Source organism: Pseudescherichia sp., assembly GCF_031979925.1.
Taxonomy (GTDB): domain Bacteria; phylum Pseudomonadota; class Gammaproteobacteria; order Enterobacterales; family Enterobacteriaceae; genus Pseudescherichia.
Genome location: NZ_DALZFB010000003.1, coordinates 1 through 56393 on the forward strand (window position 1 = coordinate 1; position 56393 = coordinate 56393).

General features: G+C 53.8%; 54 protein-coding genes, 3 tRNA genes and 3 pseudogenes (1 of these 60 running past the window's edge). 38 read left to right on the forward strand and 22 right to left on the reverse strand.

Going from position 1 to position 56393, the window contains the following annotated elements:
• The first annotated feature begins 96 nt into the window (after positions 1-96).
• Positions 97-173: transfer RNA gene (locus tag RTM13_RS06225), tRNA-Asp, on the forward strand.
• A gap of 73 nt (positions 174-246) precedes the next feature.
• Here the strand turns inward: RTM13_RS06225 and yafC are convergent.
• On the reverse strand, positions 247-1146 hold the full coding sequence (gene yafC / locus RTM13_RS06230) for a DNA-binding transcriptional regulator YafC (protein WP_312211031.1): 900 nt from the start codon (positions 1144-1146) through the stop codon (positions 247-249).
• A 196-nt stretch (positions 1147-1342) separates the two neighbouring features.
• Here yafC and RTM13_RS06235 point away from each other — a divergent pair, with 196 nt between their 5' ends.
• Both RTM13_RS06235 and RTM13_RS06240 read left to right on the forward strand, forming a co-directional pair.
• A complete protein-coding gene (locus RTM13_RS06235) occupies positions 1343-2143 on the forward strand; it encodes an endonuclease/exonuclease/phosphatase family protein (protein ID WP_312211033.1) in 801 nt (266 codons plus the stop codon).
• A 76-nt stretch (positions 2144-2219) separates the two neighbouring features.
• Positions 2220-2987, forward strand: a complete 768-nt coding sequence (locus tag RTM13_RS06240) for a class I SAM-dependent methyltransferase (protein WP_312211034.1) — start codon at positions 2220-2222, stop codon at positions 2985-2987.
• A gap of 68 nt (positions 2988-3055) precedes the next feature.
• On the opposite strand, the gene mltD is transcribed toward RTM13_RS06240, so the two are convergent.
• Positions 3056-4423 carry a murein transglycosylase D gene (gene mltD / locus RTM13_RS06245; protein ID WP_312211035.1) on the reverse strand — a complete coding sequence of 456 codons (1368 nt, stop codon included), beginning with the start codon at positions 4421-4423 and terminating at the stop codon, positions 3056-3058.
• A gap of 73 nt (positions 4424-4496) precedes the next feature.
• Positions 4497-5252 (reverse strand): hydroxyacylglutathione hydrolase, encoded by a 756-nt coding sequence (gene gloB, locus RTM13_RS06250; protein ID WP_312211036.1) that lies wholly within the window; start codon positions 5250-5252, stop codon positions 4497-4499.
• Positions 5253-5285: 33 nt separating this feature from the next.
• Here gloB and RTM13_RS06255 point away from each other — a divergent pair, with 33 nt between their 5' ends.
• Positions 5286-6002, forward strand: a complete 717-nt coding sequence (locus RTM13_RS06255) for a class I SAM-dependent methyltransferase (protein WP_312211037.1) — start codon at positions 5286-5288, stop codon at positions 6000-6002.
• Here the strand turns inward: RTM13_RS06255 and rnhA are convergent.
• Positions 6003-6580: pseudogene (gene rnhA, locus RTM13_RS06260) on the reverse strand (ribonuclease HI).
• Between rnhA and dnaQ the strand changes: the two are divergent.
• Together dnaQ and RTM13_RS06270 are read left to right on the forward strand one after the other, a co-directional pair.
• Positions 6534-7265, forward strand: coding sequence for a DNA polymerase III subunit epsilon (gene dnaQ / locus RTM13_RS06265; protein WP_312211039.1), 732 nt, complete (start codon positions 6534-6536; stop codon positions 7263-7265). The pseudogene rnhA and the gene dnaQ sit on opposite strands and share 47 nt — an antisense overlap.
• A 127-nt stretch (positions 7266-7392) precedes the next feature.
• A tRNA-Asp gene (locus RTM13_RS06270) sits at positions 7393-7469 on the forward strand.
• Positions 7470-7554: 85 nt separating this feature from the next.
• Here the strand turns inward: RTM13_RS06270 and RTM13_RS06275 are convergent.
• Both RTM13_RS06275 and fadE read right to left on the reverse strand, forming a co-directional pair.
• On the reverse strand, positions 7555-8328 hold the full coding sequence (locus RTM13_RS06275) for an amidohydrolase (RefSeq protein ID WP_312211041.1): 774 nt from the start codon (positions 8326-8328) through the stop codon (positions 7555-7557).
• 110 nt (positions 8329-8438) lie between these two features.
• Positions 8439-10898 carry an acyl-CoA dehydrogenase FadE gene (gene fadE / locus RTM13_RS06280; protein WP_312211043.1) on the reverse strand — a complete coding sequence of 820 codons (2460 nt, stop codon included), beginning with the start codon at positions 10896-10898 and terminating at the stop codon, positions 8439-8441.
• A gap of 237 nt (positions 10899-11135) precedes the next feature.
• Here fadE and lpcA point away from each other — a divergent pair, with 237 nt between their 5' ends.
• Positions 11136-11717 carry a D-sedoheptulose 7-phosphate isomerase gene (gene lpcA, locus RTM13_RS06285; RefSeq protein ID WP_312211045.1) on the forward strand — a complete coding sequence of 194 codons (582 nt, stop codon included), beginning with the start codon at positions 11136-11138 and terminating at the stop codon, positions 11715-11717.
• Between the two features lie 46 nt (positions 11718-11763).
• Positions 11764-12531 carry a class II glutamine amidotransferase gene (locus tag RTM13_RS06290; RefSeq protein WP_312211047.1) on the forward strand — a complete coding sequence of 256 codons (768 nt, stop codon included), beginning with the start codon at positions 11764-11766 and terminating at the stop codon, positions 12529-12531.
• On the opposite strand, the gene dpaA is transcribed toward RTM13_RS06290, so the two are convergent.
• Entirely contained in the window at positions 12502-13245 is a 744-nt protein-coding gene (gene dpaA, locus RTM13_RS06295; RefSeq protein ID WP_312211049.1) for a peptidoglycan meso-diaminopimelic acid protein amidase, read from the reverse strand. The genes RTM13_RS06290 and dpaA overlap by 30 nt on opposite strands.
• Positions 13246-13520: 275 nt before the next feature.
• Here dpaA and dinB point away from each other — a divergent pair, with 275 nt between their 5' ends.
• Entirely contained in the window at positions 13521-14576 is a 1056-nt protein-coding gene (gene dinB, locus RTM13_RS06300) for a DNA polymerase IV (RefSeq protein WP_312211051.1), read from the forward strand.
• Positions 14577-14662: 86 nt separating this feature from the next.
• Here the strand turns inward: dinB and pepD are convergent, their stop codons facing one another.
• On the reverse strand, positions 14663-16120 hold the full coding sequence (gene pepD, locus RTM13_RS06305; protein ID WP_312211053.1) for a cytosol nonspecific dipeptidase: 1458 nt from the start codon (positions 16118-16120) through the stop codon (positions 14663-14665).
• 255 nt (positions 16121-16375) lie between these two features.
• On the opposite strand from pepD, the gene gpt reads away from it, so the two are divergent.
• The 3 genes from gpt to crl all read left to right on the forward strand — a co-directional run bounded on the left by gpt (position 16376) and on the right by crl (position 18643).
• Positions 16376-16834 carry a xanthine phosphoribosyltransferase gene (gene gpt / locus RTM13_RS06310; protein WP_312211055.1) on the forward strand — a complete coding sequence of 153 codons (459 nt, stop codon included), beginning with the start codon at positions 16376-16378 and terminating at the stop codon, positions 16832-16834.
• Positions 16835-16939: 105 nt separating this feature from the next.
• Positions 16940-18184: an esterase FrsA gene (gene frsA, locus RTM13_RS06315; RefSeq protein ID WP_312211057.1), complete on the forward strand. Its 1245-nt coding sequence runs from the start codon at positions 16940-16942 to the stop codon at positions 18182-18184.
• Positions 18185-18241: 57 nt separating this feature from the next.
• A complete protein-coding gene (crl, locus tag RTM13_RS06320) occupies positions 18242-18643 on the forward strand; it encodes a sigma factor-binding protein Crl (protein WP_312211059.1) in 402 nt (133 codons plus the stop codon).
• A gap of 67 nt (positions 18644-18710) precedes the next feature.
• Here the strand turns inward: crl and phoE are convergent, their stop codons facing one another.
• Positions 18711-19775: a phosphoporin PhoE gene (gene phoE, locus RTM13_RS06325; RefSeq protein ID WP_312211061.1), complete on the reverse strand. Its 1065-nt coding sequence runs from the start codon at positions 19773-19775 to the stop codon at positions 18711-18713.
• A 292-nt stretch (positions 19776-20067) separates the two neighbouring features.
• On the opposite strand from phoE, the gene proB reads away from it, so the two are divergent.
• From proB to RTM13_RS06360, 7 genes and pseudogenes are all read left to right on the forward strand, one after another.
• Positions 20068-21171: a glutamate 5-kinase gene (gene proB / locus RTM13_RS06330; RefSeq protein WP_312211062.1), complete on the forward strand. Its 1104-nt coding sequence runs from the start codon at positions 20068-20070 to the stop codon at positions 21169-21171.
• Positions 21172-21182: 11 nt separating this feature from the next.
• Positions 21183-22436, forward strand: a complete 1254-nt coding sequence (gene proA / locus RTM13_RS06335; protein ID WP_312211064.1) for a glutamate-5-semialdehyde dehydrogenase — start codon at positions 21183-21185, stop codon at positions 22434-22436.
• Between the two features lie 111 nt (positions 22437-22547).
• Positions 22548-22623: transfer RNA gene (locus tag RTM13_RS06340), tRNA-Thr, on the forward strand.
• A 164-nt stretch (positions 22624-22787) separates the two neighbouring features.
• A pseudogene (locus tag RTM13_RS06345) lies at positions 22788-23360 on the forward strand (tyrosine-type recombinase/integrase); the annotation flags it as partial.
• A gap of 3 nt (positions 23361-23363) precedes the next feature.
• Entirely contained in the window at positions 23364-23588 is a 225-nt protein-coding gene (locus tag RTM13_RS06350; RefSeq protein WP_312211606.1) for an ogr/Delta-like zinc finger family protein, read from the forward strand.
• Between the two features lie 523 nt (positions 23589-24111).
• Entirely contained in the window at positions 24112-25626 is a 1515-nt protein-coding gene (locus RTM13_RS06355) for an RNA-directed DNA polymerase (RefSeq protein WP_312211066.1), read from the forward strand.
• Between the two features lie 3 nt (positions 25627-25629).
• Positions 25630-26223, forward strand: coding sequence for a hypothetical protein (locus RTM13_RS06360; protein WP_312211068.1), 594 nt, complete (start codon positions 25630-25632; stop codon positions 26221-26223).
• 137 nt (positions 26224-26360) lie between these two features.
• Here RTM13_RS06360 and RTM13_RS06365 read toward each other — a convergent pair.
• Positions 26361-26682: pseudogene (locus RTM13_RS06365) on the reverse strand (tyrosine-type recombinase/integrase); the annotation flags it as partial.
• Positions 26683-26880: 198 nt separating this feature from the next.
• Between RTM13_RS06365 and RTM13_RS06370 the strand changes: the two are divergent.
• From RTM13_RS06370 to RTM13_RS06390, 5 genes are all read left to right on the forward strand, one after another.
• The gene (locus RTM13_RS06370) at positions 26881-28188 is read left to right on the forward strand and encodes a hypothetical protein (RefSeq protein ID WP_312211070.1); all 1308 of its coding nucleotides are present in this window, start codon (positions 26881-26883) and stop codon (positions 28186-28188) included.
• 7 nt (positions 28189-28195) lie between these two features.
• Entirely contained in the window at positions 28196-28876 is a 681-nt protein-coding gene (locus RTM13_RS06375; RefSeq protein ID WP_312211071.1) for an OmpA family protein, read from the forward strand.
• Positions 28873-29718, forward strand: a complete 846-nt coding sequence (locus tag RTM13_RS06380) for an HNH endonuclease (RefSeq protein ID WP_312211073.1) — start codon at positions 28873-28875, stop codon at positions 29716-29718. Before RTM13_RS06375 ends, RTM13_RS06380 begins: the two co-directional genes overlap by 4 nt.
• A 595-nt stretch (positions 29719-30313) precedes the next feature.
• On the forward strand, positions 30314-30874 hold the full coding sequence (locus RTM13_RS06385; RefSeq protein ID WP_312211074.1) for a type IV secretion protein Rhs: 561 nt from the start codon (positions 30314-30316) through the stop codon (positions 30872-30874).
• A complete protein-coding gene (locus RTM13_RS06390) occupies positions 30871-31212 on the forward strand; it encodes a putative T6SS immunity periplasmic lipoprotein (protein ID WP_312211076.1) in 342 nt (113 codons plus the stop codon). The genes RTM13_RS06385 and RTM13_RS06390 overlap by 4 nt, the downstream gene beginning before the upstream one ends.
• A 141-nt stretch (positions 31213-31353) precedes the next feature.
• Here the strand turns inward: RTM13_RS06390 and RTM13_RS06395 are convergent, their stop codons facing one another.
• Positions 31354-32088, reverse strand: a complete 735-nt coding sequence (locus RTM13_RS06395) for a GntR family transcriptional regulator (RefSeq protein ID WP_312211078.1) — start codon at positions 32086-32088, stop codon at positions 31354-31356.
• Positions 32089-32368: 280 nt separating this feature from the next.
• On the opposite strand from RTM13_RS06395, the gene RTM13_RS06400 reads away from it, so the two are divergent.
• The 3 genes from RTM13_RS06400 to RTM13_RS06410 are packed head-to-tail and all read left to right on the forward strand — an operon-like array spanning position 32369 to position 34554.
• Positions 32369-32833, forward strand: coding sequence for a PTS sugar transporter subunit IIA (locus RTM13_RS06400; RefSeq protein ID WP_312211080.1), 465 nt, complete (start codon positions 32369-32371; stop codon positions 32831-32833).
• Between the two features lie 33 nt (positions 32834-32866).
• Positions 32867-33145 (forward strand): PTS sugar transporter subunit IIB, encoded by a 279-nt coding sequence (locus RTM13_RS06405; RefSeq protein WP_312211082.1) that lies wholly within the window; start codon positions 32867-32869, stop codon positions 33143-33145.
• Positions 33146-33177: 32 nt separating this feature from the next.
• Positions 33178-34554, forward strand: a complete 1377-nt coding sequence (locus tag RTM13_RS06410; RefSeq protein WP_312211084.1) for a PTS ascorbate transporter subunit IIC — start codon at positions 33178-33180, stop codon at positions 34552-34554.
• A 46-nt stretch (positions 34555-34600) separates the two neighbouring features.
• On the opposite strand, the gene RTM13_RS06415 is transcribed toward RTM13_RS06410, so the two are convergent.
• The 3 genes from RTM13_RS06415 to RTM13_RS06425 all read right to left on the reverse strand — a co-directional run bounded on the left by RTM13_RS06415 (position 34601) and on the right by RTM13_RS06425 (position 37810).
• Positions 34601-35368 (reverse strand): capsular polysaccharide synthesis protein, encoded by a 768-nt coding sequence (locus RTM13_RS06415; protein ID WP_312211085.1) that lies wholly within the window; start codon positions 35366-35368, stop codon positions 34601-34603.
• A gap of 139 nt (positions 35369-35507) precedes the next feature.
• Positions 35508-37118, reverse strand: a complete 1611-nt coding sequence (locus tag RTM13_RS06420) for an FAD-NAD(P)-binding protein (protein WP_312211087.1) — start codon at positions 37116-37118, stop codon at positions 35508-35510.
• A 131-nt stretch (positions 37119-37249) separates the two neighbouring features.
• A complete protein-coding gene (locus tag RTM13_RS06425) occupies positions 37250-37810 on the reverse strand; it encodes an Ail/Lom family outer membrane beta-barrel protein (RefSeq protein ID WP_312211089.1) in 561 nt (186 codons plus the stop codon).
• 276 nt (positions 37811-38086) lie between these two features.
• On the opposite strand from RTM13_RS06425, the gene RTM13_RS06430 reads away from it, so the two are divergent.
• Both RTM13_RS06430 and RTM13_RS06435 read left to right on the forward strand, forming a co-directional pair.
• Entirely contained in the window at positions 38087-38797 is a 711-nt protein-coding gene (locus RTM13_RS06430; protein WP_312211090.1) for a phage antirepressor KilAC domain-containing protein, read from the forward strand.
• 385 nt (positions 38798-39182) lie between these two features.
• Complete coding sequence (locus RTM13_RS06435; RefSeq protein WP_312211092.1) at positions 39183-40505, forward strand: diguanylate cyclase; 1323 nt, start codon at positions 39183-39185, stop codon at positions 40503-40505.
• 17 nt (positions 40506-40522) lie between these two features.
• Here RTM13_RS06435 and RTM13_RS06440 read toward each other — a convergent pair whose 3' ends face one another.
• Entirely contained in the window at positions 40523-41068 is a 546-nt protein-coding gene (locus RTM13_RS06440) for a 2-oxo-tetronate isomerase (protein WP_312211094.1), read from the reverse strand.
• 199 nt (positions 41069-41267) lie between these two features.
• Between RTM13_RS06440 and RTM13_RS06445 the strand changes: the two genes are divergently transcribed.
• Positions 41268-42488: a diguanylate phosphodiesterase gene (locus RTM13_RS06445; protein WP_312211095.1), complete on the forward strand. Its 1221-nt coding sequence runs from the start codon at positions 41268-41270 to the stop codon at positions 42486-42488.
• Here RTM13_RS06445 and eutC read toward each other — a convergent pair.
• Genes eutC through eat form a run of 3 tightly spaced genes read right to left on the reverse strand, consistent with a single transcriptional unit; the run spans position 42485 to position 46053 of the window.
• Complete coding sequence (eutC, locus tag RTM13_RS06450) at positions 42485-43276, reverse strand: ethanolamine ammonia-lyase subunit EutC (RefSeq protein ID WP_312211097.1); 792 nt, start codon at positions 43274-43276, stop codon at positions 42485-42487. The two genes, RTM13_RS06445 and eutC, sit on opposite strands and share 4 nt — an antisense overlap.
• On the reverse strand, positions 43273-44664 hold the full coding sequence (locus RTM13_RS06455) for an ethanolamine ammonia-lyase subunit EutB (protein ID WP_312211099.1): 1392 nt from the start codon (positions 44662-44664) through the stop codon (positions 43273-43275). Before RTM13_RS06455 ends, eutC begins: the two co-directional genes overlap by 4 nt.
• A gap of 9 nt (positions 44665-44673) precedes the next feature.
• Positions 44674-46053: an ethanolamine permease gene (eat, locus tag RTM13_RS06460; RefSeq protein ID WP_312211607.1), complete on the reverse strand. Its 1380-nt coding sequence runs from the start codon at positions 46051-46053 to the stop codon at positions 44674-44676.
• A 105-nt stretch (positions 46054-46158) separates the two neighbouring features.
• Between eat and RTM13_RS06465 the strand changes: the two genes are divergently transcribed.
• A complete protein-coding gene (locus tag RTM13_RS06465) occupies positions 46159-46377 on the forward strand; it encodes a hypothetical protein (protein WP_312211101.1) in 219 nt (72 codons plus the stop codon).
• Here RTM13_RS06465 and hemB read toward each other — a convergent pair.
• On the reverse strand, positions 46374-47348 hold the full coding sequence (gene hemB, locus RTM13_RS06470; protein WP_312211103.1) for a porphobilinogen synthase: 975 nt from the start codon (positions 47346-47348) through the stop codon (positions 46374-46376). The genes RTM13_RS06465 and hemB overlap by 4 nt on opposite strands.
• Before the next feature lie 100 nt (positions 47349-47448).
• Positions 47449-48606 carry a D-alanyl-D-alanine-carboxypeptidase/endopeptidase AmpH gene (ampH, locus tag RTM13_RS06475; protein WP_312211105.1) on the reverse strand — a complete coding sequence of 386 codons (1158 nt, stop codon included), beginning with the start codon at positions 48604-48606 and terminating at the stop codon, positions 47449-47451.
• A 248-nt stretch (positions 48607-48854) separates the two neighbouring features.
• On the opposite strand from ampH, the gene sbmA reads away from it, so the two are divergent.
• A complete protein-coding gene (sbmA, locus tag RTM13_RS06480) occupies positions 48855-50075 on the forward strand; it encodes a peptide antibiotic transporter SbmA (RefSeq protein WP_312211107.1) in 1221 nt (406 codons plus the stop codon).
• Between the two features lie 14 nt (positions 50076-50089).
• Positions 50090-51178: a DUF1615 domain-containing protein gene (locus tag RTM13_RS06485; protein WP_312211108.1), complete on the forward strand. Its 1089-nt coding sequence runs from the start codon at positions 50090-50092 to the stop codon at positions 51176-51178.
• A gap of 18 nt (positions 51179-51196) precedes the next feature.
• Here RTM13_RS06485 and RTM13_RS06490 read toward each other — a convergent pair whose 3' ends face one another.
• Positions 51197-51496, reverse strand: a complete 300-nt coding sequence (locus RTM13_RS06490) for a DUF2755 family protein (protein ID WP_312211110.1) — start codon at positions 51494-51496, stop codon at positions 51197-51199.
• A gap of 255 nt (positions 51497-51751) precedes the next feature.
• Here RTM13_RS06490 and RTM13_RS06495 point away from each other — a divergent pair, with 255 nt between their 5' ends.
• Positions 51752-51973 carry a DUF2754 domain-containing protein gene (locus RTM13_RS06495; protein WP_312211112.1) on the forward strand — a complete coding sequence of 74 codons (222 nt, stop codon included), beginning with the start codon at positions 51752-51754 and terminating at the stop codon, positions 51971-51973.
• Here the strand turns inward: RTM13_RS06495 and ddlA are convergent.
• A complete protein-coding gene (gene ddlA / locus RTM13_RS06500) occupies positions 51970-53067 on the reverse strand; it encodes a D-alanine--D-alanine ligase (RefSeq protein ID WP_312211114.1) in 1098 nt (365 codons plus the stop codon). The two genes, RTM13_RS06495 and ddlA, sit on opposite strands and share 4 nt — an antisense overlap.
• Before the next feature lie 105 nt (positions 53068-53172).
• Between ddlA and RTM13_RS06505 the strand changes: the two genes are divergently transcribed.
• From RTM13_RS06505 to adrA, 4 genes are all read left to right on the forward strand, one after another.
• Complete coding sequence (locus tag RTM13_RS06505; RefSeq protein WP_312211115.1) at positions 53173-53856, forward strand: extensin family protein; 684 nt, start codon at positions 53173-53175, stop codon at positions 53854-53856.
• A 73-nt stretch (positions 53857-53929) separates the two neighbouring features.
• Entirely contained in the window at positions 53930-55144 is a 1215-nt protein-coding gene (locus tag RTM13_RS06510; RefSeq protein WP_312211116.1) for a multidrug efflux MFS transporter, read from the forward strand.
• Positions 55145-55228: 84 nt separating this feature from the next.
• Positions 55229-55492 carry an anti-adapter protein IraP gene (gene iraP, locus RTM13_RS06515; RefSeq protein WP_312211117.1) on the forward strand — a complete coding sequence of 88 codons (264 nt, stop codon included), beginning with the start codon at positions 55229-55231 and terminating at the stop codon, positions 55490-55492.
• Between the two features lie 96 nt (positions 55493-55588).
• Positions 55589-56393: the 5' portion of a diguanylate cyclase AdrA gene (gene adrA / locus RTM13_RS06520; protein ID WP_312211608.1), read on the forward strand. 311 nt of this gene lie beyond the right edge of the window; the window shows 805 of its 1116 coding nt (coding positions 1-805); its start codon is at positions 55589-55591; the stop codon falls past the right edge of the window.

A 56393-nucleotide genomic window follows, 5' to 3' on the forward strand; every position in this document is an offset into this window, starting at 1 on the left:
AGTGTGGGGTCTCCCCATGCGAGAGTAGGGAACTGCCAGGCATCAAATAAAGCAGTAAACCGGGGCATCAAACCGGTGGCTGTAGAAAAATTCGGTGGAGCGGTAGTTCAGTCGGTTAGAATACCTGCCTGTCACGCAGGGGGTCGCGGGTTCGAGTCCCGTCCGTTCCGCCACTTATTTAAGAAGCCGTATCTCTCACGAGATACGGTTTTTTTTTGCCTGCTATTTACCACGCAAACGCCAGCTTCACGGCTGCTGACGCTGCTTCACATACTCGCTTAGAAAGTCGACAAAGGCTCGGATACGCGTACTGACCGCTCTGTCACTGTAGTAGACCGCGCTAAAGGGCATCTCAACCGGCAGACGTTTATCCGCCAGCACCTCGACCAGCTCGCCGCTGGCAATCTCATTGTCCGTCATATAGTCAGACAGGCAGGCTATACCGTTACCGGAAAGACAGAGGTACTTCAGCGTTTCGCCGCTGTTAGATGAGATGCCGCTGGTAATCTCATACAGCTGACCATCTTCACAGGCTATCGGCCAGGTATTAAGCGACACAGGCTCTGTGAAGCCCAGGCAGGTGTGATGTTTAAGATCGTCCACGCTCTGCGGCGTACCGTATTTGGCCAGATAGGCAGGGGAGGCGATCATCCTGCGGGAGCTTTTAAACAGCGGGCGGGCACGCAGGCTGGAGTCCGTTAGCGTACCAACGCGTATAGCGACGTCCACTTTCCGCTCGATGAGGTTAATAAAGGTCTCTGATGAGACCAGCGAGAGGGTCACCTCCGGGTAACGCTCACGAAACGGCTTAATCATTGGCATTAAAAAATGCAGCACAACCGGCGTGGCTGCATCGATACGCAGCAGGCCGCGTGGCGTGTGCTGATGCTCCATCACCTCGTTTTCTGCTGCCGCCATCTCCTGCAGAATAAGCTGCACACGGCGGAAATAGCGCTCACCCTCTTCAGTCAGGCTTAGATGGCGTGTAGTGCGGTTAAGCAAGCTGACACCCAGCTTGGTCTCCAGCTTCTTTACCGCCCGGCTAATAGCCGAATTAGCCTGTCCAAGCTGCTCAGCGGCACGGCTAAAGCTCCCGCTCTCCACCACGGCGACAAATATAGTCAGCTCTTCTGATGTTGCCTTCATTTTTGCACCTGTAGCAAAATTTTATCTCTATTTTATCGCCTATTGTTATTTAACCACGCGTCTGCGCTGGGTGTCACTCCCTTATCAAAGTAACTGTTTTTCCAGGCAGCGTTGAAAGTGTGCGCTAAAATCCCTATAACAGAAGGAGTGGCCCTGGTATCCAGGGTAAACAGGTTACAGAGGTAAGAAGCCGAAAGTGCGAAAACATACCCATGCCATGCGCTATATCGCAGGACAGCCCGCCGAGCGGATCCTGCCGCCCGGGTCATTCGCGAGCATTGGCCAGGCATCACCTCCAGGCGCGCCGCTGAGTGAAGAAGAGAATATCCGCGTCCTGGTGTGGAATATTTTCAAGCAGCAGCGTGCAGAGTGGCAGTCAGTGCTGCAAAGCTTTGGTAAAGATGCCCATCTCGTGCTGCTGCAGGAAGCACAAACCACGCCTGAGCTTATCCGGTTTGCAACCACTAACTATCTGGCGGCAGATCAGGTTCCGGCGTTTGTGCTGCCTCAGCACCCCTCTGGCGTTATGACGCTGGCTTCAGCCCATCCGGTCTACTGCTGCCCGCTGCGCGAGCGTGAGCCGATCCTGCGGCTGGCAAAGTCCGCCCTGGTGACGGTCTACCCCCTGCCTGACGGACGGCTGCTGATGGTCGTTAACGTGCACGCGGTTAACTTTAGCCTGGGAGTTGATGTCTACAGCAAGCAGCTGCTGCCTATTGGCGATCAGATCGCCCAGCATAATGGCCCGGTGATCATGGCTGGCGATTTCAATGCCTGGAGCCGTCCGCGTATGAATGCGCTTTACCGCTTCTCCCGGGAGATGGCTCTGCGCCAGGTACGCTTTACGGATGACAACCGCCGCCGGGCGTTTGGTCGCCCGCTCGATTTTATCTTCTATCGTGGTCTCAACGTGAACGAAGCTTCGGTGCTGGTTACGCGCGCCTCCGATCACAACCCGCTACTCGTTGAATTCAGTCCCGGCAAACCTGATAAGTAGTGGTGCGTCAGGTCTGCCGTAGGGCAGGCCTAAACGGGTGCTGCCCTCTTTTTCACTTAACTAAAAGGACAGCACAATGGCAGCAAAATCCCATCATGATAATGTCGAAGATCAGTTTGGCTCCCAGGCCAGCGCCTACTTAACCAGCGCTGTGCATGCCGCAGGCCGTGATTTAGAGCGGCTGCGCGAACGCCTCCAAAACGTCCCTCAGGCCCATGTTCTGGACGTCGGCTGCGGGGGAGGACATGCCAGCTTTACTGCCGCCACAGCCGTAAGAGAGGTGACGGCATACGATCTCTCCAGCGATATGCTGGGCGTTGTGGCCGCAGCGGCAAAAGAGAAAGGCTTAACCAATATCCGCACCCAGCAGGGTTATGCAGAGAGCTTACCCTTCGCTGATAGCACCTTTGATGTCGTGATTAGCCGCTATTCAGCGCACCACTGGCAGGATCTCGGCCAGGCATTGCGTGAAATAAAACGAGTGTTGAAGCCTGGCGGCACGGTATTCCTGATGGATGTGATGTCGCCTGGCGAGCCGGTTCGTGATATCTGGTTGCAGACGGTTGAAGCCCTGCGCGATACCTCGCACGTGCGCAACTACTCTAGCGGCCAGTGGCTGGCACAGATCAACGAGGCGGGGCTGACAACCTGTGACTTGATTACCGATCGTCTGGTACTGGAGTTCTCCTCCTGGATCGCACGAATGCGTACCCCGGATGCGCTGAGCAAGGCGATTCGGCTCTATCAGGAGAGTGCATCGCAGGCGGTAAAAGCCTACTTTGAGTTACAGGCTGACGGGTCATTCACCAGCGATACGGTATTTATTGCCGCGAAAAAACAGTAACAACGGCAAACAGCAATAAAAAAAGCACCGGGGGAATCGGTGCTTTTTTATATGAAACGGTTCGATGATCAGGAGTCCGGCGTGGCGTTGTTCTTCACAAACAGCGTCAGCTGATCGCCAGGTTGCAGATTATCCGTATCGTCATTCCAGCGCATAACATCCTTAATATTTACGCCGTAATCTTTCGCAATACTGGAGAGCGAATCGCCTTTACGCACGCGATACTTAACGCTATCGCTGTTGCTGGCAAGACGCTGCGCGCTGCTGCCCGCACCGACGGTCAGGCTCTGGCCCACCTTCAGGGTTGATCCGCGCAGGTTGTTCCACTGCTGGAGATCCTTAGCGGTCACGCCGAGGCGTGAAGCAATACCGGAAAGCGTATCGCCAGAACGTACCTTATAGCTCTTACTGGTCAGCGGGGTGTTATCCGCCATCAGCGTAGGCTGTACGGCAGCGATCTCACCTGAGGCCAGTGATTCACGCAGCTGGTCTGCATGCTTCTGCGGCACCATCACATACTGCGGTCCACCCGAGCCGAGCGTCGAGCCTTTAACGCCTGCGTTAAAGGTTTTCAGCTTGCTTACCGGCATGCCAGCCATATCCGCCAGCTGGCTCATGCCAACCGGGCTGTTTAGCCGGACACGTGCCAGCGCGCGGCTATCGTCAGGCGTAGGCAGACGCACACCGTAGCGCTTGCTGTTCTTGAGAATATCACTCAAAGCCAGCATCTTAGGCACGTAAATTTTCGTTTCCTGAGGCAGCGAGAGCGACCAAAAATCGGTAGGTTTCCCTCGCGATTTATTCGCTTTCATTGCCTTCATGACACGCCCTTCGCCGCTGTTATAGGCAGCGACCGTCAACAGCCAGTCGCCGTCAAACATGCGGTTAAGACGCTGCATCATGTCGAGTGCGGCAGTGGTAGATGCCACAACGTCACGACGCGCATCGTAAGTGCGAGTCTGTTTCAAACCGTAGTTGCGCCCCGTGCTCGGAATGATCTGCCAAATGCCTGCGGCATTGGCGCCAGACGTCGCGTGCGGGTTAAAAGCGCTCTCCACTATGGGTAGTAGTACCAGTTCCATGGGCATGTTACGTTTCTTAACTTGCCCTGCTATCCAGTACATATACGGCTCTGCCCGTAAAGTTACATCGTGGAGATAGCTCTTGTTTCTTAAATACTTCTGCTTTTGTTCGCGAATCCGGTCGTTTTCCGGAATTCCCATCTTCAGCTCGTCGCTAATGGCAGCCCACAAGTCCTGATCCTGCGCGAGGGATGTTCCATCGTCCATCCACCGCGCCTGACTTGTAAACTTACCTGCTTCCCCTTGACTAGCTGCAGAAAGGCTCTGTGCGTGCTGTTGTACGTTGCCATCGTGATTAGACGCCTGGCAACCCACAAGCAGGACAGAGGCGAGTAAGATCGCTTGTGCCTTCATGTGTGTGAGTCAATAGTTGCTTAAAAGACGAGCAATCATAACGGCGAAGGATCCAGATGACAAGTATGAAATTTCAGAAAGCGTCTTTCTTTGACCTCAACCATGCAAAACGCGTATTAGGCTGTTGCAATTTTGTTTCTTTATCAATAACACTAATCAAATCAGGATCTTCAGTGCGGAGAAAAACATTAATACGACGCTCATTTTCCAGCGTTACGGGCAGCGTTGTTTGACTTTTTGTGCGTAACTGCTTCACTTTATTAAGATAATCCTCAATAGCCGGATCGTTGGGCAGAATATGCTGGGCAAACTTCATATTCGCTAATGTGTATTCATGCGCGCAACAAATAAGCGTTTCCGGCGGAAGCGCGTTAATTTTCTGAAATGATTGATACATCTGATCCGCTGTTCCTTCGAAAAGTCTGCCGCAACCGCCTGAGAACAGCGTGTCGCCGCAAAAAAGGTAAGGAATTGTGTAGTAAGAAACATGACCCAAAGTATGACCCGGCGTTGCAAAAACAGAAAATTCGTAGCCCAAAAGAATGAGCTTATCGCCCTCGACTACGCATTTCGTTGCCCCTTTATCTTGTGTCTCTTCTGGGCCATATACCACTACGTCCGGGAACCGCTGGCGCAGTTCTTTCACGCCGCCAACGTGATCGTGGTGGTGATGCGTGAGCAGGATCGCCTGTGGCTGCCACTGGTTTTCTTCGATAGCATGAAGCACCGGAGCCGCTTCGCCCGGATCAACAATCACACAGTGACCTTCGTCATTGCTTAGCACCCAGATGTAGTTATCCTGAAATGCGGGAATACTGTTAAGATTCATATAATACCTCTCAAAGCGTAGCGGAAGGTTGTGATGAAACCGGCAAGGACACCTCGAACGTTCTCAGCACCCGCCCACTGGGCTGAGTTTTCCCGTGGCGAATACTACCGCGAGGCGCTGGAGCAGCAGCTTAAGCCCTGGTTCGCAAAGATTTACGGATTTCACCTGCTTAAGATTGGCAATCTCAGCGCGGAAATCAATGCCGAAAGCTGCGCTATCTCGCATCAGGTTAACGTTTCATTACTTGGGGAGCCTGCGCAGGTCAGGGCCGATCCGCTGCATCTGCCCTTTGAGAATAAATCCGTCGACGCCTGCCTGCTGGCGCATACGCTTAGCTGGTGCCAGGATCCGCATCGCCTGTTAAATGAAGCCGATCGCGTGCTGATTGATGATGGCTGGCTGATATTGAGCGGGTTTAATCCCGTCAGCCTGCTTGGATTACGCAAGGCACTGCCTGTTAAACGTCGGTCAGTGGTCTACCGCAGCCGGATGTTTACTATGATGCGCCAGCTCGACTGGCTGGCGCTGCTCAACTTTGAGGTAGTGCACCATAGTGGCTTTCAGGTACTGCCCTGGACCCGGCAGGGGGGGAAGGTGCTGAGCACCCATCTGCCCGCGCTGGGCTGTATGCAGCTTATCGTCGCCCGCAAACGCACCATTCCTCTGACGCTCAATCCAGCTAAGCAGAGCAAGGCGAAGGCGCGTGTGCCCCAGGCGGTGGGCGCAACGCGGCAGTACCGTAAACCCTGACTAGCTCTCTGGCTGGTAACCGACATCTTCCTGGGTGGGATTCATCGCTGCGCTGCGGGCCAGCTCGTCGCAGCGTTCGTTTTCCGGATGGCCCGCATGGCCTTTAACCCACTCCCAGCGGATCTGATGCTGGCTGAGTGCCGCATCCAGTCGCTTCCAGAGATCAACATTCTTTACCGGTTTCTTATCAGCCGTTTTCCAGCCGCGCTTTTTCCAGTTGTGGATCCACTGGGTTATCCCCTGGCGGACGTACTGGCTGTCGGTGCTCAGGACCACTTCGCAGTGCTCTTTCAGCGCCTCAAGCGCGACGATGGCTGCCATCAGCTCCATCCGGTTGTTGGTCGTGAGACGATACCCTTCGCTGAAGGTTCTTTCATGCTGCCGATAGCGTAAAATAGCGCCGTAGCCGCCTGGCCCTGGGTTACCTAAGCAAGATCCATCGGTGAAAATTTCTACCTGTTTGAGCATCTCTGGTAGACTTCCTGTAGTTGAAATCGACGTAAAACGACAAGTCTGACATAAATGACCGCTATGAGCACTGCAATTACACGACAGATCGTCCTTGATACGGAAACCACCGGTATGAACCAGATCGGTGCCCACTATGAAGGACATAAGATTATTGAAATCGGCGCGGTAGAGGTGATCAACCGTCGTCTGACCGGCAATAACTTCCACGTCTATCTCAAGCCGGATCGGCTGGTGGATCCGGAAGCCTTCGGCGTGCATGGGATTGCAGATGAGTTTTTGCTGGATAAGCCGCTCTTCAGCGACGTTGCCGATGAGTTTATCGACTATATTCGCGGCGCTGAGCTGGTGATCCATAACGCATCGTTTGATATCGGCTTTATGGACTATGAGTTCAGCAAGCTGAACCGGGGCATTCCTAAAACGGATACCTTCTGTAAGGTGACCGATAGTCTGGCGATGGCCAGGAAGATGTTCCCCGGCAAGCGCAACAGTCTTGATGCGCTCTGCTCACGCTATGAGATCGATAACAGCAAGCGAACGTTGCACGGCGCACTGCTCGATGCCCAGATCCTCGCCGACGTCTTCTTGATGATGACGGGCGGACAGACCTCAATGGCCTTTTCCGTTGAGGGTGAAAATCAGCAGGCGCAGGGCGAATCCACTATTCAGCGCGTCGTACGCCGGGCAAATGCGCTACGCGTGGTGTTAGCCAGCGATGAAGAGGTAGTGGCCCATGAATCGCGTCTCGATCTGGTGCAGAAGAAGGGCGGATCCTGCCTGTGGCGAGCCTGAAAGCCTTGTTTTGTGGATAAAAACAGCTCGCGGGCGATTTTTGCAGCAAACGATTCAAAAGCAGTGAAAAAGCGTTGACGGCGTGCGAGGCAATACGTAATATTCGCCTCGTTCCCAAGGGAACAGTGGAGCGGTAGTTCAGTCGGTTAGAATACCTGCCTGTCACGCAGGGGGTCGCGGGTTCGAGTCCCGTCCGTTCCGCCACTATTCAGAAGGCCTGAGTCAGCAATGACTCAGGCCTTCGTCGTTTTGGCTTTTCAAACGGGCGCTTTCGCACCCGTTATTCACATCACTTCTCCAGCGTAAAGGCGTCGGCATCCTGCCAGGCCGGGAATTTTTCGCGATAGTCTTTCAGCGCGGTCAGCGACAGCTCGGCATCGATACGCGTAGCCTGGTGCGGCTCGGCAGTGGCGAGAATCTCTCCCTGTGGGCTGACGATCCGGCTGTCGCCGCGATAGTGATGCCCGTTGCCATCGGTGCCGACGCGGTTACAGCCCGCAACATAGGCCTGGTTCTCAATAGCCCGCGCCACCAGCAGCGCCTGCCAGTGCAGGGAGCGCGGCGCAGGCCAGTTGGCCACGTACAGGGCGAGGTCGTAGTCGTTGCGGTTGCGCGACCAGACCGGGAAGCGCAGGTCATAGCAGACCAGGGGGAGAATGCGCCAGCCGCGCCACTCAAAGACCACCCGCTCGGTGCCAGCCTCATAGTGGTGATGCTCATCAGCCATGCGGAACAGGTGGCGCTTATCGTAGCTATGCACCTTGCCCTCCGGCTCGACCAGCAGGAAACGGTTTACCGCTCCGCGATCGCTCTGCAGCGCCGCGCTACCTGCAACCAGGGCATTCGTCTGCTGCGCTTTGGCCTGCATCCAGGCGATAACATCACTCTGCGGCAGCGACTGCTGCGCCGCCTGCATCGCAAAACCCGTCGTGAACATCTCCGGCAGAACGATAACGTCGCGCCCGATAATATTTTCCAGTTGGCGATCGAAGTGCCGCAGGTTAGCTGGACCATCCATCCACACCAGCGGCTGTTGCAACAGCGTAATTTTCAAACCAGGCACGATGAGTCTCCCCATTTTTGTAGCGTTCAAACACTCTACCACGGCAAAACGCGATTGTGTGGCAATAAAAAACCCTGCCGGGGGCAGGGTCGATAGCAACACAGGAAACGTTACGCAGCTTCGATTTTGCGCACTTTCTCCGGCAGGGCAGGGAGCAGTGGCCTGACCGGTTGGGTAGCCAGCGCGTCTGCCTCGAAGTCATCAACGTTGATGCTGCGCAGTCGGCTCTCCTCGGCTTTGATCAGGATCCGCGCTTCGTCATAGTCGATAATTCCCTGGGCCAGCGCGTCGTTGGCCAGCGTATCCAGACGGGTAAAGGGCAGATTCTTACCGATCTCTTTACAGATACGCTGATGAATCGGATCCGCAGCGATGACGTCCAGCAGCGCATCCTCCAGCAGGCCAACCGGGTTATGCTCGCTGGCGGTCAGGTACTGACCGCGACCAATGCGGGAGCGGGTAGCGCAAGGCGTTTGCAGGATCTTCGCCACAGCATGGTCCAGCTTGTCCGACGGGGCAAGGTAGTGACGCCCGGTAGGGAAGATGGTCGCGCGAAGCAGGGCGGCAACGCCGCGGTTCGGGAAGTTGGCCAGCAGGTCATCCATCGCCTGCTCTGCTTTATAGATCGCATCCTGCACGCCCCAGTGAACCAGCGGCAGATCGGCTTCGTGGCGGCCTTCGTCGTCATAACGTTTCAGCGTCGCGCTGGCGAGGAAGATCTGGCTCAGAATATCCCCCAGCCGCGCCGAGATACGTTCGCGACGTTTCAGGCTGCCGCCCAGCACCGCCATCGAGACATCTGACAGCATCGCCAGGTTGGCGCTCAGACGGTTAAGGTGCTGATAGTAGCGGCGGGTGGCATCTCCGGTTGGCGTGCTGCTGGTCAGGCCGCGAGTCAGGCCAAGCCAGAAGCTACGTACCGTGTTGCTACCCACGTGGCCGATGTGTTTAAACAGCAGCTTGTCGAAGGCGTTAAGATCGTTGCTCTGGGCAGCAGCCATCTCATCCAGCACATAAGGATGGCAGCGGATTGCGCCCTGACCGAAGATCATCATGCTGCGGGTAAGAATGTTCGCCCCTTCAACGGTGATAGCGATCGGTGCGCCCTGATAAACGCGGGCCAGGAAGTTGCTCTCGCCAAGCATAATGCCTTTCCCGCCAGCAATATCCATGGCGTCAATAATCGACTGCTGGCCGCGATGGGTGCAGTGGTACTTTACGATAGCAGAGAGTACCGCGGGTTTTTCACCGAGCACAATGGCGTAGGTGATCAGCGACGCGGCAGCATCCATCACGTAGGCGTTACCAGCAATGCGCGCCAGCGGCTCTTCGATCCCCTCCATCTTACCGATGGCGATGCGGAACTGACGACGAATGCGCGCGTAAGCGCCGATGCCCATCGCAGCAGACTTCAGGCCGCCGGTAGAGTTGGACGGCAGAGTAATACCGCGACCTACCGACAGACACTCCACCAGCATCCGCCAGCCCTGGCCAGCCATTTTCGGTCCGCCGATGATGTAGTCAATCGGCACAAAGATATCCTGACCGCGGGTCGGGCCGTTCTGGAACGGAACGTTAAGCGGGAAGTGGCGGCGGCCAATTTCTACGCCGGGCGTGCTGGTGGGGATCAGGGCGCAGGTAATACCCAACTCTTCGTCTCCACCCAGTAGTTTTTCCGGGTCGGAGAGCTTAAAGGCCAGGCCCAGCACGGTCGCAATAGGGGCCAAAGTGATATAGCGTTTGTTCCAGGTCAGGCGCATACCGAGCACCTGCTCACCCTGCCACTCACCCATGCACACCACGCCGGTATCCGGAATAGCACCGGCATCAGAACCCGCTTCCGGGCTGGTCAGGGCAAAGCAGGGGATCTCTTCCCCACGCGCCAGGCGCGGCAAGTAGTGGTTCTTCTGCTCTTCGGTGCCGTAGTGTTGCAGCAGCTCGCCCGGGCCTAAGGAGTTAGGCACGCCGACGGTGATGGCCAGAATGCCGGAGACGCCGGAGAGCTTCTGCAGCACGCGAGACTGGGCGTAGGCGGAGAACTCGAGGCCGCCGTACTCTTTTTTAATGATCATCGCAAAGAAGCGGTGCTCTTTCAGGTATGCCCACAGCTCGGGCGGCAGGTCGGCCATCTCATGGGTGATCTGAAAATCATTAGCCATGCGGCAGGCCTCTTCTACCGGCCCGTCGATAAACGCCTGCTCTTCAGCGGTCAGACGCGGCTGCGGATAGCTATGCAGCTTTTTCCAGTCCGGATTGCCACGGAACAGATCGCCTTCCCACCATGTAGTCCCGGCGTCGATCGCCTCTTTCTCGGTGCGTGACATAGGCGGCATCACTTTACGGAAGCCGCGAAACACCGGGGCGGAGATCATCGATTTACGCATCGCGGGCAGGTTAAACGGCACCAGCATAATTGCCAGCGGCACCAGCACCCAGATGGACCACAGGCCGGAAACGCCAAGCGCGGCGGTCCAGGCCAATAAAATCAGGCTACTCAAAAACAGACTGACACGGTGGTAAAACAGCGCGCCAATCAGTACCACGGTTGCGACAAGACTCAACATCATCATAAACAATTGCTCCCTGGCTTGTAGGAGGTCTGACCACTTTAGATGTTATTGTTGTAGTGGATGACACTATATTTAGCAATGTGTTTACAAAGTAATTACAACCTGGTTCACATTGTTGATAGCGATGATGGCACGTATACCTAAAACGCCCGGTGATAAGTATGGCTTTAGCTTCTCGCGTATGGCGCTATCCGGTAAACTGCGCACGTAAAATTCATCTAGTCTGAAGGACATCTTATGTACCAGGATCTGATTCGTAACGAATTGAATGAAGCGGCGGAGACGCTGGCTAACTTTCTGCAGGATGACGCCAATATCCACGCTATCCAGCGCGCAGCGGTGCTGCTGGCCGACAGCTTCAAAGCCGGTGGCAAAGTGCTCTCCTGCGGTAACGGCGGCTCACACTGTGATGCGATGCATTTTGCTGAAGAGCTGACTGGTCGCTATCGTGAGAACCGTCCGGGCTACCCGGCCATCGCTATCTCTGATGTCAGCCACATCTCCTGCGTCGGTAACGATTTTGGCTACGACTACATCTTCTCCCGCTATGTGGAAGCGGTAGGCCGCGAGGGCGACGTGCTGCTGGGCATCTCCACCTCCGGCAACTCCAGCAATGTGATCAAAGCGATCGACGCTGCGCGCGCTAAAGGGATGAAGGTGATTACCCTGACCGGTAAAGACGGCGGCAAAATGGCCGGCAGCGCTGACATCGAGATCCGCGTTCCGCACTTTGGCTACGCCGACCGCATTCAGGAAATTCATATCAAAGTGATCCACATCTTGATTCAGCTGATTGAAAAAGAGATGGTTAAAGCTTAAGACGTCTTACGGGGGCCTGGCCCCCGATGAGCTGTGGAGGTGTTGTATGTGCGAACTGCTCGGGATGAGCGCCAATGTGCCGACGGATATTTGCTTTAGTTTTACCGGGCTGGTTCAGCGCGGTGGGGGAACCGGGCCGCATAAAGATGGCTGGGGCATTACCTTTTACGAAGGCAAAGGCTGTCGCACGTTCAAGGATCCACAGCCCAGCTATAACTCACCGATAGCGAAACTGGTTCAGGACTACCCGATCAAATCCTGCTCGGTGGTGGCCCATATTCGCCAGGCCAACCGGGGAGAGGTATCGCTGGAGAATACGCACCCCTTTACCCGCGAGCTGTGGGGACGCAACTGGACCTACGCCCACAATGGCCAACTGACGGGCTACAAAACGCTGGAGACCGGCAACTTTCGTCCAGTTGGCGAGACCGACAGCGAGAAGGCGTTTTGCTGGCTGCTGCATAAGCTCACCGCACGCTATCCGCGCACGCCGGGCAATATGGCGGCGGTATTTAAGTACATTGCGACGCTGGCAGGGGAGCTGCGTGAGAAGGGCGTGTTCAATATGCTGCTGTCGGATGGGCGCTATGTGATGGCGTTCTGCTCCACCAACCTGTTCTGGATCACCCGTCGGGCGCCGTTTGGCGTGGCGAAGCTGCTGGATCAGGATGTTGAGATCGACTTTCAAAAAGAGACCACGCCTAATGACGTGGTCTCCGTAATTGCTACCCAGCCGCTTACCGGCAATGAAACCTGGCATAAAATCATGCCAGGGGAGTGGGTGCTATTTTGCCTCGGGGAGCGTGTAGTTTGATGCCAGCTGAGGCTGGATCGCGCCATTGCTCTTAAGCGGCTTGCTCACCACGTAACGACCATTCACCACCGAGACCACCGGCGGCTGGTGAAGGGTATTAAAGTAGTCATAGCCGGGCTTCAGCTGATTCCAGAAGTCTGCATAGTACGAGTTCTTATGGCGCGCCATGTTGGCGTCGGTCATGCGGAACGGATAGATGCTTACCTGCACGCCCGGCTGGCCAAAGACCAGCGCGCCGGTCACAAACTGGAAGATCTCATCGATGCCGGAGTCGGTCATGGCGTAGCAGCCCACCGAGACGCATGCGCCGTGGATCATCAGATACTTACCTTCATAGCCGTGCGAGCGATCGTAGGCGTTAGGGAAGCCGATATTGATCGCCTTATAGAACCGGCTGTCCGGTTTAAGCTGGCTGCGCTGAACGGTATAGAACCCTTCCGGGCTTTTGAAGTCGCCCTGGCGCTGTTTCGGACCGAGGCCGCCGGAGTAGTTACAGATCTTGTAGCTATCCATCAGCTGATACTGCTCGCCCATCTTGACGTACAGCTCAAGCGTGCGCTCTTCCTTGAAGATCTGGATATAGACCGGAGAACCCATTAACTGCTGCTTATATTCTCTACTAACGGGCGTTGTTGAGCTGTTGCTGCTGAGCAGGCCAGCAAACGAGACGCACGGTATTGTAAGCATCGCAATGAATAATGCGATTATGCGCATACTACTTGTTCCTTGATAAAGCGGTTACCACATTGCCAGGACGGCAAAAGAGATCCGAAATCAGACTAATCTGTATTAGGAGCGCTCACATTAGCACCCCGGTATTTTTTCGCAAGCCCGCCAGGCGGAGTTTACAAATTGTTTTGCTCAGGCTCCATCATACCGATATCAGAGGCCGTTGGCTAAGCTTCTGCATAAGCGATGCTTCTCATTTGATCAATAAAAGCTGTATACTTATCCAGTGAAGGCAGAGACTTCCCAGGCAAAATAAGCAGATGCGAAAAATAATACACGTTGATATGGACTGCTTTTTCGCAGCGGTTGAGATGCGCGACAATCCCGCCCTGCGAGATATCCCTATCGCCATCGGTGGTAGCCGGGAGCGGCGGGGCGTGATCAGCACCGCTAACTACCCGGCGCGTAAGTTTGGCGTACGCAGCGCGATGCCTACTGGCATGGCGCTCAAGCTCTGTCCCCATCTTACTCTGCTGCCGGGTCGTTTCGACGCCTATAAAGAAGCCTCGCGCCATATTCAGGCGATCTTCTCCCGCTACACGTCGCGCATTGAACCTCTCTCGCTGGATGAAGCCTTTCTCGATGTGACCGACAGCGTGCACTGTCACGGCTCCGCCACCCTGATGGCTCAGGAGATCCGCCAGACTATTTTTAACGAGCTACAGCTCACCGCCTCGGCGGGCATTGCGCCGGTGAAGTTTCTGGCAAAGATCGCCTCGGATCTCAACAAGCCCAACGGCCAGTATGTGATCACCCCGGACGAGGTCCCGGCGTTCCTGAAGACGCTGCCGTTGTCAAAAATTCCGGGCGTTGGCAAAGTCTCGGCTGGCAAGCTGGAGAGTCTCGGCCTGCGCACCTGTGAGGACGTGCAGAAGAGCGATCTCGCCATGCTCCTGAAGCGCTTCGGCAAGTTTGGCCGGGTGCTGTGGGAGCGCAGCCAGGGGATCGACGAGCGGGAGATCACCGGCGAGCGGCTGCGCAAGTCGGTGGGCGTGGAGCGCACTCTGGCAGAGGATATTCACGAGTGGGAGGAGTGCGTGGCGATTATCGAGCGCCTCTACCCGGAGCTGGAGCGGCGGCTGGCCGTCGTTAAGCCGGATCTGCTGATTGCTCGCCAGGGGGTGAAGCTCAAGTTTAACGATTTCCAGCAGACCACCCAGGAGCACGTCTGGCCGCAGCTGAATAAAGAGGATCTGATCGCCACTGCCCGCAATGTGTGGGACGAACGCCGGGGAGAGCGCGGCGTGCGGCTGGTGGGGCTGCATGTGACGCTGCTCGATCCGCAGCTTGAAAGGCAGCTGGTTTTAGGTCTGTAAAAAAGCCCGGTGGCGGCTTCGCCTTACCGGGCCTACATCGTCGAACCGTAGGCCGGGTAAGCGCAGCGCCACCCGGCGTTTGCTACTTACTTCGCCGGAATGGCTTTAAGCAGCTCGGTCAGCAGGGTCCAGTACTGGCCCACGCTCTCGATGTGAACCTGCTCATCCGGGGAGTGCGGACCGGTGATGGTCGGCCCGATAGAGACCATATCCATATCCGGGTACGGCTTTTTAAACAGGCCGCACTCGAGACCGGCGTGGATCACCTGGATGTTCGGCGTTTTGTCGAACAGGCGCTGATAGGTTTCACGTACCAGCTGCATGACCGGCGATTTCGCATCCGGCTGCCAGCCTGGGTAGCTGCCTTTTGCTGAGGTCTGCGCGCCCGCCAGCGTGCCTAACGACTCCAGCATGCTGACCACGTACTCTTTACCGCTGTCGATCAGGGAGCGGATCAGGCAGATAATCTCTGCGCTCTCGTCTTCCATAGTGACCACACCCACGTTCAGGGAGGTTTCTACCACGCCCTTCGCCACGTCAGAGTTGCGGATCACGCCGTTCGGGGTGGCGTTCAGCAGCTGCACGAAGGCGTCACGGGAAGCGGTCGTCAGCGCGGCTTTATCAGAGGCAACGCTCTCCAGCTGCACGGTCAGGTTCTTCTCTTTGATCGCCAGCTCGTTGCTCAGGATAGCCTGATACGCATCTGCCAGCGCCTTCAGCTGTTCAGCTTTGTCCGCTGCAACGGCAACGGTAGCAAAGGCTTCGCGCGGAATGGCGTTACGCAGCGTGCCGCCATTAAAGTCCAGCAGACGCAGATCCAGCTCGGCAGCGTGACCGGCCAGGAAACGTGCCAGCAGCTTGTTGGCATTGCCCAGACCGAGGTGGATATCACCACCGGAGTGGCCGCCTTTCAGGCCCTTCAGGGTCAGGCGGAAGGTCTCAAAGCCAGCGGGAACGGCTTCGCGGGAGAGGGCCAGGGTGGAGATAAAGTCGATGCCACCGGCGCAGCCCATGTAGATCTCACCCTCTTCTTCAGAGTCGGTGTTGATCAGGATGTCGGCCTGTAACCAGCCAGCCTGCAGACCAAACGCGCCGTCCATACCGGCCTCTTCGGTCATGGTCAGCAGCACTTCCAGCGGGCCGTGGGCAACGGTGTCATCTGCCAGCACTGCCAGCGCAGAGGCCATGCCGATACCGTTATCCGCACCCAGGGTGGTGCCACGGGCTTTCACCCACTCGCCATCAATGTAGGGCTGAATCGGGTCGACGGTGAAGTCGTGCACGGTGTCATGGTTTTTCTGCGGCACCATATCCAGGTGCGCCTGTAATACGACCGGCTTGCGGTTTTCCATACCGGCGGTGGCAGGCTTGCGAATCAGGATATTGCCAACCTGGTCGCGCTCGGCATGAAAGCCTTTCTCTTTCGCCCAACCCATAACGTGTTCAGCAAGCTGTTCTTCATGATAAGAGGGGTGGGGAATAGAGCAGATCTTGGCAAAAATATCCCACAGCGGCTGGGGGGATAGCTGAGACAGTTCAGACATAATGATTCTCCATGTCAATGGCCTGCAAAACAGAGGGGCAGGGCACAGGATTAGCGATAACAGAGCATCACGCGCTATGCGGGTGAGATAGAGGGAGAATACCACTTTATTGTCTGTCTGAGTGTGACACATGTAAAAAGCACAGGGCGGGCCGCGTAACACTGGTTTTTAGTGCGTCAGATCTCTATAATCTCGCGCAACCCATTTTCCCCTGAACACATTTAAGCCGCTTTACAATAGGCTGGGACACTTCACATGAGCGAAAAATACGTCGTCACCTGGGACATGTTGCAAATTCACGCCCGCAAGCTGGCCGCGCGCCTGCTGCCGTCAGAACAGTGGAAAGGCATCATTGCCGTTAGCCGCGGTGGTTTAGTTCCGGCTGCCCTGCTGGCCCGTGAGCTGGGTATTCGCTATGTTGATACCGTTTGCATCTCCAGCTACGACCACGACAACCAGCGCGAGCTGAAAGTGCTGAAACGTGCTGAAGGCGACGGTGAAGGCTTTATCGTGATTGACGATCTGGTAGATACCGGCGGTACCGCAGTCGCTATTCGTGACATGTATCCAAAAGCCCACTTCGTGACCATTTTCGCTAAGCCTGCCGGCCGCCCGCTGGTTGATGACTATGTAATCGATATCCCGCAGGATACCTGGATTGAGCAGCCGTGGGATATGGGCGTGGTCTTCGTACCGCCTATCTCTGGCCGCTAAGCCGCTTTTTTCTAAACTTTACGCCCGGTTATGCCGGGCGTTCTGTTATTTGGCGCCCGGCAGGTTACAATAGAGGAAGTGACGTAATCATGGAGGCTGCGCGCAATGACCCAGGCTAACCTCAGCGAAACCCTGTTCAAACCCCGATTCAAACATCCCGAAACCTCGACGCTGGTCCGCCGTCTTCAGCGGGGCAACCCCCCGGCGATGGATTCCGCGCTGGACGGGGCCAGCGTTCCGCACTGGTATCGGCTGATCAACCGCCTGCTGTGGGTTTGGCGCGGGGTCGATCCACGTGAAATTCTTGACGTGCAGGCGCGGATCGTCATGAGCCAGGCCGAGCGTACCGACAGCGATCTCTATGATACGGTGGTGGGCTATCGCGGCGGCAACTGGATCTACGAGTGGGCGACCCAGGCGATGAAGTGGCAGCAGAAGGCCAGCCAGACCCAGGATGATGCCCTCAGTGGCCGCCAGTGGCTGCACGCCTCCAATCTCTACAGCATAGCCGCTTATCCGCATCTGAAAGGCGATGACCTGGCCGAGCAGGCGCAGGCCCTGGCAAACCGCGCCTATGAAGAGGCTGCTCGTCGTTTGCCGGGTAAGCTGCGTGAGCTTGAGTTCGCCATTCCCGGCGGTTCGCCGCTGGTGGGCTTCCTGCACATGCCGAAAGGCGACGGCCCGTTCCCGACGGTGCTGGTATGCGGCGGTCTCGACAGCCTGCAAAGCGACTACTACAACCTGTTTGAGCGCTACTTTGCCCCGAACGGCATCGCGATGCTGACTCTGGATATGCCGTCGATTGGCTTCTCGTCGAAGTGGAAGCTGACCCAGGACTCCAGCATGCTGCACCAGCACGTGCTGAAAGCGCTGCCGGACATTCCGTGGATCGATCACACCCGGGTAGCCGCCTTTGGCTTCCGCTTCGGGGCAAACGTTGCCGTACGCCTGGCCTATCTTGAGTCGCCGCGTCTGAAGGCGGTGGCCTGCCTCGGGCCTGTGGTGCACTCGCTGCTCACCGATCCTCAGCGCCTCAGCGGCGTGCCGGAGATGTACCTCGACGTACTGGCCAGCTGTCTCGGGATGCATGATGCATCGGACGAGGCGCTGCGCGTGGAGCTGAACCGCTATTCATTAAAAACTCAGGGCCTGCTGGGACGACGCTGTCCGACACCGATGCTCTCTGGCTACTGGAAAAACGATCCCTTCAGTCCGGAAGAGGAGTCGCGGCTCATTGCCTCCTCCTCTGCCGACGGCAAGCTGCTGGAGATCCCCTTTAAGCCGGTTTACCGGAATTTTGATAAGTCTCTACAGGAAATTACTGCCTGGATGAAGCATAGATTGCGTTAATGCGTTGCTTAATTCCATTGATTTGGTAAAACAGTTGCATCACAAAAGGAGATCGCAATGACGTTACCGAGTGGACACCCGAAAAGCAGACTGATCAAGAAATTTATGGCGCTTGGCCCCTATATCCGTGAGGAGCAGTGCGAAGGGAACCGTTTCTTTTTTGACTGCCTTGCCGTATGCGTCAACGTAAAACCTGCCCCTGAGAAGCGTGAGTTCTGGGGCTGGTGGATGATAATGGAAGCCCAGGAAAAACGCTTCACCTATACCTACCAGTTTGGCCTCTTTAATAAAGAGGGCCACTGGGAGCCAGTTGCCATTAAAGATGCAGAAGTCACCGATCGTCTTGAGCAGACGCTGCGGACTTTCCACGAGCGCGCACGTGAGCTGCTGGCGTCGCTGGAATTAAAGCTGGAGCCTGCCGATGACTTTAAAAACGACCCGGTCAAACTCAGCGCCTGATTAAGCGGATACCTTAAATAAAAAAAGGCCCTTCACCGACATGAAGGGCCTTTTTTATTATCCAGAATTAGAACTGATAGGTTACGCCCAGAGCAACGACATCATCGTTGGTGGTAACCAGGCGGTTATCGTCGTCAATCTGGTTAATTTTATAATCAACGAAGGCCGACATATTTTTGTTGAAGTAATAGGTTGCGCCTACGTCGATATAGTTGACCAGATCCTCGTCACCAAAGCCTTCAATATCTTTGCCCTTGCTCAGGACGTAGCCCACGGACGGACGCAGACCGAAGTCAAACTGGTACTGAAGCACGGCTTCGAAGTTATCTGCTTTGTTGGCAAAGCCAGCAGAGGAGGAGATTGGCGTCATGTTATAAGAGACGCCGTAGAACGCAGCAGCGTAGACGTTGTTGGCGTCATATTTCGCACCGGCAGCCCAGGCTTCCGCATTCGCGCCACGGCCAAGAGTCATCCGATTCTGCGCGTCGGTGCGGTCAGAGTTAGCATATGCACCAACGATAGAGAAGTCGCTGCCGCCGAAGTCATAGGCCAGAGAGGTACCGAAGCCGTCACCGTTCTGTTTCACGACGCTGTTACGACCGTTTTCGTTTTTGCCCTGGTACTGCAGGGTCAGGTCCAGACCGTCTACCATGCCGAAGAAGTCGCTGTTACGGTAGGTCGCCACGCCGCTGGTGCGTTTGGTCATAAAGTTGTCGGTACGGGTCATGCCGTCACCGCCGAACTCAGGGAACATATCGGTGTAAGCGGCCACGTCATACAGCACGCCCAGGTTACGACCGTAGTCCAGGGAGCCAAAATCTTTAATTTTCACACCGGCAAATGCCAGACGGGTTTTCTGCCCGGAGGTGCTTTCGTCGTTATTACCGGCAAACTCCGCTTCCCAGCGACCGAAGCCCGTAATCTGATCGTTAATTTGGGTTTCGCCTTTAAAGCCGAAACGAACGTATGTTTTATCGCCGTCGTTGCTGTTGTCATCGCTGAAGTAGTGCATGGCTTTCACTTTGCCGTAAACGTCCAGCTTGTTGCCATTTTTATTAAAAACTTCTGCGGACTGTACAGATGCGGAAGCAACCAGACCCATTACCACTAATGCCAGAGTACTCTTTTTCATTTTGATTCCCGATTTAAACAAAAGACGCTCTAATATTCGCCAGGCTTATACCTGCTGAAAACAGAGAGGGTTTTAACGTTCGGAAATGAAAGATTTATGACAATGTCGGAATAATTTTAAAAATCCGTGTTTATTTATTTCTGCAATAAAATTGCAAAAATCTGCCGTTAGGCTTGCCGATCCGCGTAGCAATCTCCCTTGCTTTTGACCGAGGTTATTGGCAAGCGGCCTCACTCCTGTTACAACGTCAGACTGACATCACATTTCCTTATTCGTAAAACGGCAGAAAATCATGAGTGACACCCAGACGCTGGTGGTAAAACTCGGTACCAGCGTGCTAACGGGCGGATCGCGCCGCCTTAACCGCGCCCATATCGTGGAGCTGGTTCGCCAGTGTGCACAGCTGCATGCCGCAGGGCATCGTATTGTTATCGTCACTTCCGGAGCGATTGCCGCCGGGCGTGAGCACTTGGGCTATCCGGAGCTGCCCGCCACCATCGCCTCCAAGCAGCTGCTGGCGGCAGTGGGGCAGAGTCGCCTGATCCAGCTTTGGGAGCAGCTCTTCTCCATCTACGGCATTCACATCGGGCAGATGCTGCTGACGCGTGCCGATATGGAAGATCGGGAGCGCTTCCTCAACGCCCGCGATACCCTGCGTGCGCTGCTGGATAACAGCATCGTACCGGTAATCAACGAAAACGACGCCGTGGCTACCGCTGAAATTAAAGTAGGCGATAACGACAACCTCTCCGCGCTGGCCGCTATCTTAGGCGGAGCGGATAAGCTGCTGCTGCTCACCGATCAGCAGGGCCTCTACACCGCCGATCCGCGTAATAACCCGGATGCCGAGCTGATTGCCGACGTCTACGGCATTGACGATGCGCTGCGTGCCATCGCCGGGGACAGCGTCTCCGGTCTTGGCACCGGTGGCATGGGCACTAAACTACAGGCTGCTGACGTCGCCTGCAGGGCGGGCATCGAAACCATTATTGCCGCCGGCAGCAGGCCGGGCGTTATCGGCGACGCGCTGAACGGCGTGCCGGTAGGGACGCGCTTCCATGCCCAGACCTCACCGCTCGAGAGCCGCAAGCGCTGGATCTTCGGCGCACCGCCAGCGGGTGAGCTTACCGTGGACGAAGGGGCAACGATGGCGATCCTCGAAAAAGGGAGCTCATTACTGCCAAAAGGGATCAAAAGCGTGACAGGTAACTTCTCCCGTGGTGAAGTGATCCGTATCCGTAACCTGGAAGGTCGGGACATTGCCCACGGCGTCTCCCGCTACAACAGCGACGCGCTGCGACGCATCGCTGGCCAGCACTCACAGCAGATCGACGCTATTCTCGGCTACGAGTATGGCCCGGTCGCCGTCCATCGCGACGACATGATCACCCGTTAAGGAGCAGACGTATGCTTGAACAGATGGGCATCGCTGCGAAAGCAGCCTCGTATAAGCTGGCGCAGCTCTCCAGCCGAGAAAAAAACCGCGTTCTGGAGAAGATCGCTGACTACCTGGAGGCCCAGGCGCACGACATTATTCAGGCTAACGAGCAGGATGTGCTTGAAGCCCGGCGCAACGGCCTGAGCGAAGCAATGCTTGATCGCCTGGCGCTCAACCCTGAACGCCTGAAGAGCATCGCCGATGATGTGCGTCAGGTGTGCAAGCTGGCGGATCCGGTAGGCCAGATTATTGACGGCGGGCTGCTCGACAGCGGCCTACGCATTGAACGCCGCCGGGTTCCTCTCGGCGTAATTGGTGTGATCTACGAGGCGCGACCTAACGTTACCGTTGACGTCGCCTCTCTCTGCCTGAAGACCGGCAACGCAGCGATCCTGCGCGGCGGTAAAGAGACCTGGCGCACTAACGCCGCCACCGTGAAGGTGATCCAGCAGGCGCTGGAGGAGTGCGGCCTGCCGGCAGGTGCTATCCAGGCGATTGAGAGCCCGGACCGGACGCTGGTCAATGAGATGCTGCGCATGGATAATTACATCGACATGCTGATCCCGCGCGGCGGGGCAGGGCTGCACAAGCTGTGCCGCGAGCAGTCGACCATTCCGGTGATCACCGGCGGTATCGGCGTATGCCATATCTACGTGGATGACACCGCCGAGATTGAACCCGCGCTGAAGATTATCGTCAATGCTAAGACCCAGCGCCCCAGCACCTGCAACACCGTAGAGACGCTGCTGGTAAACCAGCAGATTGCCGAGCGCTTCCTGCCCGCCCTGAGCACCCAGATGGCGCAGAGCGGTGTGACGTTGCACGCCGACGCGGCAGCGCTGAAAACGCTGCAAGGCGGCCCGGCGCACGTCGAGGCGGTGAAGCCGGAGCAGTATGACGATGAGTTTTTATCCCTCGATCTCAACGTCAAGCTGGTGGCCTCGCTCGATGAGGCGATTGAGCATATTCGCGAGCACGGCACCCAGCACTCGGATGCGATCCTCACCCGCACCCTGAGCAACGCCAACCGCTTTGTAAACGAGGTGGATTCGTCGGCGGTATACGTCAACGCCTCCACGCGCTTCACCGACGGCGGACAGTTCGGCCTGGGCGCAGAAGTGGCAGTGAGTACGCAAAAACTGCACGCTCGCGGCCCGATGGGTCTTGAAGCCCTGACCACCTACAAGTGGGTTGGCTTCGGCGACGATACCATTCGTGCTTAAAACTGACCGGGTGATGCAAAAGTAGCCGCTTGATTGCCAAGGGCATTGACGCAACACCCGGTTAGATCTAACCTTCTACCCCGTGGTTACGCTCGTAACCGGTCCCTCAGGGCCGATATAGCTCAGTTGGTAGAGCAGCGCATTCGTAATGCGAAGGTCGTAGGTTCGACTCCTATTATCGGCACCATCCTCTAGTTTTCTCAAGTTAACTCACATCAACAAAATCCTTTTAAAACATAGATTTTACGTTGTTTTCAGTCATTTGACGTCAACCTCTATCCATTGAAATCAACATGCCTTTGGGGGCACAATCAGGGGCATGTTCTGTTCGGTCTAGGAAATGTGCCCCCAATGATGCTGAATGCCCGAAAGGTTGAAGCCGCGAAAGGAAAAGAGAAGAGCTACAAGCTGTCTGATGGAGGTGGTCTGTATCTTCAAGTAGAACCCAATGGGTCGCGTTACTGGCGTATGAAGTACCGTTTTGCTGGCAAAGAGAAGCGTTTATCTTTTGGTGTCTATCCAACAGTTTCTTTGGCTGATGCCAGGCAAAAGCGTGAAGACGCAAAGAAATTGCTCGCAGCCGGTGAAGACCCCGGCGAAGTGAAGAAAGCCAAAAAACATGCTTTAACCGCTGCTACAGAGATACTCAATCCATTCAGAGAAGTGGCGTTAGAGTGGCACAAAATGAAGTCACCTAAATGGTCTGAGGGCTACGCTTCAGACATTATCGAGGCATTTGAGAAAGACATTTTCCCGCACATTGGCCATCGACCCATTGCTGATATTAAGCCCCTAGAGCTGCTTGAAGTTCTGAGATTAATAGAAGCCAGAGGAGCAATGGAAAAAGCGAAGAAAGTCCGTCAACGATGCGGTGAAGTATTCCGCTACGCCATCGTAACAGGTCGAGCGATCTACAATCCGGCAACGGTGAGGAAAACAAACCGAAAGCACCCCAAATTATCAGATGTGTACTGTTATTGCTCAAATGTAGAATGTGGGCATACGTTTGTGATGAACGTTTCCTTTTCACACACGATTAGTCCCAGCGCTTTGAGCGGCCAGGGACGGATTAAAGAGCTAATGGATGCCCTGCCACCGGACGAGCGACAAAAAGCATTAGAACTCCTGTTGGCAGCCAAAGAGAGCCACTGAACGGTTCGCCGGGAGAAACTAAAATTTTCCCGGCTTCGGTTCATTAAATTTCAGCTGCTTAAGAAAAAATGTCTATAAGAATCAGTTTCTTAACTTTTAAGTGTGCCGTCAGTTATCATGAAAAATCTCACCTAAAATTTTATATCTCTTTACTATCAATAGCTTAATTCAAGTGGTTACGATGTTGGAGTAAAGCTAAACTGAAAAAAGCTGAAATTCTTTTCACTCTTTTCAGTTCCCTGCTCGCTGTAAATCCCCAGTTGTGGCGCGGTCTGGCGCTATCATTTGTAAAAAATCCCAACTGAAAAATTTTTGCGATCTGAAAACCGCAGGCGGGTGCGGTGTAGTGCGATTTTGGTCAGGAAAGTATGTTTTGTCAGTATGACGCATTGCATGCTTTTAATGTGTTGGTAAAAAATCAATGTCAGTCAGTAACTATGGTGATGTGTCACTTGAAAAATGTTGTAGAATAAAACTACCATTTTCATGATGAAACAATAACGTTTGAGTAGGCGGAGGTTGTATGCTGGTTAGGGAGCACTATCTTGAAACTAAAAAGCTTCTCAATAATATTAAGCCAAGAGTAGTTGGTCGATGGTTATTGAATGATGGCTATTTTCCAGAGGAATACGTTTTACCCCCTAGCTTCAAAGCCGGAGGGATTAAACTAAATCGAGAGCCGTATTTTGATAATCTTAATAATCTCAAAGAGAAAGAGATTGTTAATGTATCGTATCCTAAAACATCACTCACTCATCGTATTTTTGGTATACAGCATCCCAAGTTTTATCATGATATGGTTTACTGGCTTGTCAAAGATTGGCAGTTAGTAGTAAACCATCTTTTTAATGATGAAACTAAAATTTTCACATACAGCTTGCCTATTCCTGTTACTAAAACTGAGGGGTTGTCTCTGTCACCCATACGTTCTGGGAGGATGATATATGAGTGGATTGAGATGGCTGAAAGGGATCTGATTGTTGATGCAGTAAACTATAGTTACTTAGTTAGAACTGATATTACCAATTTTTATGCCTCAATATACACTCACAGCATTCCTTGGGCATTACATGACAAAAATATGTCACGTAACGATAAAGAATACACTCTGTTAGGTAACAAGCTTGATAGATTGCTACAATATTCAAATGATAAAAAAACAAATGGTATATCAGTAGGGTCTGCTCTAAGTGATTTGATTGCGGAAATAATTCTTTCCAAAGTAGATAGAGATGTATCATTAAAGCTCAAGGATATCGACTTTGTTGGTGTTAGATTTAAAGATGATTATCGAATTCTCTGTAATAGTGAATCTGATGCAAAGAAAGTATTAAAAAATATTTCTGATGAATTGAACAAATACAACTTAAATATCAATGAGTCCAAAACAAAAATAAATAAGCTACCGAATGGGCTTTACAGAGAGCATTCTAAAAAGTACTACCCGTATTCATTGTCAGGAGCAGAGTCTTTTTCATTCAGAGAGTTTGAGCAAGCGGCACTCAAGGCGTTGGATATTCATTATGAGTATCCTGGCACAAGTATACTAAATAAATTTATTTCTGAATTAACTAAAAAAGATAGATTGAAGATTATTTTCTCCAAAGATAAGGCCAAGCAACTCAAGGAAATCAAAAAATTAATAAGCCTGCTTTTCATGATAAAAAGAGAGTCTGAAAAAGTAATGGGGAATGTTCTTGCTATTATCGACCTTATTTTTCTAGAGCACAAAAAGTCTCACCCTGAAATAAAAGACTTTATTAAAGGTATTATTGTCGATGATGTTAAGCGTTCTTCAGCAAAAGATTCTGTTTTCGATGTTCTTTGGTTGGTGTTTTTTACCAAGTTTAGGCAATTCGGAATGGGTGATGTATCTAAGTATGTTGATAGCGTGCTTATCAATGGCAATAAGTTTTATCAATGCCTTGTTAATAATAAACCCATTTTTATTGATGACAAGTGCACATTATTTAAAAAACCTAAAGATCTTAATGAAATAATGTTGATTGAATATGTTGATTTATTTAAAAGGGATTGAACAATGCATGGCGATGAGAATTATAAAAAATGGGCGAGAATATTAGAGCCAAAAGCATTAAAGGAAAGAGTTATTTCTTATTCTATTTTTATTGCATCCTTTGAGCTTCTAAAAGAAATTGTAATTGGAAAATTAGAGCGTTTTTACTTAAGTTTTGGAAACGAAGATGAATTCGTAGAGTACAGGGAAAAAGTCTTAAATAGAAATAAAAGTAGACTTTATGCATCGATAAGCTGGTTGACGGAACATAACGCTTTAGAACAATGTGATATCGAAACATTTGAACGCCTAAAAAAAATCAGGAATAAACTTTCTCATGAAATGTTTGATTTAATTCCTGAAGCTGATTTACTTAATGTAACTGATGAGATTTATACAATAATTTCTCTCACACGAAAGATTGAGTTATGGTGGTTTTATAATCTCGATATGGCCATTGACCCAGATAGCTATCCCGCAGATCTGGATCTTGATGAAGTGATGCCTATGACCGTACTTCTCTTACAAGTCATGCGCGAAGTTGCGTTAGGAGATGAGCAGGCTGCTCACAATATGTTTGTCGAGTTTACCCGCAACTACAAGAGAGACCATACTTGATCATAACGCCCCTAAGCAGTAACCAATTGGGGGCAGTTATGGGGGCATTTTAAAGATGCGAAAATTAAAAAAACAATAAAAACAATGCGTTAACCTTGTGTTTTATTCCTATTATAGCACCAATGAAATACAACCACTTATCTGCTGTTGATGTAAATCACGTTCTCCTTTTGTGACATTGCGGTTCAAAATCGTGTCAATTTTGCTCGCGTGCTCACTCAAATGACCTGCAGAAAGATGAGTGTATCTTTGTAAACATTTCCAGAGTTTCCCAACCGCCCATTTCTTTGAGTGCTAGTAGTGAAACACTAGACTGAACTAACCAGCTTGCTCAGATGTGCCAGAGGTCATGAAGCGGAAGTGGCTTATGGTTGCCAGCTTAATTGCTCCCCTCTATGCCTTGTTGCTGTCCGTGTACATTTTCTTCACAGCGGCCGTCTTAGTTCCATCAATGCGATAATAGGCGTTGCTCCACCCACTATCTTTACCTGCACTTACAGGTTTCATGACATTCATTCAGACCGTCATTAGAACAAATTACACGATAACATAGACCCTATAAAAACAAAGGTGTATTATGTATTATGCGTTGTATTTTACGGCCTGTACGCAATTTCGGGCACTTACATTTAGAGTTCATTTCCTTTGATCACGATAATGAAGAAAAGACTTCTGCTTTTGTTGCTACTTATACCCTGCATGTCATACGCTGCAGCCTCTGTAACATTCAGCACTATTACATCAGACCCCATTACCAATGGCTTCGTATTAGTTAATCTGGCCCTAGCAATATTTTTCGCGTTTATACGCTTCGACAGGTTTGCTGTCGTTCATGGTCCCGAAGTACTCACTACCGTTGGTATCCTCGGTTGTTTCGCAGGAATTGCAACTTCGCTGCTGCATTTTGATTCAACCAACGTAGCAGAAAGCGTTCCACATTTGCTTGAAGGGGTGAAAACCGCATTCCTCGCCTCGTTAAGTGGTGTTTTCGGTTCGCTGGTAATTAGAGCAAGGCACTATTTCCAGAGTAAACCCATTCCGCAGACGACTGGTACGCCTAAAGCGGCAAGCCTAGATGATGTCGTTGCGGCCACTCAGGCGCTTCAGCAGAGTCTTGCCGGTAACGAAGACAGTAGTCTCCTGACACAGCTCAAATTAATGCGTCAGGATCAGGCGGACGAATTACGCGCCTTACGTAGTGCCTTTGATACGTTTTCTCAGAAAATGGCAGAGGATGGATCCAAAGCGCTTATTGATGCTCTAAAAGACGTTATTAAAGATTTTAATGCGCAGATAAATGAACAGTTCGGGGAGAATTTCAAACATCTTAACGCAAGCGTGGAAAAGCTTGTCATCTGGCAACAGCAGTATAAGGACGAACTCGACGAGTTGCAGGCTGTACAAAAATCTGCAGCCGACGATCTCAGGGAGGTCTCTCTCGGCCTTGCATCATTTATCGGACAGGCATCAAGTTTCGCGCAAACCGCAAATGCGCTTGAAACAACGCTTGAGCATTTGGTTCAGCAGCGTCAGGACATAGAGCAGTCTCAGCGTTCCATGAGTGAAGTTTTGTCGCAGATGAGAGAAGTCACCCCCCAATTCTCACGCAAAATCGATGAAATGACTACATCGATGGCTTTGGGCGTAACAAAACTGCAGGACAACGTCAGTGATATCGTCATGGACTTTAGTACGCAGGCACAATCTTTCTCTTCAGAAATCAAACGGTTTTTGACTGAGACACTTAGCCAGTCCCAGTCAGAAGTCAGTTCAGGACTAACCCAGTCTATGGAGAAGATCCATCAGAGTGTTGTCGCGCTGGATACTGGGCTGCAGGAGGAACTGACAAAAAGTCTCGAAACTTTGGGCCGACAGCTTGCTTCTCTTTCCGAGAAATTTGTTGCTGATTATACCCCTCTTACCGAACGCCTGAGAGAGGTTGTGCGGATCGCTTCCGCGACGTGAGGCAAATGTGAATTCAGAACAGAGTAACCAATCTTACTGGATACCCCTCGCGGACTTGATGACGGGCTTAATGATGGTGTTTATGCTGCTGACGGCCGCATTTATGCTCCGTGTAGAGCAGACGACCACGCTTGTTGTTAAAGAGTATGAAGTCACGAAGCGCGATATGCAGTTAGCCCTGCAGAAAGAATTTGCGAAAGACCTTAAGCAATGGAACGCCGAAATTCTGGGAGATATGACTATCCGCTTTAACGATCCTTCGGTTCTTTTCGCCACAGGCTCGTCGGAATTACGTCCACGTTTCAGAGAAGTACTCGGCGAGTTTTTCCCCCGTTATATCACTTTGTTGACATCAGATAAATATAGAAGCGCAGTAAAGGAAATACGTATAGAAGGGCATACCAGCGCCTTCTGGAGTGGAGCTGAAAATGAAAAGGAGGCTTATTTCAGAAACATGGAACTGTCTCAGGCAAGGACCCGCAGCACACTCGAATATCTGATGTCCTTACCGAACGTGCAGGGTGATGAAAAATGGTTGGTTCAGCATGTAACTGCTAATGGGTTGTCATCCTCTCATCCTCTTTCTCATGAGTCATCACAAGCGGCAAACCAGCGTGTGGAGTTCCGTATTGTCACTAATGCTAATGAGAAAATGGATCTGATTGCAGGGGAACTATCTAAGAAATGAGTTTCAAGTTGCCTGACTTTCTCAACTGGACGTCCCTAGATACGTTACGACAAAAGATGGATGCACCGCTAACGGCCAATTTTTCATTGCGACCCATGCAATCAGATGGCTCTTTTGCTGAAAAATTGCTTTCAGGTGGTATCGAAATCAGTCTTGATGACGTAAATGTCCTCAGTGACGGAACATTAATTTGTAATAATAAACGCGTGCTACTTCATATCCGGGATATTTCATCCATTGCAGGAGAAGTACGGATGCCAAAGTACCATTTGGCTAATTGTCAGGTTCTTGAAAAAATGCGAAGAAATTCCCGGTTTGGTCGGTATGTTGTCGCAAACAGAGATACTGGTGAGTTCCAGGTCAACATCATCGGTAGTGGTAAAGAAAACCAGACCGTAAAATTAAATGTTTGCCAGAGCTGTCTGGACATAATTCACTGGCATGGGTTTAGCGTACAAGGCATGACTAGCGGTGAACGTTGGGGCAGAGTAGCAAATTTTTCACTAACTGACTTTTTCAAAGAATACCCTCGTGATCTAATCGCCACCAAACCCTTACATACGTCAGTGACCGCGCCACTTAACGACTACCCTAAAAACTGGGCTGAAATTTCGAAAAGCATCAGGCAAAAGCGTGGGCACCAGTGTGAATCCTGCAAGGAGTTTTTCAGCCAAGATGATTCCCGATTTCTTCATGTCCATCATCGCAATGGTCTGAAGAATGACAACAGAAACGCAAACTTGGCCGTTCTTTGTATTGCCTGCCATGCACAGCAACCTGAGCACGGACATCTTAAAGCTCACCCGGATTACAAAGTATTTATGGCACATCAAAAGCGCTGACTTGGTCAAAAGCAGGAGATTAGGACCTGTATGATGGACTGTCCGCTCCGACAGAATGAGCAGGTAAAATCATCTGGGGTGCACGAAAGGGAGCATTTATAAGGATTAAATAAGGAAACATACATATTTATCAGCGAATTTATTGTCCTTATTATATCTCTACTATCGGCACCATACAACAAAACCCAATGCTTGAGTAACTTCCTTCGTCAATTTTGCTCCAGTCTTAACACGTCTAACGCCTATTAAATGTATAGGCGGTTATCAGTATATATCACATGGGCAGGTGTGCGAAGCGCCCTACCTATATGACAAATGAGATTAAAGCACCTCGGCAAAGCGCAACAACCGCCAAATGCATGCCCATAAATTTCTGGCGACTCCAGAGGGAAAGGCATGGTTTGAGCGGAAGAAAGCAGAAGAGGCAGAGATAGACATTAAGTTAGCCTGAGCCGCCAAAGTGATGCTCTAATCCAGCTTATAGTATTCATTCTGTTACATAAAACCAGGCCATGCCCGGAAGAATTCTTTGCTTTACCTGATCAAGTTTGTGTATGATTAGTGACCAATTCTATTACGGATTAGAGGGATTTTGATGCCTGTAAATGAGAGGATTAGAGCGACATCGGGAACACGTATTACCCCCGGTGGCGTGAGGCTTATCACGATGGGTGAGATAGGGTTAGCAAGATCACTTTATGGCTCTGGCCTCAGATATAATAAAATTTGGGTGCATCGGGAAAGCTACTTACCGTTTAACCTACAACCTATAGATGTTGCTATGAGTCCAAACGGTGAAATGTGGTTTAGGGAAGACACCTATTCTCACGATTTCTCAATGGAAGCAGATGTACAGAAGAAACACAGATTCATGCACGAAATGATGCACGTTTGGCAAGAACAACACGGCATGTTTGTAAGAACAAGAGGGTTATTCTCTCGCTTCGCTGATTATAGCTACAGTTTAGATAAAGCTAATATTCGTCATTACACTTTAGAACAACAAGCCTCTTTAGTTAGCGATTATTGGTTATTGCAAGCTTATGGCTTTAGAAATTACATGTATCTTCCTGCACTACGAAATTATGATCCTCAAGAGTCTAATTATTTATTAGTTCAAAAATACAGAAAAGCAATGAAAGGATTTCCAATATGAAGAGATTAATTATAGTGCCTGTAATTTTCCTTCTTTCCGGTTGCCCTGGCGGGAATCCAGCACCGCATCCACGAGCTACATTTATAAATGGTAATCATCTTTGCTTTAGCGTAAATAATAAAGATCTGCTGAATTATTACACTGTTGATGAAAGCGAGAATGGTAAGATACAAACAGTTGTTAGCTCAGGTTATAATAAAGTGAACACTTCTTACCCTGATAATTGTATAGATGTTAAATGGAAGAGTAACCACACCTATGTGGTTAATTATGGGTTAAATGATAGAAAGTATGTTCACGAGTTTTTTGTTGATAACAATGGGAAGGTAACAAAATAATCGTGGTGCAGAACTGAAATCTTCAGTAAAAAGTTAATTAGCCTGGTTTTCCTGGTCGGAGTAGCTCTACCTGGATACAGGCTTTGGCTGTTTTTGCGCCCTGTGGTGATCGTCGCATCTGTAACTCACCTTTTATATTATTCAAGGCCGCCGCGAATCCTGCCTCAGCGGGAATATCCTTGTATTAATAATCGCGATATTCACCTCGCAGGGCGTCCCATCATCAAGAAACACCGTCTCCGTAAGCTCGATAACCGCATCATTCTCCTTTAATTTTAATAAGGAGAGCACATCCGCATCGGTCAAGTTGATCGCCTCCAGGTTCTGGTCCCGGCGCTGGATCTTCTTACCGGTAATCTGTTCGATATAGGAGAATTTCGACATCTCCAGCCTGCTGAACTCCATAGTATTAAACATGCTCACCGGCAGGTGGCTATGCTCCAGCGCAACGGGAATATCATCGAAGCACATTAGACGCAGGATTTTATAGACCTTGTCGCTGTTCTTAATACGTAACGCCTGCGCCATATCAGGGGAGGGAACGCGGATGATGCTGGCTGAGATAACCTTTCGTACGCCCTTATAGCCATGCTTCTGGGCCTGGTAATCAAAGGGGGAGAGTGCATGAAATCGTCCGGAGTGGTTGCTTACGCCAGTCGAACCCACATATAGGCCCGAGCCTTTAACCCGATAAATTCTCTGCTGCTCAATTAAAATGCGCGTGGCTTCGCGAACGGTGGCGCGGGTAATACCGATATTTTTGGCAATGGCAATTTCAGTATCAAGCTTATCGCCAGGCAACAGGCCGTCATCCTTAATTTTCCTTAGGATGTAATCAACAACCTCTCTCTGCTTCTCTGTTACGCCATCAACCATCGATTTTCTTCCCGATAAATGTGAAAGAGCGACTCCCCTGAGCCTGTCTATACATGTATGCCTGATATTCTTCTCTTAGCACCACTTGAGCGGTGTAGAGATGTGATCGGCTTAACGGATTTGCATCCAAATATCGCGAGTTCGCCGCAATGTGACCGTTACATATTGTATCTGCCCAAATCCCGGTCCACTATCTAGATGACTATACATCTTAAAGATGTCTATACGTAGACAGTTGCCTGAAACAGAGAAACGCGTTTTTTAGATCAGGGAGAAAAACATGTCGCATCTGGCAAAGTGGTTAAATAACGAAAAAGTTCAGTACGTTGAGAGCGTAGCGGACTGGAAAGAGGCCATTCAGATTGCCGGGACTCCTCTCCTCAATGAGGGGGCCATATCGCAAAGCTATATCGAGGCCATTATCCGGCAGAAAGAGGAGATCGGGCCTTACTTCGTTATCGCCCCGCGGATTGCAATGCCCCATGCCCGTCCGGAAGAGGGAGCAAAGGCGCTGGGCTTATCGGTTGTAAAGCTGGCTAAACCCGTAGTGTTTAACGCTGATGAGAACGATCCGGTGGATACCCTTTTCATGTTCGCCGCGCCGGACAGCAACAGCCACATAGAGATGATTTCTCAGCTGGCTGAGCTGCTCTCTGATGAAGATGAAATGGAAAAGGTCTTCAACACTCGCAGCAAAGAAGAACTGAATGCAATTTTATTGGCCGATAACGGTATCGCCCAGTAGACGAACAGTGATCAACGATTAATGAGGTGAGTTATGAAAATGATGGCGGTGTGTGGTTCAGGTCTGGGCAGCAGCTTCATGATGGAAATGAACATCAAAAAGGTGCTGAAAAATCTTAACGTGGTTGCGGATGTTGAACACTCCGATCTCGGCTCGGTAACGCCCGACGTAGCTGACGTTTTTGTGATGGCAAAGGATATTGCCTATAGCGCCAATCTGCCTGAGGACAAGATTATCATCATCAACAACATTATCGACCTGAAAGAGATCGAGCAAAAAATACGCGAGTATTTTGAGAAAAATAACGCGTAATCCGAGATGAACATCTTCCCGTAGAGGTTAATATGTTTATTCAAAACCTTTTGCAGTTTGTCGTCGATGTGCTGAAGGTGCCTTCCATCCTTGTTGGGCTGGTGGCGCTATTCGGGCTGGTGGCACAGAAAAAGCCTTTCCCGGATGTGATTAAGGGAACCGTAAAAACCATTCTTGGCTTCTTAGTCCTGGCTGGCGGTGCCTCTGTTCTGGTCAGCTCACTAACCCCGCTGGGCGATATTTTCAAAGAAGCGTTCGACGTTCAGGGGATCATCCCGAACAACGAAGCGATGGTTTCGATTGCCCTCGCCAAGTATGGTGCGCCGACCACGCTAATTATGGCATTCGGCATGGTGGCTAACATTGTTGTCGCCAGGTTTACTCGCCTGAAATATATCTACCTTTCAGGGCATGTAACCTTCTACATGGCCTGCATGGTAGCGATTATCCTCTCGGTAGCCGGTTTTGAAGGTGTTCAGCTTATCTATACCGGGTCGTTAGCGCTGGGTATTTTGATGGCGGCGTTCCCGGCGCTGGCTCAGCCCTATATGCGTAAAATCGTCGGCGGTGACCAGGTTGCCTTAGCGCATACGGGCACGATTGGCTATGTTCTCTCAGGCTGGATTGGTACCCTCGTCGGTAAGGGTTCTAAATCCACCGAAGAGATGAACATGCCAAAAAACCTCAGTTTTTTGCGTGACAGCACCATCTCTATCTCGCTGACCATGATGGTTATCTACCTTATTCTGTCGATATCGGCGGGGAAAGAGTATGTAGAGGCCAACTTCAGCGCTGGCCAAAACTATCTGGTCTACTCGTTTATCCAGGCGATTACCTTTGCGGCGGGCGTGTTTATCATCCTGCAGGGCGTGCGTCTAATCCTCGCGGAGATCGTTCCAGCCTTTACCGGTTTCTCTGAGAAGCTGGTACCTAACGCCGTGCCCGCGCTGGACTGCCCGATTGTTTTCCCTTACGCGCCCAACGCGGTGCTGGTCGGGTTTATCTCCAGCTTTATTGGCGGACTGGTAGGGCTGTTTATCCTCGGTCAGTTGCACTGGGTGCTGATCCTGCCCGGCGTAGTACCGCACTTCTTCTGCGGTGCTACCGCGGGTGTATTCGGTAATGCTACCGGCGGTAAACGCGGGGCCATCTGTGGGGCTTTTGCCCATGGTATCTTGATCACCTTCCTGCCCGTTGCGCTGCTACCGGTGCTGGGGGCGATTGGGCTGACCAACACCACTTTCTCCGATACCGATTTCGGCGTAGTGGGGATTATCCTCGGCAATATGGCGCAATTTATGGATAAGGGAATGATCACCCTGACCATCACCGGCATCTTTGCGCTGATGGTTATCTATAACTTCACGGCTAAAAAGAAGGTGCCGGTAGAAGAGGGGACGGGGCAATAAAACAGCAGAGGGGTTAAGGCCCCTCTGCATACCTGATTAACCAAAATCATTGCAGAAGATAGCAGAGCAGTTTCCCCAGGGCGGTATCGGACTCGACAATCTCCTCTACCGCCATATTCTTAAATGACCAGGGTGTCCATGAGTTGTGCAGTGAAATCATCTTATATTTCGCTGTTGCAATAATCTCTTCCGGCGCTACGCTATTTTCACCAAACCAGAAGTGTTTATAGGCCCCACAGGTATCGCTGCTGCTATTATAAACCGACTCCATAATATTTCCGCTGCTCGTCCGATCCACAATTTCATAAGTATTTGCATACTCATCTTTTTTCAATAGTTCACCCACAATGGCATTGCCGACGTAATCCCAGCTTCTGACCGGAGGGAGTACCTTCATCTTTTCGCAGATAGCTTTATACCAGGCGGTTAAAACTGGATTATTGCTACCCTTGCACCACATGACGGCGAGATGAATCGCTTTACGCTCCGGGTAGCCAAAGGCATGCAGCACGCGCGGGGGGCTTGCTTCGATTATCGGTGTGATATCACCTGTCACGATAGTATCGGCATCAATAAAGAGTCCACCCAGCTTTGACAGTACGGCCACCGAAACCACGTCTGACTGCTGCGGCAGAGACAGCATCCGGAACGAGGCCATATCTATATCATTGCCAATATATTCGGCGATATTTTTATCATTAATTACAATAATATCAGCAGAGGGTATTAATTTTTCCCACGTTCTAACACACATACGAATATAAACGGGTGTTTGTCTGTTTATAGGGGTAACCCAGTAGGTATACATTTTCATGGCCGCTTTTCCTTAGCGAAAAAGAAGCCGATATATAGCAAAAAGCTTTCTTTTTTTAGGGAACAAAAATGCTAATGCTGACGCCTGCCCTTGTTTTGAAATATCTATTTCGGCAGGCGTCGCTTTTGTTATGAGGGCGCTACAGCTCCAGTATCCGCAGCCGGCCCCGCGCCCGCGTGGCTGGCTGCGCGACTGCTCTGGCGATGGCCGCGCCGATCTCTGCGCAGGCGGTGATGCCCTGCACAAACGGCTGGTCATGCATCAGGTAGGGAATTGCGCCAAAAGCGATGCGCCCGCGCACGCTGGCAGGCTCCTGTAGCGTGTAGTCATCTCCGACCGCAGGGAACTCCTCTCCGCTGGCGGCAAGCTGCCTGCGCAGCGTCGGGAAAGGCAAGTCTTCCGTTTTCAGCGGCTTTTGTCCGCGCGCATCGATAAAGACATCGTACCGATAGCGCTCGCCCTCAGCGAAGATGGTCGTCTGCTGCTCGCCGATCTCCATCTCGTAGTTCGGGCCGAGTGCAAGAACGCTAAGGATCCCGGCTTCGCGCAGAGCCAGCAATCGACGAATCGACTGGGAGGGCACGGCCGCATAGTTATCGATAAAGATCCGGGCGAGGCCAGCTTCGAAGCGCGTGCCGTCCTGCTCGTCAAGCCAGGGAACGATCGGTTGGATGGCTTCATGCAGGCGCAGAATGGTATAGCGCCACGGCACCGTCCGCCTGTCACGCTTGTTGCGCTCAACCTCATTCAGGTTGGCTTCTGCCCAGCGGAAGGGATCTTGTTTCTTACGGTCAGCAAACCAGGCCGCGAAAAAGCTGTCGGCATCCAGCGTGCTAAGAGCGATCTGCTCGCTCCAGAGCGGATCCGCCAGCGTCAGCTCTTTGACCATCAGCGCAAAAACGCGGTCGAGCAGGCCATCCGGCCCGGCGGCAATCTCATTTTCAACTGCACTTTCGGTCACAACGGATAGTGGCTCGTAGGGGATAGGGCAGTAGAAATCTGCTTCCGGCAGGATCCCCGACCGCGACATAAGTACGATCTCTAGCGCCTTGCTGTCGGCGTCGAGGTTGAAGTGCAGACGCTTATCCTCGGTCTCAAAGAAGGTGCCATGCTGAATAGCGACGGCCATTGCGGCGTCGATGCCGCTCAAAGAGGTTCCCATCACACCGACCCGGCATGCAGGGATTTTGGCTTCCATCAACCCGGACCAGGGGCTGGGGAAATAGGTGCGCGTCGCGCTGCTCTCTTCCGGCCAGACGTGCCCGGTGGCAACGACCGCAAGATCGAACAGCTCCGCAGGCAGCGTATTCTCCGTCCACAGCCGAACGCCCTCTGGCGTGGCCTCAATATCGGTCACCAGACAGGATTCATGCACCTCTATCTCAAAGCCGAGCTGTCTCGCTTGCACTACCAGCGCCAGGAACTGGGCGCGGAAGTACTCACCGAGTAGAATACGCGGCAGAAACTGACGGACATGCAGGGACGACGCCTGCACGCCGTAGCGGGCGAGGTGCTCTTCGCTCAGACTGCGCAGCCAGTCAATATAAGTTGAGAAGATGGGCGGGATCTCAATACTGGCGATATTGGCCAGCATCATTCTTGAGTTCTCTTCGCTGCTGTAGGGCATGCCGACGCCTGCCTCACAGGACTGCTCATAGATGGAAATGGAGAGTGGTGTGCTGTTTTTCAGCAGGGAAAAAAAGGTATAGATACCCGTCGGTCCTGCGCCGATGATTGCAATTTTTTTCATTTTTTGTTCACCCGCTATTCTTGTTTTACCGCCTGTCCGTATGCCAGTCGGGCTGTATAAAACTAGTGTAGACCACGGGTGTTGAACATGAGGCCGGGTAAGCCAAACCGCTCCCCGGCATCAGAGCGGAATTAGAAGCGGTAGCCAACGCCGACGTTAAAACCGTTGATAGAGCGGCTGCCGTCGATATCCACGTTAGTGCCTTCATAGCCAACGTTAATCGCCAACTGCTCGGTCGGGTTAAACTGCACGCCCGCGCCCCAGGCGAAATCGGTCGATTTCTCAGAGATGCTTTCACGCCCGACGTAGTAGTCGCCCGCGTTTACCCAGGTAGTATCGCCGTCGGCTTTTGTATGGGCAATGCCGCCCAGCGCGTACAGGGAAACATATTCGTTAATACGGTATGCCGGGCCAACCATCAGGGAGTAATATTTCACGTCGATGCTGTTATGCACCGCATCAGAGGCCACATAGTAATCCTGATCGTCATCACCGCTCATATAGGTAAAAGAGCCGAGCACGCTGAGGGGAGAGTCCAGCTCATAGCGATATTGCAGGTTCACGCCGCGAATATCCTTAAAGCCTTCCACGTCGCTCTGCGCATAGCCAATAGAGAGCGTATTGCTCTCTGCCATTGCTGCGCCGCTCATCAGGCTGGCCGCTACCAACATCCCCAGAGTAATTTTTTTCATTTTCCTGTTCCATTATCCATCCATTAAGGTGGCAAAATTGTTGGTTTTTTTAGCAGGGGATAAAAGGGGGAATAATCCTAAAGCATTGATAATGTAAGTGAAACATACCCCCTAATCTGGTAGTTGCAGATTGGCTATCTTCGTGAGGCAAACCCAAAACTGAAAAAAGTGCACTTAACTAAAATCGCTCAAAAAAACTACTGGATATTTGAACAGGGATTAGTATAATAATTACACAACCCAGTCGGGTGCTACAGTAAGTGAGTGGTGAAGCCTATGATGATTCCATTTGAAAGCCTTAATTCTCTGGATCAATCGGCAACGATGAGTAGCCGTGAAATCGCTGCGTTGACAGGCATAACCCACGGTGAAGTAAAACGTATTGTAAAAAGCCTCGAAACGGCGCAGCGTTTATCTGAGCCGGTACGGGTGGCAATGTTTGAGCGGGATGGCGAAAGCTATCAGGAGTTTTTGCTGAACAAGCGTGACTCTCTGCTGGCCGTGGCGCGTCTGTCGCCTGGCTTTACCGCTGCCGCACTCGATCGCTGGCAGGAGCGCGAAAACAAAACCGCGTTGCCCGATTTTACCAACCCGGCGGCGGCGGCTCGCGCATGGGCCGAGCAGTATGAGCAGCGCCAGAGAGCCGAGCAGCAGCTGGCACTCTCCGTCCCAAAGGCAGAGTTTTTTGACCGTTTCGTTGAGGTGCAGGATTCGCTGGGTTTTCGCCAGCTCTGCAAGATGCTGAAGGTGAAAGAGCCGGAGTTCCGTCAGTTCCTGCTGGAGCGCAACATCATGTACCGCGTTAACGGCACGCTGACGCCGCAGCTGCATCATCAGCAGGCGGGCTACTTCACCATGCGCTCCGGCGTGGGTGAAAACCAGCACACCTTCTCCCAGGCGCGTTTTACCGCCAAAGGGGTGAAGTGGGTGGCGGGCCTCTGGGCCGGTCATATTGCCACGCAGCCAAAAGGTGCAGCAGCGGCATAAGCCTGCGCTAGCCCCTCCGGCCCTTCGTCAGTACGCTGGCGAAGGGCTTTTTTTTACCCCTTGTATCCTCTACATACCCCCTTTCTGCCTTAGTCCTTATTATCAATCTTCACTTACCGGCGGCCTTGCCAACCTCCATACAGGCAGATCTGCGGCAAAAACGGTAAAAAGTTATAACGATTCCTAAAGGCAGGGCCATAACAATACGATAACCTGTCTGTGGCAGATGAAGAGAATGGTTAAGGTGGCTTATAATACCGGGCGGAAATTGAGAATTTCATGCTTTCGCATTATTGTCATGACCGAAAATATTGTCCTCGGCTAAAGGCAGGCCCCATGTTACGTAACCAGATCCCTTTTAGTGGGGGCAACGTTAGTATTAATCATGAATGATGATAAGAAGCCATCTGATTCCAGCAGTGTCGATACACAGCATCTCATTGATCTACTTGATAACAATTCGGACTGGGTGTGGGAAGTTGATGCCCAGGGGCGTTATACCTGGTCTTCTAAAGTAGTAACCAGCCTGCTAGGGGTCTCGCCAGAAGAGGTGATTGGCTGTACCCCTTTTGACTTTATGCCCCCCGGCGAAGCCGAGCGCGTTGGTCGCGCCTTTGGTGAAATTGTCGCTAAACGTATCCCGTTCTCCGGGCTGGTTAACCGTAACCAACGTACTGACGGTCGAATTGTCGTGCTCGAAACCAGCGGTGTTCCGCTGTTTGATGAGCAGGGCGAGCTACGCGGCTACCGGGGCATTGACCGTAATATCTCCACCCTCGGCGAGCGCGTTTTACAGCTGGAGACCATCTATGACATGACTCCCGTCGCGCTCTGTATGCTTGACCGGCTGGGACATGTGGTGATGTCTAACAAAGCGATGGCGCAGCTGATGGATAACGCTGCTGCCGCGGCCGCTAAAAGCCACATTGCCGACCTGATGCCGGGCTGCTGGCAACAGTTTCAGTCCGCTTTTGCTCTTGCCGACACCGGGGCAGAGATCCCCAGCCGTGAGATCGTCTGGCGCAAGCGCTGCTACGATACCCACTCCGTGCCGGTGCATGACGCGGCCGGTAATGTCATCGGGCTGTCGGTCACCTGGGTAGATATCACCGAGCGCCGCCACGCAGAGCATAAGCTCGCCAGCGCCAATGCCATCCTGCAACGGCATGCCCAGCATGACCATCTTACCGGCCTGTTCAACCGCCGCTATATGGACGAATGTCTCTCTAACGCCATCACTAACGCCCTGGATGAGGAGTTTCCGCTCTCGGTCTGTCTGGCCGATATCGACTATTTCAAACATTACAATGACACCTACGGTCATCAGGCGGGGGATGCGTGCCTGCGCACGGTTGCCGACGCGCTGGTGGCGGCCCGCCGTCAACCTGAAGATAACGTCAGCCGCTACGGGGGAGAGGAGTTTTTAGTGATCCTGCCGCGTACCGACAGCGCAGGGGCGCTGGCGATGGCGGAGAGAATGCGTGAAAGCATTAACGCGCTGCGTATTCCTCTTTCTGCCAGCCCAACCGGTTATCTGACTATCAGCATCGGCATAGCAACCCTTAACGAGTGCAGTATGGTGACCGAAGAGCGCCCGCTGCATCTTATTGCCAGCGGCGTGATTCATCAGGCCGATACCGCACTCTATTCCGCCAAAAGACGGGGGCGCAACGGTGTCGTGGCGGCGGCAGCGATGCAGCGGGCGTAAACCAGGCCCTGATTCAATCAATTTTCAGAACGGCCATCGGACGAGTAGCCCAGCTTGAAGAGCAGCGCGACGATGGCATATTTTACCGCCTGCGCGAGGACTTCGGTGCAGTCGCCGTCAAAGTGCTGAAGTGCTGAATCAACTTTATTACCCGGTAGCGCCCAGCCAAACCAGACGGAGCCGGCAGGCGTGCCGTCTTCGCCGCCATCCGGGCCGCCGTAGCCGCTAACGGCAATGCCGACATCCTCACCTGATACTCTCACCGCACCCGTTGCCATCTCCTCCACTGTGGCTTTACTGACGGCGGTATGTTTAGCAAGTGTCTCCGGGTTCACATTTAGCAGCGTCATCTTCGCTTCATCCGTAAAGGTTATAAATCCGCTGCCGAAAAAAGAAGGAGTGTCTTTCGCTGCACATAGCGTGGAGCCGAGCAAACCGCCGGTGCATGACTCCGCCGTGGTCAGGCGCAGTTTTTTGCTCGTTAAAAGATTACCCAGTTCATTTGCCAGAAAATCCAACGGTTTTTCCATGAATTGCTGGCAAAATTGTTGCTCTGTTGTCATTGTTGGCTATTCCTTCTGTGCATCATGAATAGAACGAATCTTCTTAAGTATTGCAGCAAAATGTCGCACCAGGTTTTATGGCGAAAGAATACCGATTTTTCTGTAAGAAGAGTGCTGCAATGAGGGCACAGAGAGAGGCGTAAAGCCTTCACCGCAAGGTATACTGATTGCGTCACCTGTCGTAAAGGATCTGAACATTATGATTTCTACACTGATTTACCGGAGCCGCCTGAGCCCCGACTTTGATGCGTCAAAGTTAGGCGAACTGGTGTGCCTGGCGCAGAGCCGCAACGCAGAGTTGCAGATCTCCGGTATTTTACTTTTCGACGGGACCCATTTTCTTCAGGTGCTTGAAGGTCCGCTGGCAGATGTGAATAGTCTGTATGCCAAAATCAATCGCGATCTGCGGCACGATAATGTGGTTGAGCTGATGCGCGATTATGCCCCCAAGCGGCACTTTGAAGACCCTGGCATGTCGCTGTTTGATCTCCGCTATGACAGCCCACGATCGGTGCTGCGCTCGGTGATTATCGCCGGGGCGCTGAAGTTCAATCTCGCCTGTGACGGGCGGGTCTATAAGTTTATTAAATCATTCCTGCGCGGCAGCTGGCGCGAACAGTACCCCACCCGGAATGAGCCTGAACGCTGGGCGTTTGTACCCGTCGAGACGCCGCTGGTGCAAACCCTGCCGTTCCTGTTCCCCGATCAGCCATGCCAGTTCGCCATTCAGCCCATCGTGGAGCCGCTGCGTGGGCAGATTAGCTCTTTTGAGGCGCTGATCCGTAGCCCAAACGGCGGCTCGCCGCAGGACTACTTTGCTTCTATTCCACCGGACAAAATTCATGAGGCCGACCTCCTGTCAAAGGAGTGGGCATTTGCGCTGGCGAAACAAATTGGCATCGGCAGCCATAAGCTCTCAATTAACCTGCTGCCGATGTCGCTGGTCAACATTCCTGGCGCGGTGGATATCCTGCTGGCGCAGATCACCCGGCACGGGTTGGTTCCTGAGCAGGTGATTGTCGAGGTGACCGAAGACGAGGTGATCTCCGGCTACGACGAGTTTACCATCGCGATTATGCAGCTGCGTTCGGCGGGTATTGGATTGGCGATCGATGACTTCGGCGCGGGCTTTGCCGGACTGTCACTGCTTACCAAGTTCCAGCCGGGCGAGTTAAAGATTGACCGTAGCATCGTAACCGATATCCATCTGCATGGCCCGAAGCAGGCGATTGTTAACGCCATTGTGAAGTGCTGCGCCGAGCTGGAGATCAGCGTTGTGGCGGAAGGGGTCGAGAAGGTAGAGGAGTGGTGCTGGCTGGAGGCTGCCGGAATCAAACACTTCCAGGGCTACCTGTTTGCCAAACCGGCCCTCAACGGCGTCGCGCCGGTCTGCTGGCCGGTAAAGCAGGTGAAGGCTTAGCCCTGGCAGGGCACTGATCCCGCAAGGCGGGGTTTAACCCGCTCATGCAGCGCCGGGTTATCACTCTCATCTTTTAGCTTAACGCCAGTCAGGCGGCGTAAAAAAGCCTGCTCCAGCAGCCAGGCGAGCTTAAACGCGGCGGCCTCGTGGCTCAGCCCCTCCGGGCGGATGTTGGAGATGCAGTTGCGCTCTGAGTCCATACGGGCGCGCTCCGGCTGCCAGGTCAGGTAGACGCCCAGGCTGTCCGGGGACGACAATCCGGGGCGCTCGCCAATCAGCATCGCTACCGCTCTACTCTTCAGCGTCTCACCAATCTCATCTCCCAGCGCCACTCGCGCCTGGTGCGCCAGGACTACCGGCCCGATGGTCAGCCCCAGCGTCTGCAGGTAGGGCAGCAGGGCAGTAATCAGCGCTACCGCCTGGCGATGCACCGCATGGGAGGAGAGTCCGTCGCCAATCACCAGCAGCAGATCGTGGGCGGGTACCCGGCTGGCCTGAAGTGCCTCGCGGCACTCGTCGCTCAGCCTGCGTCCCAGATCCGGACGATTCAGGTAAATATGCCGATCCGCTGCGGCACTGTGGGCGTTCAGGGTTTGCAGGCCCAGCGCCGTAAGCTTCTGCGCCAGCGGCTCGCTGTCAAAAGGCTGGTGGACCGCGTCACGAGCCTGGGCGTGAGCAAGGCCGAAGCTGAGCACCTCCCGGGTCGGCAGGCTTGCACCGCTGCGCCCCAGGGCGATACGGGCATCGGTAAACTCGCGCAGCAGCGACCAGGCGTCAGGATGATTCATACGTTTACCCCCTCAGGCGGCAGCACGCTTAGCAGCGGATGATTGGCTCCGGTGAGCCGCAGCTGGCCAGCGCTATCGATAATCTGCATTTTCATCAGCCACTCGCTAAACTCCGGGGCATGTTTCAACCCCAGCAGCCGCCGGGCGTAGAGCGCGTCGTGAAATGAAGTGCTCTGATAGTTGAGCATGATGTCATCTGCCCCAGGGACGCCAATCAGGAAGGTCAGCCCGGCGTTGCACAGCAGCGTCAGGAGAGTGTCCATATCATCCTGATCCGCCTCAGCGTGGTTGGTATAGCAGACGTCACAGCCGATCGGCAGGCCCAACAGCTTGCCGCAGAAGTGATCCTCCAGCCCGGCGCGAACGATCTGTTTGCCATCGTAGAGATACTCCGGGCCAATAAATCCCACCACCGTATTGACCAGCAGCGGATCGAAATGGCGCGCCACGGCATAGGCCCGCGCCTCGCAGGTCTGCTGATCGACGCCATGATGGGCGTTGGCGGAGAGGCAGCTGCCCTGGCCGGTCTCAAAATACATTACGTTGTTGCCCAGCGTGCCGCGCCCAAGGCTCAGGGCGGCTTCCCGGGCCTCCGCCAGCAGCGCCAGGTTAATGCCGAAGCCGCTGTTTGCCGCCTCGGTGCCCGCCACCGACTGGAACACCAGATCAACAGGGGCACCGCGCTCTATCAGTGCCAGGGTATTAGTGACGTGCGTCAGCACGCAGGACTGGGTGGGAATAGCAAAGCGGCTAATGATGTCATCCATCATATGGTTCAGCCGCTCGAGCACCGGCAGGCTGTCGCTGGCTGGGTTAATGCCGACCACCGCATCCCCTGCGCCATAGAGCAGGCCATCGAGCATACTCGCGGCGATGCCTTTCAGATCGTCGGTAGGGTGGTTGGGTTGCAGACGCACGCTCAGGTGACCCGGCAGGCCGATAGTGTTGCGAAAGCGGGTCACAACCCGGCATCGGCTGGCGGCGAGGATCAGATCCTGGTTGCGCATCAGCTTGCTGACGGCGGCGGCCATCTCCGGCGTAATGGCACGGGCCACGCGGCTTAGGGTAAGGGGATCGGTGGCATCGTCCAGCAGCCAGTCGCGAAAGTCGCCTACCGTCAGGTGGCTGATGGTAGAGAACGCGTCGCCATCGTGGGTATCGATAATCAGCCGGGTAACCTCATCCGCTTCATAAGGGATCAGCGGGTTAGCCAGGATCTCGCGCAGCGGCACCTCGGCCAGCGCCATCTTCGCCGCCATGCGCTCTTCGGCAGAGTTGGCGCTGATGCCTGCCAGCACATCCCCGGAGCGGGCCGGGGAGGCTTTCGCCAGCAGCGTTTTCAAACTGGCGAACCGGTAGGTGCGGTGCGCCAGAACGGTTTTATACATGTCGCCTCCTCAGGAGAGGGCGCGCAGCTGTGGATCCAGCCCGGCGCGCTCGCGGGCCGTGGCCGTGCTGCGGAACCACAGGTAGCCAGCCAGCATCATCGCCGCAAAAATCAGCGCCAGCAGCGGGTTGTACCAGACCATTGCCACCAGGCAGAGCACCGCCATGCCCAGCGCAAACGCCGGTGCATAGGGAAAGAGCGGCGCTTTAAAGGGCCGGATCAAGTTAGGTTCGCTGCGGCGCAGTTTGAACAGCGCGGCCATCGAGGTGATATACATAACAATAGCGCCGAACACCGACATCGTCACGATGCAGGCGGTGAGCGGCATACCGCTGATGGTAACTACCGAGTCCGAGAAGATAGCCGCGATGCCCACCACGCCCCCCGCCAGAATCGCCAGGTGCGGCGTCCGGGTCTTACGGTTCAGCGTCGCCAGGCTGGCTGGCAGATAGCCCGCTCGTGCCAGGGAGTAGATCTGCCGTGAGTAGCCCATAATGATACCGTGGAACGACGCCACCAGACCAAACAGCCCCAGCCAGACCAGCATATGCAGCCAGCCGCTGTTGTTACCGACAATGACCTTCATCGCCTGCGGCAGCGGATCGTTGATGTTGGCGAGGTTACGCCAGTCGCCGACGCCACCAGCAAAGATCATCACCCCAACCGCCAGCACGGTGAGGGTCAGAATACCGCCGCCCAGCGCACGTGGAATGGTGCGCTGAGGATCCTTCGCCTCCTCCGCTGCCATTGAAGCGCCCTCAATGGCGAGGAAAAACCAGATAGCAAACGGAATGGCGGCAAACATGCCGGAGAGGGCGAGGCCGCTAAAGCTCTCTGCGCCTGCCCAGCCGTTAGCGGTGAAGTTATCCCACGAGAAGCCCGGCGCAACGACGCCCATAAACACCAGCAGCTCGAAGATCGCCAGCAGGGTGACGATCAGCTCGAAGGTGGCCGCAATACCGACGCCGAGAATGTTCAGCGTCATAAAGATGACGTACGCGGCGCAGGCGATCCATTTCGCATCCAGCGCCGGAAACTGCACGTTCAGGTAGGCCCCGATGGCCATCGCAATTGCCGGTGGGGCAAAGACAAACTCGATCAGGGTGGCAAAACCGGCAATAAACCCGCCGGTCGGCCCGAAGGCGCGGTAGGCGTAGGCAAAGGGACCACCCGCGTGGGGGATAGCGGTCGTTAGTTCGGTAAAGCTAAAGATAAAGGCGCAGTACATTGCCGCAATAGCCAGCGCCACGACGAGAAAGCCCATCGTGCCCGCCTGCGACCAGCCATAGCTCCAGCCAAAATACTCACCGGAGATCACCAGCCCAACGGCAATTCCCCAGAGACGGAAGCTGCCGAGCGTTCTTTTCAGTGTGGTTGTAGGTGTCGTCATCATTTGCTGCCTCGCCGTTACACAGTTAACCGGGAGCCTGCAAAGGCGGTGCCAGAAAATTAACCACAGCAATTTCAATAGAATGAAAAAAGTGCGTTAAATACAGTGCACCGAAACGCACGGGGCAATGGTGCAGCCTGCCCCGGCGTGGTGAAAAACGTAGCGAGTCCGCTTCAGTTTGTAGGCCCGTGCAAGCGTAGCGCCGCCGGGCGTTATTGTATTGATGCTGCATTGCCGGGCGGCAATGCGTTTGCCCGGCCGATGGTGGGTACGGTGCGGTTTGTAGGCCCGGCACGCAGAGCGCCGCCGGGCATGGCTGTTTAACGCAGGATTTTCCGTTCGGCCAGATCCAGCGCGAAGTAGCTGAAGATCAGATCTGCACCGGCGCGTTTGATCGCACCCAGGCTTTCGAGGATCACTTTGTCCTCGTCGATAGCCCCGGCCTGGGCCGCAAACTTGATCATCGCATATTCACCGCTGACCTGATACGCGCCGAGAGGCAGCTCGGTGCGCTCGCGGATGTCGCGCAGGATGTCGAGATATGCACCTGCTGGCTTAACCATCAGGCAGTCAGCGCCCTGCGCTTCGTCGAGCAGCGACTCGCGGATCGCTTCCCGGCGGTTCATCGGGTTCATCTGGTAGGTTTTACGATCGCCCTTCAGCGCCGTGCCGGCTGCTTCACGGAACGGACCGTAGAAGGAGGAGGCAAACTTGGTGGAGTAGGACATGATCGCCGTATCGGTAAAGCCTGCGGCATCCAGCGCCTGGCGAATTGCCTGCACCTGGCCATCCATTGCGGCGGAAGGCGCTATAAAATCGGCTCCGGCGGCAGCGGCAACCACTGCCTGCTTGCCCAGGTTGAGCAGGGTTGCGTCGTTATCCACGCCGTGATCGCACAGCACGCCGCAGTGGCCGTGTGACGTGTACTCACAGAAGCAGGTATCGGACATGACGACCATCTCCGGCACCGCGTCTTTACAGATCCGCGACATACGCGCCACGAGGCCATCTTCACGCCAGGCGTCGCTGCCGGTGGCGTCGGTGTGGTGTGAAATACCAAACGTCATGACCGAGCGAATGCCCGCGTTGGCGAAGCGCTCGATCTCACGGGCGAGATACTTCTCTGGAATGCGCACCACGCCTGGCATGGCTTCGATAGCTTTATAGTCGTCCAGCTCTTCTTCAACAAAGATGGGCAATACAAAGTCATTGAGGCTCAGCGTTGTCTCTTCAAACATGGCGCGCAGCGGGGCAGACTTGCGCAGGCGGCGCGGACGGGAAATTAAATCGGTCATGGTATGCCTGAGGTTGGTGAATCAGAGGGCTATTATAACCCAATCAACCCCGGGGTGTTTCGCCAAAACAGGCGTTATCTACCCCGGAGCGGAGAGAGGGTCAGGAGGCGGGAACGATCTGCGGCCGGTTGCCGCTTAGCTCGGTGACCAGGTCGTTAACCCCATCGCTCATGTTTTTAAAACGGGTCAGGGGCGAGCGGGTCACCACCACGAACACGCCGACGTTGCTCTTCGGGATCATCGCCATATAGGTAATAAATCCGCCGCCGCCGCCGGTTTTTTGAATGATCCCCGGCCGGCCCTCTTTTGGTGACATGTAGACCCAGCCCAGCCCCAGCGCGTCGGCTTTACCCGGCACGTCCATGCCCACCACGCGGGTCAGCTGATTACGCTGATAGATAAGGGTCTGCATCCGGTCAGCCTGGTTGCTGCGGGCGTAAAAATCTGATGAGAGGAACTGCTGCATCCAGCGCATCATATCTCCCGGCGTGGAGTAGACGCCGCCGCTGCCGATGGCTGCCAGGGTGTTGTCGCAGGGGCTAGCGCCTTTCTCCGCCACCATCAGGCGACGGCACTGATCCGGCGAGGGGGTAAAGGTGGTGTCCTTCATCCCTAGCGGACGAGCGATCTGCTCGTCAAACAGTTGGGAGTAGGGCTTGCCTGCGGCGTTAGCCAGCGCATCCGCCAGCAGGTCAAAGGCCAGGTTTGAGTAAGAGGCCTGCGAGCCGGGGGCCGTTTTCAGCGTCGCGGTCGAGAGCCAGTTCCAGCGCTGCTCGCGCGTTGGCCAGGTGAAGACCGAGCGGTGGGCTACGCCGCCGGGCTGCTCGCGGGGCAGGGCGCTGGTGTGGGTCGCAAGGTTCACCAGGGTGATCGGCGATCCCTGCCAGCCCGGTACCCGTGCGCCGGGAGGGGCATATTTACTGAGTGGATCGTTGAGCTTTACCACACCCTGATCGAGCAGCTTTACCAGCATCTCGCTGGTCATCAGCTTGGAGATAGAGGCGATACGGATCAGCGAGTCGAGCTGCGGGCGCACGTTGTTACCCGGACGTGTTTCACCGAAGCTGCGGAATACGCGCTGGTTGCCGTCGATCGCCACCATCGCCATGCCGGTTGCGCCGCTGCCGTAGAAGATATGGTTGGCATAGCGATCAACAACGTCGGACGCAAACTCCGGATCGGGAGAGGTCTGTGCCGCATTTACTGATGAAAAGGTCAGAGCGCACAACAGAGTGGACAAAAGCAGGCAACGTTTCAACGACAGCATCCATCAAAAAAAGTTAAAGAGATAGAGCGTATTTATACTACTTACCGGCGCGTTGCAAAGCCCAGAAAAGCGCTTTATTTTGCGGGCAAGCGTAACGCCGGGTAAACAGACGCTTTTTTCCTGCAACACAATGTCTTCTTTTGACATGAAGCGCTTGTGGTAATCTCACTGGCTTCGGTATTTTCATACCCATAGCGAATCAACAACACAATAAGAGTGAGCTGTCGCAGGAGAATTTCATGTTTAAATCTTTTTTTCCCAAGCCGGGGCCGTTTTTGCTCTCGGCGATCCTGTGGGCGCTGATCGCCGTCATCTTCTGGCAGGCGGGCGGCGGAGAGTGGTTAACCCGCCTCGCAGGCGCATCTAAGGATGTACCGGCCAGCGCCGCGCGCTTCTGGTCCGGCAGCTATCTGATCTTTTATGCTTACTATGCCCTGTGCGTGGGCGCGTTTGCTCTCTTCTGGTTTACTTACGCCCCGCACCGCTGGCAGCGCTGGTCGATTCTCGGCACCGCGCTGATTATCTTTGTCACCTGGTTTATGGTCGAAGTGAGCGTGGCGATCAACGCCTGGTACGCGCCGTTTTACGATCTGATCCAGAGTGCCCTCAGCGCACCGCATAAGGTGACCATTGGTCAGTTCTATCATGAGGTCGGGGTGTTCCTCGGCATTGCGATGATTGCGGTGCTGGTGGCGGTGATGAATAACTTTTTCGTCAGCCACTACGTCTTCCGCTGGCGTACGGCCATGAACGAATACTATATGGCCAACTGGCACCGCCTGCGCCATATCGAGGGCGCGGCCCAGCGTGTGCAGGAGGACACCATGCGTTTCTCCTCGACGCTGGAGGATATGGGCGTCAGCCTGCTCAATGCGGTGATGAAACTGATCGCATTCCTGCCGATCCTCGTGGCGCTGTCCCCGCACGTGCCGGAGCTGCCGATCGTCGGCCACGTTCCCTACGGGCTGGTGATCGCCGCCATTCTCTGGTCATTGATCGGCACCGGTCTGCTGGCGGTAGTGGGGATCAAGCTGCCGGGGCTGGAGTTTAAAAACCAGCGCGTCGAAGCGGCCTACCGTAAAGAGCTGGTCTACGGCGAGGATGACCCTGAGCGCGCCTCGCCGCCCACCGTGCACGAGCTGTTTGCCGCGGTGCGTCGGAACTACTTCCGTCTCTATTTCCACTACATGTACTTCAACATTGCGCGCATCTTCTATCTGCAAATCGACAACGTTTTCGGCCTGTTCCTGCTGTTTCCGTCGATTGTTGCCGGTACGATTACCCTCGGCCTGATGACCCAGATCACTAACGTTTTCGACCAGGTACGCAGCTCGTTCCAGTATCTGATCAACTCCTGGACCACGCTGGTGGAACTGATGTCTATCTATAAGCGTTTACGTACCTTCGAGCGTGAACTTGACGGCGAGGATGTCGTACACGCGACAACCTCACTCAGCTAATGACCGGAGCGGCTATGCAAGCATCACGCAGTTTAACCCTGCTGGCGGGATTGATCCTCGTCGGCTGTAGCACCTCGCGCCCGCCGCCGCTCAAAGAGGGCGAGAAGGCGATCGACGTGGCGAAGCTGGTGAGGCAGAAGATCCCTGCCAGCGTAAAGGATCGTGACGCCTGGGCTGAGGATCTTGCCACCACCTTCAAGAGCCAGTCCCTTGCGCCAACGCGGGAGAACGTCTGCTCGGTGCTGGCAGTGGCCCAGCAGGAGTCGAACTATCAGGCCGATCCTGCCGTGCCGGGGCTAAACAAGATCGCCTGGCAGGAGATTGAGAAGCGCGCCGGGCGGCTGCACATTCCTGCTTTTGTGGTGCGCACCGCGCTGAAGGTCCCTTCGCCCAACGGCAAAAGCTACGCCGAGCGGCTCGATAACGTCAAAACCGAGAAGCAGCTTAGCGCGATCTTCGATGACCTGATCAATATCGTTCCGCTGGGGCAGACGCTGTTTGGCTCCCTCAATCCGGTGCACACCGGCGGGCCGATGCAGGTCAGTATCGCTTTTGCCGAACAGCATACCCGGGGCTATCCGTGGAAGATGGAAGGCACCGTGCGTCAGGAGGTCTTCTCCCGGCGCGGCGGCCTCTGGTTCGGGACGTACCACCTGCTTAACTATCCGGCCAGCTACAGCGAGCCGCTCTACCGCTTTGCCGACTTCAACGCTGGCTGGTATGCCAGCCGCAACGCTGCCTTCCAGAGCGCGGTCAGCAAGGCCAGCGGCGTGAAGCTGGCGCTGGACGGGGATGTGATCCTCTACGGCAGTCGTGAGGCGGGCAGCACCGAGCGGGCGGTACGCAAGCTGGGACCGGCGCTGGGGCTCAGAGACGCCCAGATCCGTGACCAGCTGGAGCGGGGCGATAGTCAGGATTTTGAGGAGACCGAACTCTACAAAGGGGTCTATCGACTGGCGGAGAAGAAAAGCGGGAAAACGCTACCGAAAGCGCTGCTGCCAGGCATTCAGCTTGAGAGCCCGAAGATCACCCGCAACCTGACAACAGCCTGGTTTGCGAAGCGCGTGGACGATCGTCGGGCGCGCTGTATGCAAGGGAATTAACATTATTACGGCGTCACGCTAGTAGTGACGCCAGCGCAGCAGCAGGGCGATAACGCCAAGCAGGGCACTGCCAATGAGAAAAGGAACCAGACCAAAGATCGTGCCTACGCCGAGTCCCATATCGATGCGTGGCCGATTGCTCTCCTGCATCTGCATAAAATTCTCAAACACACCTGGGGCGTGAATCAGCGCGTTTAGCAGTTGCGCACCTGCCCAGAAGCAGAGCAGCACGAAGACCGCATACGCGATATTGCCTGGCGTGGAGGCGTCTCGTCTCTTCTCGTTGGCAAAGGGCTTCGACATCATAAATTCTGCCATAGTGACCTCCGATACGCGTTATTGAGCTGGCAATGCACCAGTAATTCACGTTGATTTTGACAGGTCACAACGATTGTCAATATCAGATTGGTGACAATTTACGCATTATTATTAGCCCCATTTAAGGTTTTACATCTCCAGTCACAAAATCATGACTTTTGTTGCGTTTTATTAACGATTTCGGATTTTCCGCATGCGTCAGGGGCTTGCGGTGGGTAATATGCTCAGATGCTGTTTTTCTCTACCGGAGATGCTATGAAACTGCCTGCCAAAATCCGCCGTGACTGGCACTACTACGCCTTTGCTATTGGGCTGATCTTTATTCTTAACGGCGTGGTTGGACTGCTGGGGTTTGAGGCGCAGGGCTGGCAAACTTACGCGGTCGGTCTGGTGACCTGGGTTATTAGCTTCTGGCTGGCGGGGCTGATTATTCGCCGCCGTCCCGAGGAGGAGACAGCGGCAGATTCGCAGGATTAAGCCATCGTACTTTTCAGGGCGCTATCGGCCTGATGGCGCTCTAACGCCAGATCGATCAGGCGGCTAATCAGATCGGTATAGCCCAGGCCGCTGGCCTGCCACAGCTTGGGATACATGCTGATATTGGTAAAGCCGGGCAGGGTGTTAATCTCGTTGATAATAATATCGTTCTCGTCAGTCAGGAAGACGTCGACCCGCGCCATGCCTGCGCATCCCAGCGTCTCGTAGGCGGCCACGGCGGTCTGGCGAATGGCCTCGTTCACCGCCGGATCGATTGCCGCCGGGATCACCACCTGTGCACCGTTGTCATCGATATATTTGGTATCGTAGGCGTAGAACTCGCTGTTGAGCACGATCTCACCGCAGGTGCTGGCCTGGGGATTATCGTTCCCCAGCACGGCGCACTCAATTTCCCGCCCCTTAATGCCGGTCTCCACTACTACCTTATGGTCGAACGCAAAGGCAAGATCGACGGCGGCATAGTACTGCGCCTCGCTGGTCACCTTGCTAACGCCTACCGATGAGCCCTGGTTGGCCGGTTTAACAAACAGCGGCAGGCCCAGCTGCGTCTGTACGTCAGCAAAAGAGCGTTGCTGACGGTTAGCGCGGGTGAGGGTGATAAAGGGGGCAATCTTCAGTCCGGCGTCACGCAGCAGGCGCTTCGTGACGTCCTTATCCATACAGGCGGCCGAGCCGAGCACGCCGGAACCGACGAACGGTAGATTGGCCATTCGCAGCATCCCCTGCAGGGAACCATCTTCGCCCAGCGTGCCGTGGACGATAGGAAAGATCACATCCACGGTGGGTAGAGCAGCGCCGCTCTCGGCATTGATAAGCTGCGCCGTTTCTCTGCCTGGAATATGTGCGACGCTAATCGCAGAGGGATTTAATGCGATACGGGCCGGATCGCTGGCGTTCTGTAAATAGTTAGTTGCGTCGTTGATGTGCCATTGACCCTGCTTATCGATCCCCAGCAGCAGCACCTCGAAGCGGCTCTTATCAATAGCATCAACAATATTTTTTGCCGACTGGAGCGACACCTCATGCTCCGCCGATTTACCACCAAAGACGATCCCTACCCGCATTTTTGCCATCACCACATCCACTCTTATTGCTCGAAAAAAGATACCTTACCACGGCAAAACGCGTGTTTCGCGGCCTTCTGCCATAATGTTTTTAGGTGATTAAAGGGGGAGCGCGTGAGAGGGACAGGAGCGATCGTTTTTTTGCTTATCGTGGGGGCAGGGGTGGTAGGCTATCGCCACCTGCCTTCGTACTACAATCCGTTTGTACCGCTGCGTCTCGACGATCCGCCGGGCCGCATCACCCAGTTTAAGCTTAAGCGGCTGACGCCCGAGCAGTGTGACGCCCTGCTCGTGGAGGCCAATCAAAAGAGGCTGATTGCTTCTCAGCCCGTCGCCGACAGCACCGGCAACTGTCCGCTGACCAACACCGTACGGGTCCGGGATTTTGGTCCGGTAAAACTCAGCAGTAGCTTTCTCGCCTCCTGCCCGCTGGCGCTTAGCTCGGCGCTCTTTGTGCAGCAGCAGGCCCGGCCGCTGACCGAGCGCTACATGTCCACTGAGCTGGTGCGCATCGACCATCTTGGCAGCTACGCCTGCCGCAACATTTACCATCGCGCCAACGCCCGGCTGAGCGAGCACGCCACCGCCGAGGCGCTGGACATCAGCGGTTTTCGCCTGGCAAACGGGCAGCAGGTAACGGTGCTGCGCGGCTGGAAACAGGATAAAACCCAGCCCTGGCTGCGGGCGATGCTCAGCGCCAGCTGCGGCTACTACGGCAACGGCTTAGGCCCGGAGTATAATGCCGCCCATGCCAACCACTTTCACCTTGGGATGCGTGGGTATGGATTATGCCGTTAAGTGCCGCTAAGCATAATCCACACTTATGCTATGCTGGAGTCTGCTGTTAAAACCTGAATAATTGCAGATGCTTATGGAATCCTGGAAGGTTAATCTTATTTCGGTATGGTTTGGCTGCTTCTTTACCGGCCTTGCGATCAGCCAGATTTTACCATTCTTGCCGCTCTATATTGCCGAGATGGGCGTGACCTCGCACGAGGCGCTGTCGATCTGGTCCGGACTGACCTTTAGCGTGACTTTTTTAGTATCGGCCATCGTCTCGCCGATGTGGGGAAGCCTTGCTGACCGCAAGGGGCGTAAGCTAATGCTGCTCCGCGCCTCGCTGGGAATGGCTATCGCCATTCTGCTGCAGGCCTTTGCCACCAACGTCTGGCAGCTGCTGTTTCTGCGGGCAATCATGGGGCTGACCTCCGGCTATATTCCTAACGCCATGGCGCTGGTGGCCTCGCAGGTGCCACGCGAGCGCAGCGGCTGGGCGCTCAGTACGCTCTCCACGGCGCAGATCAGCGGCGTCATTGGCGGCCCGCTGCTGGGGGGCTTTCTTGCCGATCACGTTGGTCTACGGGCGGTGTTTTTCATTACTGCCACGCTGCTGATGGTCAGCTTTCTGGTAACCCTTTTCCTGATTAAAGAGGGCGGTCGGCCCAAAGTCAGCAAGGCGCAGCGCCTGACCGGCAAGGCGGTATTTGCCAGTCTGCCCTATCCAAAGCTCATATTAAGCCTGTTTTTAACCACTATGGTGATCCAGCTCTGTAACGGCTCGGTAGGGCCGATTCTGGCGCTGTTCGTCCAGTCGCTGGCCCCGGACAGCAGCAATATCGCCTTTCTCAGCGGCATGATTGCCGCCGTGCCGGGCGTCTCGGCGCTGATGTCGGCCCCCCGTCTCGGCAAGCTCGGAGACCGGATAGGCACGGCGCGGATCCTGATGGCGACGTTAATCTGCGCGGTAGCGCTCTTTTTTGCCATGTCGTTCGTGACCACGCCGCTACAGCTCGGTATCTTACGCTTCATGCTGGGGTTTGCCGATGGCGCAATGCTGCCTGCGGTGCAGACGCTGCTGTTGAAATACTCCAGTGACCAGGTGACCGGCCGTATCTTTGGCTATAACCAATCCTTTATGTATTTGGGCAACGTCGCCGGACCGCTGATGGGGGCCAGCATCTCCGCGATGGCGGGTTTCCGCTGGGTATTTATCGCTACCGCCGTGGTGTTCTTGATCAATATCTGGCAGCTGGCCATCGTCCTCAGGCAGACCCGTCGGGCTGCCGCCGGCGTGACGCAAAAATAGCGGTTAAAAAAGTTATTTTTACATTACGTGCCATGATAAATTTGGATGAAAATTTTAAAAAATTGTGTATGGGGATAGTACGCGATGAAAAACCTGATTGCAGAGCTGCTGGTTAAGCTGGCGGAAAAGGAAGAAGAGTCAAAGGAGTTGGTTGCGCAGGTGGAGGCGCTGGAGATTGTCGTGACGGCTCTGCTGCGTCATATGGCACAGCCGGAGCAGCAGGCATTAATTCAAAGTATTGAAGGGGCGCTGGAAGCGGTCAGCCCTGACTCGCAGGTCCCTCGTCAGGATACCGAGCTGCTGCAGCAGTACCTTAATAAGCTCCTGCACCACCCACGCTCCCGGTAAGCTTAGCCCTATCGGGTGAGTGTGATCTTCCTCTCACCCGAAATATCATACTTTCTCTCCGCCGCACCTCTCTATAATTTTGGGAAATGTTTCAGAATATTCCCAATAATGATGAATGATAACAATCTTTATTCTAAAACGGCAGTAAACAAGGAGTGGGTTGATACCCCCAGCCAGGACGAGCACTTCCTGTCTGGCCAGCTTTTTGCGCGGCGACTCAGATTGCCGCGTATTTTTGGCCTTGGATGCCTCTTTTTTCCCTTAGGCGGCGCGATGACCTCCCAGCCCGTTGCTGGAGGCTGGTGGCTATTTCTCTTGAGCTGGTCTTTTGTCTGGCCCCATCTTGCCTGGCAGCTGGCGAGCCGCTCAAGCGATCCTCACGCTGCCGAAATCAATAACCTCAAAATTGATGCAATCCTGGCGGGGATCTGGATTGGCGTGATGGGGATAAATATCATGCCGTCAGCGGTGTTGGTGATGATGGTCAGCCTGATGCTGATGGGCATGGGCGGACCGCGACTGTTCGGCATCGGCATCGTCCTGCTGTTGGGTGCGAGCCTGGTGATGCTTCAGCTTACCGGCACGGCGATAACCTTCACCAGCGCGCCGCTGGAGTGGTGGCTCTGCCTGCCGTTTATCTTGCTTTACCCACCGCTGTTTGCCTGGGTTAGCTTTCGTACGTTTACCCGGCTCGCCAGGCAGAAGCAGCGCCTGCGGATCATGAGCACCCGCGACGGCATGACTGGCGTCTATAACCGGCGGCACTGGGAAATTTTGCTGCGTAACGAGTTCGAAAGCTGCCGACGCAACCAGCGGATGGCAACGCTGCTGCTTATCGATGTGGATTACTTTAAGACCATCAACGATACCTATGGTCATGACGTGGGGGATGAGGCGATTA

Excerpts from the sequence above, each read along its gene's own strand:
- pepD (WP_312211053.1), bottom strand. The coding sequence starts at position 16,120 with ATGTCTGAACTGTCTCAGCTATCCCCCCAGCCGCTGTGGGATATTTTT.
- dinB (WP_312211051.1), top strand. The coding sequence starts at position 13,521 with ATGCGAAAAATAATACACGTTGATATGGACTGCTTTTTCGCAGCGGTT.
- RTM13_RS06360 (WP_312211068.1), top strand. The coding sequence starts at position 25,630 with ATGCATGGCGATGAGAATTATAAAAAATGGGCGAGAATATTAGAGCCA.
- hemB (WP_312211103.1), bottom strand. The coding sequence starts at position 47,348 with ATGACCGATTTAATTTCCCGTCCGCGCCGCCTGCGCAAGTCTGCCCCG.
- RTM13_RS06240 (WP_312211034.1), top strand. The coding sequence starts at position 2,220 with ATGGCAGCAAAATCCCATCATGATAATGTCGAAGATCAGTTTGGCTCC.
- RTM13_RS06410 (WP_312211084.1), top strand. The coding sequence starts at position 33,178 with ATGTTTATTCAAAACCTTTTGCAGTTTGTCGTCGATGTGCTGAAGGTG.
- RTM13_RS06370 (WP_312211070.1), top strand. The coding sequence starts at position 26,881 with ATGAAGAAAAGACTTCTGCTTTTGTTGCTACTTATACCCTGCATGTCA.
- eat (WP_312211607.1), bottom strand. The coding sequence starts at position 46,053 with ATGACGACACCTACAACCACACTGAAAAGAACGCTCGGCAGCTTCCGT.
- RTM13_RS06355 (WP_312211066.1), top strand. The coding sequence starts at position 24,112 with ATGCTGGTTAGGGAGCACTATCTTGAAACTAAAAAGCTTCTCAATAAT.
- RTM13_RS06390 (WP_312211076.1), top strand. The coding sequence starts at position 30,871 with ATGAAGAGATTAATTATAGTGCCTGTAATTTTCCTTCTTTCCGGTTGC.
- RTM13_RS06430 (WP_312211090.1), top strand. The coding sequence starts at position 38,087 with ATGATGATTCCATTTGAAAGCCTTAATTCTCTGGATCAATCGGCAACG.
- iraP (WP_312211117.1), top strand. The coding sequence starts at position 55,229 with ATGAAAAACCTGATTGCAGAGCTGCTGGTTAAGCTGGCGGAAAAGGAA.
- RTM13_RS06485 (WP_312211108.1), top strand. The coding sequence starts at position 50,090 with ATGCAAGCATCACGCAGTTTAACCCTGCTGGCGGGATTGATCCTCGTC.
- RTM13_RS06385 (WP_312211074.1), top strand. The coding sequence starts at position 30,314 with ATGCCTGTAAATGAGAGGATTAGAGCGACATCGGGAACACGTATTACC.
- RTM13_RS06395 (WP_312211078.1), bottom strand. The coding sequence starts at position 32,088 with ATGGTTGATGGCGTAACAGAGAAGCAGAGAGAGGTTGTTGATTACATC.
- RTM13_RS06380 (WP_312211073.1), top strand. The coding sequence starts at position 28,873 with ATGAGTTTCAAGTTGCCTGACTTTCTCAACTGGACGTCCCTAGATACG.
- lpcA (WP_312211045.1), top strand. The coding sequence starts at position 11,136 with ATGTACCAGGATCTGATTCGTAACGAATTGAATGAAGCGGCGGAGACG.
- RTM13_RS06400 (WP_312211080.1), top strand. The coding sequence starts at position 32,369 with ATGTCGCATCTGGCAAAGTGGTTAAATAACGAAAAAGTTCAGTACGTT.
- yafC (WP_312211031.1), bottom strand. The coding sequence starts at position 1,146 with ATGAAGGCAACATCAGAAGAGCTGACTATATTTGTCGCCGTGGTGGAG.
- gpt (WP_312211055.1), top strand. The coding sequence starts at position 16,376 with ATGAGCGAAAAATACGTCGTCACCTGGGACATGTTGCAAATTCACGCC.
- RTM13_RS06405 (WP_312211082.1), top strand. The coding sequence starts at position 32,867 with ATGAAAATGATGGCGGTGTGTGGTTCAGGTCTGGGCAGCAGCTTCATG.
- RTM13_RS06490 (WP_312211110.1), bottom strand. The coding sequence starts at position 51,496 with ATGGCAGAATTTATGATGTCGAAGCCCTTTGCCAACGAGAAGAGACGA.
- dpaA (WP_312211049.1), bottom strand. The coding sequence starts at position 13,245 with ATGCGCATAATCGCATTATTCATTGCGATGCTTACAATACCGTGCGTC.
- crl (WP_312211059.1), top strand. The coding sequence starts at position 18,242 with ATGACGTTACCGAGTGGACACCCGAAAAGCAGACTGATCAAGAAATTT.
- RTM13_RS06420 (WP_312211087.1), bottom strand. The coding sequence starts at position 37,118 with ATGAAAAAAATTGCAATCATCGGCGCAGGACCGACGGGTATCTATACC.
- RTM13_RS06495 (WP_312211112.1), top strand. The coding sequence starts at position 51,752 with ATGAAACTGCCTGCCAAAATCCGCCGTGACTGGCACTACTACGCCTTT.
- RTM13_RS06435 (WP_312211092.1), top strand. The coding sequence starts at position 39,183 with ATGAATGATGATAAGAAGCCATCTGATTCCAGCAGTGTCGATACACAG.
- RTM13_RS06425 (WP_312211089.1), bottom strand. The coding sequence starts at position 37,810 with ATGAAAAAAATTACTCTGGGGATGTTGGTAGCGGCCAGCCTGATGAGC.
- eutC (WP_312211097.1), bottom strand. The coding sequence starts at position 43,276 with ATGAATCATCCTGACGCCTGGTCGCTGCTGCGCGAGTTTACCGATGCC.
- ddlA (WP_312211114.1), bottom strand. The coding sequence starts at position 53,067 with ATGGCAAAAATGCGGGTAGGGATCGTCTTTGGTGGTAAATCGGCGGAG.
- proB (WP_312211062.1), top strand. The coding sequence starts at position 20,068 with ATGAGTGACACCCAGACGCTGGTGGTAAAACTCGGTACCAGCGTGCTA.
- phoE (WP_312211061.1), bottom strand. The coding sequence starts at position 19,775 with ATGAAAAAGAGTACTCTGGCATTAGTGGTAATGGGTCTGGTTGCTTCC.
- frsA (WP_312211057.1), top strand. The coding sequence starts at position 16,940 with ATGACCCAGGCTAACCTCAGCGAAACCCTGTTCAAACCCCGATTCAAA.
- mltD (WP_312211035.1), bottom strand. The coding sequence starts at position 4,423 with ATGAAGGCACAAGCGATCTTACTCGCCTCTGTCCTGCTTGTGGGTTGC.
- RTM13_RS06290 (WP_312211047.1), top strand. The coding sequence starts at position 11,764 with ATGTGCGAACTGCTCGGGATGAGCGCCAATGTGCCGACGGATATTTGC.
- fadE (WP_312211043.1), bottom strand. The coding sequence starts at position 10,898 with ATGATGATGTTGAGTCTTGTCGCAACCGTGGTACTGATTGGCGCGCTG.
- RTM13_RS06255 (WP_312211037.1), top strand. The coding sequence starts at position 5,286 with ATGAAACCGGCAAGGACACCTCGAACGTTCTCAGCACCCGCCCACTGG.
- RTM13_RS06510 (WP_312211116.1), top strand. The coding sequence starts at position 53,930 with ATGGAATCCTGGAAGGTTAATCTTATTTCGGTATGGTTTGGCTGCTTC.
- RTM13_RS06415 (WP_312211085.1), bottom strand. The coding sequence starts at position 35,368 with ATGAAAATGTATACCTACTGGGTTACCCCTATAAACAGACAAACACCC.
- RTM13_RS06455 (WP_312211099.1), bottom strand. The coding sequence starts at position 44,664 with ATGTATAAAACCGTTCTGGCGCACCGCACCTACCGGTTCGCCAGTTTG.
- RTM13_RS06440 (WP_312211094.1), bottom strand. The coding sequence starts at position 41,068 with ATGACAACAGAGCAACAATTTTGCCAGCAATTCATGGAAAAACCGTTG.
- sbmA (WP_312211107.1), top strand. The coding sequence starts at position 48,855 with ATGTTTAAATCTTTTTTTCCCAAGCCGGGGCCGTTTTTGCTCTCGGCG.
- proA (WP_312211064.1), top strand. The coding sequence starts at position 21,183 with ATGCTTGAACAGATGGGCATCGCTGCGAAAGCAGCCTCGTATAAGCTG.
- dnaQ (WP_312211039.1), top strand. The coding sequence starts at position 6,534 with ATGAGCACTGCAATTACACGACAGATCGTCCTTGATACGGAAACCACC.
- RTM13_RS06445 (WP_312211095.1), top strand. The coding sequence starts at position 41,268 with ATGATTTCTACACTGATTTACCGGAGCCGCCTGAGCCCCGACTTTGAT.
- gloB (WP_312211036.1), bottom strand. The coding sequence starts at position 5,252 with ATGAATCTTAACAGTATTCCCGCATTTCAGGATAACTACATCTGGGTG.